71 protein-coding genes and 1 riboswitch (2 of these 72 cut by a window edge) are annotated in these 56,633 nt (G+C 35.7%); of the genes, 69 read left to right on the forward strand and 2 right to left on the reverse strand.

Annotation, left to right across the window (positions count from 1 at the left end; all coding sequences use genetic code 11):
* The 65 genes from J2Y40_RS13745 to J2Y40_RS14065 all read left to right on the forward strand — a co-directional run.
* Positions 1–433: the end of an HTH domain-containing protein gene (locus tag J2Y40_RS13745; protein ID WP_309999503.1), read on the forward strand. The gene continues 524 nt to the left of window position 1, outside the view; only the last 433 of its 957 coding nucleotides appear in the window; its start codon lies beyond the left edge, outside the window; its stop codon occupies positions 431–433.
* Positions 434–754: 321 nt separating this feature from the next.
* Positions 755–1,489, forward strand: a complete 735-nt coding sequence (locus J2Y40_RS13750; protein WP_309999504.1) for a hypothetical protein — start codon at positions 755–757, stop codon at positions 1,487–1,489.
* Between the two features lie 132 nt (positions 1,490–1,621).
* On the forward strand, positions 1,622–2,557 hold the full coding sequence (locus J2Y40_RS13755) for a hypothetical protein (protein WP_309999505.1): 936 nt from the start codon (positions 1,622–1,624) through the stop codon (positions 2,555–2,557).
* Between the two features lie 72 nt (positions 2,558–2,629).
* The gene (locus J2Y40_RS13760) at positions 2,630–3,121 is read left to right on the forward strand and encodes a hypothetical protein (RefSeq protein ID WP_309999506.1); all 492 of its coding nucleotides are present in this window, start codon (positions 2,630–2,632) and stop codon (positions 3,119–3,121) included.
* Positions 3,122–3,194: 73 nt separating this feature from the next.
* Positions 3,195–3,755, forward strand: coding sequence for a hypothetical protein (locus tag J2Y40_RS13765; protein ID WP_309999507.1), 561 nt, complete (start codon positions 3,195–3,197; stop codon positions 3,753–3,755).
* Positions 3,756–3,780: 25 nt separating this feature from the next.
* The gene (locus J2Y40_RS13770) at positions 3,781–3,912 is read left to right on the forward strand and encodes a hypothetical protein (protein WP_262885780.1); all 132 of its coding nucleotides are present in this window, start codon (positions 3,781–3,783) and stop codon (positions 3,910–3,912) included.
* Positions 3,913–4,056: 144 nt separating this feature from the next.
* A complete protein-coding gene (locus J2Y40_RS13775; RefSeq protein ID WP_153395641.1) occupies positions 4,057–5,028 on the forward strand; it encodes an ankyrin repeat domain-containing protein in 972 nt (323 codons plus the stop codon).
* Positions 5,029–5,110: 82 nt separating this feature from the next.
* Positions 5,111–5,569, forward strand: coding sequence for a hypothetical protein (locus tag J2Y40_RS13780; protein WP_309999509.1), 459 nt, complete (start codon positions 5,111–5,113; stop codon positions 5,567–5,569).
* Between the two features lie 583 nt (positions 5,570–6,152).
* Complete coding sequence (locus J2Y40_RS13785) at positions 6,153–6,914, forward strand: DUF6882 domain-containing protein (protein ID WP_231128678.1); 762 nt, start codon at positions 6,153–6,155, stop codon at positions 6,912–6,914.
* 15 nt (positions 6,915–6,929) lie between these two features.
* Complete coding sequence (locus J2Y40_RS13790) at positions 6,930–7,946, forward strand: hypothetical protein (RefSeq protein WP_153395645.1); 1,017 nt, start codon at positions 6,930–6,932, stop codon at positions 7,944–7,946.
* 61 nt (positions 7,947–8,007) lie between these two features.
* Positions 8,008–8,622, forward strand: a complete 615-nt coding sequence (locus J2Y40_RS13795) for a hypothetical protein (protein ID WP_309999514.1) — start codon at positions 8,008–8,010, stop codon at positions 8,620–8,622.
* A 15-nt stretch (positions 8,623–8,637) separates the two neighbouring features.
* Positions 8,638–9,426: a hypothetical protein gene (locus J2Y40_RS13800; protein ID WP_309999516.1), complete on the forward strand. Its 789-nt coding sequence runs from the start codon at positions 8,638–8,640 to the stop codon at positions 9,424–9,426.
* 101 nt (positions 9,427–9,527) lie between these two features.
* The gene (locus tag J2Y40_RS13805) at positions 9,528–10,157 is read left to right on the forward strand and encodes a hypothetical protein (RefSeq protein ID WP_153395650.1); all 630 of its coding nucleotides are present in this window, start codon (positions 9,528–9,530) and stop codon (positions 10,155–10,157) included.
* 71 nt (positions 10,158–10,228) lie between these two features.
* Positions 10,229–10,792, forward strand: a complete 564-nt coding sequence (locus J2Y40_RS13810; RefSeq protein ID WP_153395652.1) for a hypothetical protein — start codon at positions 10,229–10,231, stop codon at positions 10,790–10,792.
* Between the two features lie 163 nt (positions 10,793–10,955).
* Positions 10,956–11,516 carry an SHOCT domain-containing protein gene (locus J2Y40_RS13815; RefSeq protein WP_153395654.1) on the forward strand — a complete coding sequence of 187 codons (561 nt, stop codon included), beginning with the start codon at positions 10,956–10,958 and terminating at the stop codon, positions 11,514–11,516.
* A gap of 364 nt (positions 11,517–11,880) precedes the next feature.
* On the forward strand, positions 11,881–12,444 hold the full coding sequence (locus tag J2Y40_RS13820; RefSeq protein ID WP_309999519.1) for a hypothetical protein: 564 nt from the start codon (positions 11,881–11,883) through the stop codon (positions 12,442–12,444).
* 20 nt (positions 12,445–12,464) lie between these two features.
* A complete protein-coding gene (locus J2Y40_RS13825; RefSeq protein WP_153395658.1) occupies positions 12,465–13,031 on the forward strand; it encodes a hypothetical protein in 567 nt (188 codons plus the stop codon).
* A gap of 4 nt (positions 13,032–13,035) precedes the next feature.
* Positions 13,036–13,266, forward strand: coding sequence for a hypothetical protein (locus J2Y40_RS13830; RefSeq protein ID WP_153395659.1), 231 nt, complete (start codon positions 13,036–13,038; stop codon positions 13,264–13,266).
* Positions 13,267–13,311: 45 nt separating this feature from the next.
* Entirely contained in the window at positions 13,312–13,821 is a 510-nt protein-coding gene (locus J2Y40_RS13835) for a hypothetical protein (protein WP_153395661.1), read from the forward strand.
* A gap of 30 nt (positions 13,822–13,851) precedes the next feature.
* Entirely contained in the window at positions 13,852–14,622 is a 771-nt protein-coding gene (locus J2Y40_RS13840; protein ID WP_309999522.1) for a hypothetical protein, read from the forward strand.
* Between the two features lie 70 nt (positions 14,623–14,692).
* Positions 14,693–15,202, forward strand: coding sequence for a hypothetical protein (locus tag J2Y40_RS13845; RefSeq protein ID WP_153395665.1), 510 nt, complete (start codon positions 14,693–14,695; stop codon positions 15,200–15,202).
* A 74-nt stretch (positions 15,203–15,276) separates the two neighbouring features.
* On the forward strand, positions 15,277–15,861 hold the full coding sequence (locus J2Y40_RS13850; protein ID WP_309999525.1) for a hypothetical protein: 585 nt from the start codon (positions 15,277–15,279) through the stop codon (positions 15,859–15,861).
* 15 nt (positions 15,862–15,876) lie between these two features.
* A complete protein-coding gene (locus J2Y40_RS13855) occupies positions 15,877–16,389 on the forward strand; it encodes a hypothetical protein (RefSeq protein WP_309999526.1) in 513 nt (170 codons plus the stop codon).
* Positions 16,390–16,454: 65 nt separating this feature from the next.
* Complete coding sequence (locus J2Y40_RS13860; RefSeq protein WP_153395671.1) at positions 16,455–17,141, forward strand: hypothetical protein; 687 nt, start codon at positions 16,455–16,457, stop codon at positions 17,139–17,141.
* Between the two features lie 24 nt (positions 17,142–17,165).
* A complete protein-coding gene (locus tag J2Y40_RS13865; protein ID WP_153395673.1) occupies positions 17,166–17,717 on the forward strand; it encodes an HD domain-containing protein in 552 nt (183 codons plus the stop codon).
* 15 nt (positions 17,718–17,732) lie between these two features.
* Positions 17,733–18,434: a hypothetical protein gene (locus tag J2Y40_RS13870; RefSeq protein ID WP_153395675.1), complete on the forward strand. Its 702-nt coding sequence runs from the start codon at positions 17,733–17,735 to the stop codon at positions 18,432–18,434.
* Between the two features lie 55 nt (positions 18,435–18,489).
* On the forward strand, positions 18,490–19,152 hold the full coding sequence (locus J2Y40_RS13875; protein ID WP_153395677.1) for a hypothetical protein: 663 nt from the start codon (positions 18,490–18,492) through the stop codon (positions 19,150–19,152).
* Positions 19,153–19,234: 82 nt separating this feature from the next.
* Complete coding sequence (locus J2Y40_RS13880) at positions 19,235–20,272, forward strand: RNA ligase family protein (RefSeq protein WP_309999531.1); 1,038 nt, start codon at positions 19,235–19,237, stop codon at positions 20,270–20,272.
* 58 nt (positions 20,273–20,330) lie between these two features.
* Positions 20,331–20,657 (forward strand): hypothetical protein, encoded by a 327-nt coding sequence (locus J2Y40_RS13885; RefSeq protein ID WP_309999533.1) that lies wholly within the window; start codon positions 20,331–20,333, stop codon positions 20,655–20,657.
* A 138-nt stretch (positions 20,658–20,795) separates the two neighbouring features.
* A complete protein-coding gene (locus J2Y40_RS13890) occupies positions 20,796–22,139 on the forward strand; it encodes a TPR end-of-group domain-containing protein (protein ID WP_309999535.1) in 1,344 nt (447 codons plus the stop codon).
* A gap of 56 nt (positions 22,140–22,195) precedes the next feature.
* The gene (locus tag J2Y40_RS13895) at positions 22,196–22,801 is read left to right on the forward strand and encodes a DoxX family membrane protein (protein ID WP_153395681.1); all 606 of its coding nucleotides are present in this window, start codon (positions 22,196–22,198) and stop codon (positions 22,799–22,801) included.
* 52 nt (positions 22,802–22,853) lie between these two features.
* On the forward strand, positions 22,854–23,375 hold the full coding sequence (locus J2Y40_RS13900; RefSeq protein ID WP_153395683.1) for a murein L,D-transpeptidase family protein: 522 nt from the start codon (positions 22,854–22,856) through the stop codon (positions 23,373–23,375).
* A gap of 58 nt (positions 23,376–23,433) precedes the next feature.
* A complete protein-coding gene (locus tag J2Y40_RS13905) occupies positions 23,434–24,021 on the forward strand; it encodes a hypothetical protein (protein WP_153395685.1) in 588 nt (195 codons plus the stop codon).
* Positions 24,022–24,044: 23 nt separating this feature from the next.
* Positions 24,045–24,470 (forward strand): DUF1801 domain-containing protein, encoded by a 426-nt coding sequence (locus J2Y40_RS13910; RefSeq protein ID WP_153395687.1) that lies wholly within the window; start codon positions 24,045–24,047, stop codon positions 24,468–24,470.
* A 158-nt stretch (positions 24,471–24,628) separates the two neighbouring features.
* The gene (gene blaCHM / locus J2Y40_RS13915; RefSeq protein WP_309999540.1) at positions 24,629–25,387 is read left to right on the forward strand and encodes a CHM family subclass B1 metallo-beta-lactamase; all 759 of its coding nucleotides are present in this window, start codon (positions 24,629–24,631) and stop codon (positions 25,385–25,387) included.
* Between the two features lie 91 nt (positions 25,388–25,478).
* Positions 25,479–25,889: a hypothetical protein gene (locus J2Y40_RS13920; RefSeq protein WP_185151970.1), complete on the forward strand. Its 411-nt coding sequence runs from the start codon at positions 25,479–25,481 to the stop codon at positions 25,887–25,889.
* 114 nt (positions 25,890–26,003) lie between these two features.
* Positions 26,004–26,516 (forward strand): hypothetical protein, encoded by a 513-nt coding sequence (locus J2Y40_RS13925; RefSeq protein WP_153395693.1) that lies wholly within the window; start codon positions 26,004–26,006, stop codon positions 26,514–26,516.
* Between the two features lie 3 nt (positions 26,517–26,519).
* A complete protein-coding gene (locus tag J2Y40_RS13930; protein WP_153395695.1) occupies positions 26,520–27,062 on the forward strand; it encodes a hypothetical protein in 543 nt (180 codons plus the stop codon).
* An 81-nt stretch (positions 27,063–27,143) separates the two neighbouring features.
* Entirely contained in the window at positions 27,144–28,031 is an 888-nt protein-coding gene (locus tag J2Y40_RS13935) for a hypothetical protein (RefSeq protein ID WP_309999542.1), read from the forward strand.
* Entirely contained in the window at positions 28,028–28,591 is a 564-nt protein-coding gene (locus J2Y40_RS13940; protein WP_309999544.1) for a hypothetical protein, read from the forward strand. The genes J2Y40_RS13935 and J2Y40_RS13940 overlap by 4 nt, the downstream gene beginning before the upstream one ends.
* A gap of 23 nt (positions 28,592–28,614) precedes the next feature.
* Complete coding sequence (locus J2Y40_RS13945; protein WP_309999546.1) at positions 28,615–29,295, forward strand: hypothetical protein; 681 nt, start codon at positions 28,615–28,617, stop codon at positions 29,293–29,295.
* Positions 29,296–29,320: 25 nt separating this feature from the next.
* Positions 29,321–29,854, forward strand: coding sequence for an XAC2610-related protein (locus J2Y40_RS13950; protein ID WP_309999547.1), 534 nt, complete (start codon positions 29,321–29,323; stop codon positions 29,852–29,854).
* 221 nt (positions 29,855–30,075) lie between these two features.
* The gene (locus J2Y40_RS13955) at positions 30,076–30,717 is read left to right on the forward strand and encodes a DUF4272 domain-containing protein (RefSeq protein WP_309999548.1); all 642 of its coding nucleotides are present in this window, start codon (positions 30,076–30,078) and stop codon (positions 30,715–30,717) included.
* 42 nt (positions 30,718–30,759) lie between these two features.
* The gene (locus tag J2Y40_RS13960; protein WP_309999551.1) at positions 30,760–31,389 is read left to right on the forward strand and encodes a hypothetical protein; all 630 of its coding nucleotides are present in this window, start codon (positions 30,760–30,762) and stop codon (positions 31,387–31,389) included.
* A gap of 250 nt (positions 31,390–31,639) precedes the next feature.
* Positions 31,640–32,413, forward strand: coding sequence for a hypothetical protein (locus J2Y40_RS13965; protein WP_309999553.1), 774 nt, complete (start codon positions 31,640–31,642; stop codon positions 32,411–32,413).
* Positions 32,414–32,447: 34 nt separating this feature from the next.
* Positions 32,448–33,170 carry a phosphodiester glycosidase family protein gene (locus tag J2Y40_RS13970; protein ID WP_309999555.1) on the forward strand — a complete coding sequence of 241 codons (723 nt, stop codon included), beginning with the start codon at positions 32,448–32,450 and terminating at the stop codon, positions 33,168–33,170.
* Between the two features lie 115 nt (positions 33,171–33,285).
* Entirely contained in the window at positions 33,286–33,669 is a 384-nt protein-coding gene (locus J2Y40_RS13975) for a 5-carboxymethyl-2-hydroxymuconate Delta-isomerase (protein WP_309999557.1), read from the forward strand.
* A 43-nt stretch (positions 33,670–33,712) separates the two neighbouring features.
* On the forward strand, positions 33,713–34,216 hold the full coding sequence (locus J2Y40_RS13980; protein WP_309999559.1) for a DinB family protein: 504 nt from the start codon (positions 33,713–33,715) through the stop codon (positions 34,214–34,216).
* Between the two features lie 13 nt (positions 34,217–34,229).
* A complete protein-coding gene (gene arr / locus J2Y40_RS13985; protein WP_309999562.1) occupies positions 34,230–34,646 on the forward strand; it encodes an NAD(+)--rifampin ADP-ribosyltransferase in 417 nt (138 codons plus the stop codon).
* A gap of 254 nt (positions 34,647–34,900) precedes the next feature.
* The gene (locus tag J2Y40_RS13990; protein WP_309999564.1) at positions 34,901–35,905 is read left to right on the forward strand and encodes a DUF2268 domain-containing putative Zn-dependent protease; all 1,005 of its coding nucleotides are present in this window, start codon (positions 34,901–34,903) and stop codon (positions 35,903–35,905) included.
* A gap of 59 nt (positions 35,906–35,964) precedes the next feature.
* Positions 35,965–36,792, forward strand: a complete 828-nt coding sequence (locus J2Y40_RS13995) for a carboxypeptidase-like regulatory domain-containing protein (protein WP_153395721.1) — start codon at positions 35,965–35,967, stop codon at positions 36,790–36,792.
* Positions 36,793–36,804: 12 nt separating this feature from the next.
* Entirely contained in the window at positions 36,805–37,791 is a 987-nt protein-coding gene (locus tag J2Y40_RS14000; RefSeq protein WP_153395724.1) for a dienelactone hydrolase family protein, read from the forward strand.
* A 236-nt stretch (positions 37,792–38,027) separates the two neighbouring features.
* A complete protein-coding gene (locus tag J2Y40_RS14005) occupies positions 38,028–38,777 on the forward strand; it encodes a hypothetical protein (protein ID WP_309999566.1) in 750 nt (249 codons plus the stop codon).
* Positions 38,728–39,525, forward strand: a complete 798-nt coding sequence (locus J2Y40_RS14010; RefSeq protein ID WP_153395728.1) for a hypothetical protein — start codon at positions 38,728–38,730, stop codon at positions 39,523–39,525. Before J2Y40_RS14005 ends, J2Y40_RS14010 begins: the two co-directional genes overlap by 50 nt.
* A gap of 51 nt (positions 39,526–39,576) precedes the next feature.
* Entirely contained in the window at positions 39,577–40,821 is a 1,245-nt protein-coding gene (locus J2Y40_RS14015) for a hypothetical protein (protein WP_309999568.1), read from the forward strand.
* A 360-nt stretch (positions 40,822–41,181) separates the two neighbouring features.
* Positions 41,182–41,961 (forward strand): alpha/beta hydrolase, encoded by a 780-nt coding sequence (locus tag J2Y40_RS14020; protein ID WP_309999571.1) that lies wholly within the window; start codon positions 41,182–41,184, stop codon positions 41,959–41,961.
* An 11-nt stretch (positions 41,962–41,972) separates the two neighbouring features.
* On the forward strand, positions 41,973–42,326 hold the full coding sequence (locus tag J2Y40_RS14025; RefSeq protein ID WP_309999573.1) for a DUF2200 domain-containing protein: 354 nt from the start codon (positions 41,973–41,975) through the stop codon (positions 42,324–42,326).
* 18 nt (positions 42,327–42,344) lie between these two features.
* A complete protein-coding gene (locus tag J2Y40_RS14030) occupies positions 42,345–43,103 on the forward strand; it encodes an ATP-grasp domain-containing protein (protein WP_309999575.1) in 759 nt (252 codons plus the stop codon).
* A 27-nt stretch (positions 43,104–43,130) separates the two neighbouring features.
* A complete protein-coding gene (locus tag J2Y40_RS14035) occupies positions 43,131–43,862 on the forward strand; it encodes a phytanoyl-CoA dioxygenase family protein (protein WP_409017708.1) in 732 nt (243 codons plus the stop codon).
* Between the two features lie 101 nt (positions 43,863–43,963).
* Entirely contained in the window at positions 43,964–44,920 is a 957-nt protein-coding gene (locus J2Y40_RS14040; protein WP_309999581.1) for a DUF2157 domain-containing protein, read from the forward strand.
* Positions 44,910–45,980, forward strand: coding sequence for a DUF4401 domain-containing protein (locus J2Y40_RS14045; protein WP_309999583.1), 1,071 nt, complete (start codon positions 44,910–44,912; stop codon positions 45,978–45,980). Before J2Y40_RS14040 ends, J2Y40_RS14045 begins: the two co-directional genes overlap by 11 nt.
* Positions 45,967–46,452 (forward strand): GDYXXLXY domain-containing protein, encoded by a 486-nt coding sequence (locus J2Y40_RS14050; RefSeq protein ID WP_309999585.1) that lies wholly within the window; start codon positions 45,967–45,969, stop codon positions 46,450–46,452. The genes J2Y40_RS14045 and J2Y40_RS14050 overlap by 14 nt, the downstream gene beginning before the upstream one ends.
* The gene (locus J2Y40_RS14055; protein ID WP_309999587.1) at positions 46,453–46,995 is read left to right on the forward strand and encodes a hypothetical protein; all 543 of its coding nucleotides are present in this window, start codon (positions 46,453–46,455) and stop codon (positions 46,993–46,995) included.
* A gap of 106 nt (positions 46,996–47,101) precedes the next feature.
* Positions 47,102–47,227, forward strand: a riboswitch (FMN riboswitch).
* Between the two features lie 90 nt (positions 47,228–47,317).
* A complete protein-coding gene (ribB, locus tag J2Y40_RS14060; protein ID WP_153395748.1) occupies positions 47,318–47,962 on the forward strand; it encodes a 3,4-dihydroxy-2-butanone-4-phosphate synthase in 645 nt (214 codons plus the stop codon).
* Positions 47,963–48,274: 312 nt separating this feature from the next.
* Positions 48,275–49,255, forward strand: a complete 981-nt coding sequence (locus J2Y40_RS14065) for a T9SS type A sorting domain-containing protein (RefSeq protein ID WP_309999590.1) — start codon at positions 48,275–48,277, stop codon at positions 49,253–49,255.
* A gap of 203 nt (positions 49,256–49,458) precedes the next feature.
* Here J2Y40_RS14065 and J2Y40_RS14070 read toward each other — a convergent pair whose 3' ends face one another.
* Positions 49,459–51,543 carry a TonB-dependent receptor domain-containing protein gene (locus J2Y40_RS14070; protein ID WP_309999592.1) on the reverse strand — a complete coding sequence of 695 codons (2,085 nt, stop codon included), beginning with the start codon at positions 51,541–51,543 and terminating at the stop codon, positions 49,459–49,461.
* Positions 51,544–51,811: 268 nt separating this feature from the next.
* On the opposite strand from J2Y40_RS14070, the gene J2Y40_RS14075 reads away from it, so the two are divergent.
* From J2Y40_RS14075 to J2Y40_RS14085, 3 genes are all read left to right on the forward strand, one after another.
* Positions 51,812–52,564 carry a DUF3575 domain-containing protein gene (locus J2Y40_RS14075; protein WP_309999594.1) on the forward strand — a complete coding sequence of 251 codons (753 nt, stop codon included), beginning with the start codon at positions 51,812–51,814 and terminating at the stop codon, positions 52,562–52,564.
* 93 nt (positions 52,565–52,657) lie between these two features.
* On the forward strand, positions 52,658–53,554 hold the full coding sequence (locus J2Y40_RS14080) for a hypothetical protein (RefSeq protein ID WP_309999596.1): 897 nt from the start codon (positions 52,658–52,660) through the stop codon (positions 53,552–53,554).
* A 14-nt stretch (positions 53,555–53,568) separates the two neighbouring features.
* Positions 53,569–54,861 (forward strand): MFS transporter, encoded by a 1,293-nt coding sequence (locus J2Y40_RS14085; protein ID WP_153395758.1) that lies wholly within the window; start codon positions 53,569–53,571, stop codon positions 54,859–54,861.
* 317 nt (positions 54,862–55,178) lie between these two features.
* Here the strand turns inward: J2Y40_RS14085 and J2Y40_RS14090 are convergent, their stop codons facing one another.
* Positions 55,179–55,394, reverse strand: coding sequence for a hypothetical protein (locus tag J2Y40_RS14090; RefSeq protein ID WP_062697447.1), 216 nt, complete (start codon positions 55,392–55,394; stop codon positions 55,179–55,181).
* A 448-nt stretch (positions 55,395–55,842) separates the two neighbouring features.
* On the opposite strand from J2Y40_RS14090, the gene J2Y40_RS14095 reads away from it, so the two are divergent.
* A protein-coding gene (locus J2Y40_RS14095) for an alpha/beta fold hydrolase (protein WP_153395760.1) crosses the window boundary here: on the forward strand, positions 55,843–56,633 show its 5' portion. It continues 61 nt past the right edge of the window; 791 of the gene's 852 nt are visible here — the first part of the coding sequence; its start codon is at positions 55,843–55,845; the stop codon falls past the right edge of the window.

Here is a 56,633-nt window from a genome sequence, read left to right on the forward strand (position 1 = left end):
TGAAATCAAAAAAGAAATAAATACAGATTATGAATTAAAAAAGTATTTCTTTCAAGCTGTTTCAAATTCAAGCTGGGCAAATTATGGATATCTGGTTGCTTTTGAAATTAGTAAAAATTTGCTGGGAGAAATGGAAAGATTATCTCAATCTTTTGGAATTGGAATTATTGAGCTGAAGTCCAATCCCTATGAGAGTGAAATTCATTTTGTATCAAAATATCGTGATCTAGAATACAAGACAATTGACAAACTTTGCGAATTGAATCCTGATTTTGAAAAATTTATTTCGCAAACAGAAGCGTTATTAAGTGCTTCAGATAAGTTTTTAGGAGGCACATTAGAAATTTTCAATAAATATTGCGACGAATATTTTAAAACCGATTCAGAAATAGAAGAATATTGTAAAACAAACGGAATACCTTACGAAGATTAAAACATAGGTTTTGCAAAATGGAAGGTTAAGTTTAAGTTGAACTTTTGTGCTTTCAAATCCGCAATAATTCACCCCCTGCTGCGCAAAGTCTACTGACTTTATGCATACATAATAATAAATCATCCAAAGTCAGGAAGTTTCGAAAACCGGATCGTAATCTTTAGGTTGGGATTATAAAAAACTAATACAACATGAAAACAGCAATTTATACCGTAGGGGATATATACACTCCCCTATTCTGGAATACCATTCATAAAGAAAATTGTCTGTTACCATTGACGCATAATCAGATTATATAATCATCACAAAACAACACTACGAATGGGATATTGGCGCACACTGCATTTATTTGATGACAAAAAATTTTATAAAGAAATCGTTCCGGCATTAAAAGGAGAAACAGGCGACTTAACTGCCGATTGCCAGGAATTTTTAAAGTCTCATGTTACTGGAAGCACTTTACATCTGTCTAAACAGGAACTCGAAAAGCTCGTCAATCAAACTATTGAAAATATTGTTTCAATATCAAATTCATTAGATGAAACTTTCAAAATAAACAGCGAATATCAGAAAGCAGAAAATACAAACACTGAGGTGGCATTTTGTAATAATTTAGAAGGATATTATGAATTTTCCAAGTTTTTTGAATATTATACCTTTAAGACCTGCGCTGATTTTTTCCCTCATTTAGGCCTTGGAAAAGGCGGAGTGTCCCGGAATTTTGAAGTATCTGAAAAAGCGCTTGCCTATTCAATCATTGAAGACCTTGATGATTGGAACAATTTTTTGTGTTTCGACAGAATGGGAATTACCAATTGGATGTCTTATGAAGATCTTCAATACCTTTATCTTGACAAGGAGAATCTGAAACATGACGAGAATGAAATAGCAGGGGCCTTTCTTACCCTTCTTGAAATAGCATACACTAACCAACTTGGCTTTATTATGGGGGTTGATATGAGAGAAGAGATATTACAATCGCTGCCCAGCAATAAGACCGTAAAACCAGAAACCTGGACACTGCAAAATTTATCCGGGCTGATATGGGGAATGTAAACGATCGAAATACATAAAAAATAGTCCCAGAAAATAACATCAGCTTACTGAATTCCTATTGAACACGCAAAGATGTCTATTTACAGAATATTTGTGCATAAATCAAGACGTTAGCGGCTAATTAAAAACATCATGAACAGATTAATTAAAGATAAAAGATTCCTTTTACCATCAGATATTAAAAAATATTCACTCGGTTCCAAACAAAAAGTGAAAGAATATATTGAAGCTCATGGAGGCTATGTTATCCGGGATAAATATACCCCTGAAGAATACGATTATATCCTTATCGGAACTCAGGTTAACGACTTTGGATATAAAGCCTCAAGACATCTTGAATTATATCCTGAAGCTAAAATCCTGTTTGAACAGGAACTCCTCATGGAATCACAGGAAGAAAACAGATATCTCAAGTCCTTTTTCAAAGATTGTATGGATAGGTTCAGAGCTGTTTTTTCACATCCTGATATTTTGGTGGCCTACTATTCAGCGGGCCGGCCTTATGGACCTGATGATTTTCAAAAAATTGAAAAAAAATTAAATCAGAATATTCCTGCAGCGATAAAAGAGTTTTATTCAATTTTTGGACAACTGAAGCTGATCTGGACCTATTGCAGTATCAATACTCAGCGGAGTTTTTATGATGACAAAAATGTTTATAACCTTATGACAGGCAGCTGTGGAGAAATGTACGGCTCCATTCAGATCCTGGATCTAAAAATGGCCCTGTTTGAAGACTGGACCAAACACGAACATGCCGTTCATCTGACATCAGGGAAAAGCCTGAAGATTTTTGATTACTACTCTGATTATCATATGGCCGCTTTTGACCTTGAAAACGACAACCCTTTCGTGTATATCGGTGATGATCACGGGGTAACTTTTGAAGACTGTCAACCCATGCTTTTTTCCGATTATTTAAAACTGGTCATTAACTCTTATGGCTTTTCCCACAGAAGTTATTTATTTGAAGGCGCATACGGACGTAAAAAGAGTATGCCTGCGCTATCTGAAATACTAAAAAATCCTATTGAATTAATTCCGGTTAAATTAGACAATATTGAATAACAAAATACGGTTTTCACGCTTAAAATGGCTTAAAGGGCAGCCCAGAATCGATATTTAAATGCAGAAATAAACATGAACTTCATAAAAAAGCACTTATCAAAAAACAAGATCAGCGTCATTTTAACTTTACAGATTTCTGAGCCGGATTTAAACGTTTCCGAATTTGCAGGTTTTAAAATTGTAAATTGTTATGAACTGCTTGAAAAATATAATTATCGTTCATCACAAGATTCTGAATTAAATAAACTTGAATACATTTCTAAAGAGATCATTAATTCTGAAGATCCTATTTTAATCTGTAATACCGGATTAAGTACGATGGACTTTGATATCATCTCTGAGATTTTGAGGCCATACAAATTAACCATCAACAAAATCTTAGTCCCCAACCCATCCAAAAGAAACAAAAAACTTGCTGAAGGACAGGAAATGTATAGAAACCACAGCCGCTGGCTTCATTTTTATCCCGGAGAAATTGAAGATATCTATAACGATTTTGAAGAGGAAATTAAAGACTTAAAAATAAGGTATAAAAATACCGAAACGAAAATATTGGAAATATAAACCTCAACTTGCAGGATATTGGTGCAATACGTAGATTTGGGAAATTACAACATTTAATAAAAACTAATAACTAATGGCGAACAGATCTTATCTATTCAGCGCAAATACAGAATTAACCAAACTGCGTGATGTATCGGAATGGAACTATGAAATTCCTTTATTCCATAAAATAGTTTTGGGTTCCGACACTCAAATGTCCAATTCTAAAATATGGAACTTTGAACATCCCATCGCCATCAAGGGCGATTTTAAAAACGGATTAAAGAAATTTTATGATCTTTTAGATTACCTCGAAACCCAGGCAGATATCGACACACAGGTAATAACCGGGATCAGACAGGACACGAAAGATTTCTTCGAAAAATATCCTGAAAGAATACTGGATCTGTTTTTCCTGGAAGCAGGAGAAGTTTTTGACATGGTAGGAGATATTGCTCCCATTGAGCAGCAGAACGAATTGTTTTACCATGAAATTATCTCAATATCCAAAGACATTGACGATATTTTAGAGAAAAAACCGGATAATGTATTTGATTTTAAAGATTCTCTATGGCTGCAGGAATTGAAAAAAGATATCAATGCTTTATCTGTATACTGGACTTATGTAACCTATTTTTCATTCAACAAATCGTAAACAGAACCATTCTTAAATAAAAAACATGTTGGCAATACACAAATACCGGGTAACGGATTACTCGGTAAAGGAAAGAGATACAAAAGAAATCTTTAATTATTGCTTTGAGTTTTCAGACGAAGACTTTAGTTTTGAGGATTGGTCGGAAGTATTTTAAACAGGATATTAAGTCAAGAGTTACCTTAAGACGATATGCTTATAAAAAAATCTTTGATTTTTTCCTTAATTATTCTTAGCACTTAAATGGTCTTAATGTTTTAAATTTATTTAAAATATTAAGACCTTACATCAACAGAAAATTATGGCAAAAAATAAACTTGACACCTTTAAAAACCATCTTGGTTATGATGGCAAAAAATTCAATCCCGAAAAAGCTATTTCAATATTGAATGAAATCGGAGTTGATGCAACCAACGATATTGGTGAGACCCCTTTGATCATTGCGGCTTACTTAGAAAGAATAGAAATATTAAAGATAATCATTCAACAGACCCAGAACATTGACCAAAAAGTGCAGGGAAGCATAACAGAAACTGCCCTTTTAGAAGCTTGCGGACAAAGGCGTCTGGAAAGTATCAAACTATTGGTTGAAGCAGGTGCTGGCCTGGAACAGGAAGATAGATTTGGTTTGACACCGCTGTCAAGAATATTTACCAATACTTTTTCCGATCCAATTCCAAGTGCAGATTATCTGGTTTCTAAAGGTGCGAAGATTACGGACAGAGTTATTAATATGGGAATGTCCTGGAATAAAGAGAGGTTTACCGATTTTTTAAAAACCATCCACTACGACCCGGGAAATATTTCATTACCTGTAGAAGACACCGTTCAGGAGGAAGAAATAAAAATTGACACTTCAATTGACATAGAACATATACACCATGTTGTTAATAACAAAAATTATTTTGAAACCGCGAAAATAATCTGGAAAAAACTGGTTCCAAAATCCGGGCAGGCAGACACTGTACAGGGTGAATTATTGAGAGCAATTGAAAAGTTAAGAGACGAAGCCCAGAGAAATGGAAATGGAAACTTCAATAAAAACTGCCACGGTCTGCTCATTGACTTTTTAAGGAGCGAATTAACAGGTAAAAATCTTTTTGAAAAAGAAATAACAGATGAAATAAATGACGACTTAGATAGGTTATCTTTTGAAAATAAGCCTTACACAGAGGACGACATTTACGACAGAATTACAGAGAGAATTGTTGATTGGTATTTGAAAAATCCGACACAAATTTTACATCAAAAGGATGATCAGCTGTATTGCTAAACTCAACAATGCAGTTCCGTAAAATCTCCTGACGTTTTGGAATAACACGATAAGCAGCAACTAAAATAATATACCAATAGTCATGACACAACAAATTCGGGATGCATTACTTTATAAGGACAAAGAATACTATCTGAATAATGAAATTTTAGAGTATTATTTTAACGAATTCCCTGAGCGAAAACCGGAAAATACAGGAGGGTTTAGTGCTTGCTGGAGAGGATATGTGGCATTCTTTGAAATAAAAAATAATGAATTAATCATAAGAAAAATAAACTGTCTGTTTAATCAGGAACGGGAAAAATATGAAGAAGCCATTCCGTATTTTGAAAAGGTGGAATCCAATTTTAAAAAAGAAGATACTTTTAATGGATGTTATGCATTATGCCTGAAGCAGATCGCAATAAAAACTTCTGATGAAAAGCTGATGAAAAAGTCTAAAAAATATTATGAAAAGGTAAAAAACAAAGCCGGGCTTCCTGAAGTAATAAAAAATTGCGTTCAAAGAAACTTAATAAACACGGATAAAACAAAGGGCTAAATTACACCACTTATTCATCCGCTATTGTTTTTTTTAGTTAGCTGTAATTCCAAAAACTAACAGTAAGTGAAAATCATATTAAAATGTCCATTTTGTGGCAAGCAAATTCAAAAAAAAATATCTAAACACCTTAAACTTCATTCTGAAAAAATGAATGAATTAGAATTAAATGACAAGTTTGAATTTACAATTGATTCATTTATTGGCGGTTGGTTATTTTTAAAAATATCAAAGTTTTGAAAACTTGATAACTTTCAAAATGATCTGCAAAAATTAATAGAGGCGAATTTCTCAAAAAAGGAAGAATTAAGTACAGAACAAAAAAATAAAATAAAAAAACAACAAAAACTAAGTATTGAAAAAAATAATTCAGAACAAAAAAATATAAAGAAAAAATAAGAATTGAAAATGAAACTTTCAAAGAACAATTAGTTAACAACAAAATTAAAAGGATTAAATCTTCGTTAAAAAATAACGAGCGTGAATTAAATGGCAATAGCAATTCTATTAAGCCAATTTATCATAGAAAAGGATCAAAAAATTAGAACTGCAGAATAAAACCGTCAACTATAAATGTAATTTTATGACAATGCTTGATTACAACGAATTTGCTCAATCTGAATTAAACGAACTCATTCCTATTCAAGAGGAATTTATAAATAAATACAATATAAATTCTTTTACGAATTGGTTCTATGATAGTGACTCTCAAATTTTAAGATTGTATAACAATGATCATGACGAAATTTTCTTTAAATATATTCCAATAGGAACTTATTCTTTAACATCTGAAACCTGGATGTGGAGCTGGTTTAACAATTACTTAACTGAAAATAACAAATCAGAAACACTGAAAATCAAAGATTTTGGACAAGAAAATTCTTTCAAAAAGTTATATGAAGGAACGTTTTCAAGCGATAAATTTGATAGTGATGAATTTATCGCAATAAGTTTTAAAATTTTAAGAGGAATTGGTGTTTATATTGCATCAACAGAAAAACTTAATTTTTATTTGCTTTTAACAGAAATAATTGAAGCTGACAACAATCCAGAGATTAAAATGCTAAAACAGAAGAAAATGGATTGTGGAAACCATGGTTTTAAAAGACCGGCTTATGTTTGTCAACATTTGAATTTGGAAACTCCTGTTGGATTTGAAGAAGCATTTGATACTTATAAAGGGATGGAATTGGATGATGAGGAAGATTTCCAAGCCTGGTGTAACGACTGCGAAAAAATAAGAATTAAATATGATGGATGGGATGAAGAGTCAGAAAAGTTTGCAAAAATAAAATTAGTATGTGAAGATTGTTATTTTGAAATGAAAAAACTAAATAACTTATAAAAAACTGCTAATAACATGCTGAAAACAACCCGCGAACTCATTGAATATTTAAAACTTCCCTCTTCAGAAAGAGAATCCGCTATTATATGTTCATTGGTAAATTCTATTGTAAAATGTGGTGGCAAAAGTGATGTAAATGAAATTTTAAATCAGTATCTAAACCATCCTTTTGATTTTGATTACACTTATTTACTGCCTGTTTTTAAAGCATTGGGAACCCATTCTACTGCAGAACAGATTTTCAATATATCTATCCACCAAAATAAACTGGTTGAAAATGTAGACCCGGAAATTTTAGAAGTTTTGGGCCATTTAAAATATGAACAGATAAAACCTATTTTAGCTGACTATCTTTTTGGAAACAGCGAAGAAACCGATTATTATATTTCAAGATCTGCCGTTCTGGGACTATTAAATTTTGACTGTACCGAATATCAAAAAGAGATTGAAACAGAAATTGAAAAATGTTATGGAAAAAATTTATTCCCTGAATTTGTTCCGGCATTGGTGAGCAGACTGGAAGATCCTCATGTCATACTTGATAAGCTCTTTGAGTTAGGAAATCAATTCGCATCCACAGACTGTAATGCAGGGATTGTACTTGGTTTTTCGCTTTGCGGAGAACAGGGAAAACCCTATTTCAGGAAAATTCTTTTTGACAGGAACTGGGAAGTTGATTCCACAGCAACAGGAACCGTTCATTTCGCTTATCAAGGATTGAAAAACTTAGGGATCGCTTTTAAGGAACTCTACCATGAAATAAAAATGATTCCCGATGAAGAAAATCTTGAATATGCTTTAGATGTTTTTTTCGCCTTACTTGAAAGAAAACTTGATGATATTGAACCGGACCCGGAAGAATCGTTTGCAGACATTTACACCACCTTATTTCCATGGAAAAACGAAAATGAAAGCGGCAATATCATTGATCTGGCAGGATCTGTCAACAAAACAGAAAAAGCTTATCAGATAAAAAAACTCACTGAAATGAAAATGGATGAGGAAGCCCTACTAAAAAACTACATCAGCTAACTTTGATTTTACCGATTTACAGCTAAAGCCAACCCCATCTTACAAAAACAAAAGACAGTCCATGAAAATAAAAAATTTTAACACTGAAGGTGTATTAATCATCGCCAATATGACAAAATGCAAGGAATACTATTCCGATAAGGAATTTGATTATGCCTATCCGGAAGGGCTATCCGAATTAATGATGAAAGGCATTGTTCATATCATCACAACACAGGAAACTGTTAAAAACCTGAGTTTTGTTTTTAATAAAGCAGAAATAGATTCCGATCAATGGAAATACAAGGAATCCTATAATTACTTGAATGTGGATGAAGATGATAAAGTTCTTCTGGTTCCTCACGGGAGGTTTACAAGAATGTGCCGGGCCTGGGGCGAAAGCGATACATTAACTGATGAGGACGTTGATAATTTTGAATTTCTAAAGGAAATAATGACCAAACAGGGCAAAGAAATAACCTTCACTCCGGACTCAATCCTGGAAAAAAGGCTTCAGCTCCGTGATGAAGATGAAAAGAAACTCTATGAACACTCACCCCAGATCAACCTGGAAACCGGATTAAACAATATAGATATTTACACCAAAAATAAAAAAGAAATCACATTTATCATTACAAAAACAGACACCGTGGATTCAGATAGAATTACCTTAAAACCGGTTGAACTGATAGGATAACGATAACAACAGTGTATGAAAAACAGCATATTATTATTTATTTTAATCTTTTGCAGTATAAAAACATGGGCATGTTCATGTATTTTTGAAAACATTGCTCAGGAATATATGGAAGCCGATTTCGTAGGTATTGTTTCTATTAAAAAAACTTATAACAATAAAACGGTAGAGCTTGCCAAAGACTTTCAGCGAAGTACTTATAAAGCAGATTTAGCTTTTGAAAAAATTTATAAAGGAAATGAATTTGATGTTTTAAACATTTATGGAAAAGCTAATGTGACAGATGATGAACCATTACTTTTCGGAGGCTGCGATTTATATGTTGAAAAAGGAGAAAAATACCTCGTAATCCTCAAGAAAAACCAGAATAATGAGTATTGGGCGAGCATGTGCAGCCGGGTAATTTATTTATCTTCAGAACAAAATCCCTTAAGTGATGAATCAGAGATAATTAATTCATATTCAAATTTATTCTCAGGCATTGAAAAATATAAGGAACAGTTTTCCACGTTAAAGTTTGTCAATCTCTACGATAAGACCTTAAGACTGAATCATAAAACAAATAAGCTGGAATCAGATTTTACAAAACTAAAAATAGGAGATCCTTCCGACAAAATCGGGTTTTATAAAGTCATTTTAAATGATAAGATGAAAATTGACCATATTGTCCCCATAAAAAAAGTAGGAACCAGAGATGAAGAAATTGAAGAAATAATCATGAAAAATTTAAGCTTTCCTCAATATGCACATTCTAAAAATAAACCTGAGGAACTGTTGATATTGCTGTATTTCCAGGATTTTTAAATATATCCGCAGATAACATTTTAGGTTAAGAACAATCTATTTCCTTTAGCTGTCAATATTTTTATACTAATTCTATAAAAATCTGTATCAAATTGAAGTTTATGAAGAAACTACTCTACTTCTTATTACTTATAATTATTGTGGTAAGCTGTACTACAATTTCAGCAGAACATCAATATAAAAATACAGATAAAGGAGAATTATACTTTCCCTCTTTCGACAGCAAAAAGTATAAAATTGACTCCATAAATACCGGCCCAAATGATTCGTTAAGAGAATTTACAAACAAGTGGTATTCTAGGCATTTATATACTTTAAAAGAACCTGTCTTATCCCACAAAAAAGACAAAAATTTAAACATAATAAGATTTACGCATTTAGGAACCTGGTCAAATCCTTATTCTTATCGAATAGAACAAGTCGGATTAAAATTCATTTTAACTTATAATAAAACAAATGGATTAGGTGGTTACGAACCTGGAACAAGGACCAGTCATAAAACAAAAGAAATAAGTCAGAAAGAATGGAATAAAATAATAACAAAAATGGATAAAATTAATTTTTGGAATATTCCAACTCATGGTTCAAATAAAATAACAGATGGTTCAGAATGGATTTTTGAAGCATTAATTGATGGAAAATATCATTTGGTAACAAGAAACAGTCCAGACCATTATAACGGAGAAGAATATGCTGAACTTTGCAAACTTGTTGAAAAAATAGGTAAATAAAAAAATGCGAATAATATTGTATCAATTTTGCATACCAACCAATATACACAGCAACATAACAGAAGAAACCAATGACATTTTTATATACCGCAAGAGGAACATATGATCAAAATTATTCTGAAGACGGAATTTCCTGGAACAAGTATATTGAATGGTCTAAATTGACCCATCTGGCAGAACTTGTTTCACTTGATGGAATGCTCAATGAAATTTTAGTTGAGCCGGACTTCGACAATGCTGATGACTGGAATTACATCCACGTGATTGGACAATATCAAACCGGCTTTTTTACCACACTTGATTTTGTATTGAAACGATTAAACAAAAAAGAAAAATTTAATCTTCTGGTAGTTATTTTAGAACCGGACCGAGAATGCAACAAAATAAATATCGACGGATTTGAATTTATAGGATATGATCTGCTTGACCAGGATTTCAATATTAGTGCCTTAACGAATTGCGGTGGATTTTTTGACGAAACATTCCTGCCGAAAGACCTGAACGACAAAGGCCTTATTGACCAGTTTGAAAAAGCATATGATATAAAAAAACAACTTTTAGAAAACAACCCCAATGAACATCATGCAGACACCAATGTAATAGCAGTCTGGAGACACACAACCATTGGAAGATGAAACAAAAGACAGCCAATAGAATTACGCAAAAATAGTCCCCATGCTACGCAAAGTCTCCTAACTTTGCGCCAATAATTCCCGCTCACAGCTAAGGATTCCCGTAAGGCAGGCCTTTTTCTTTATTTTACTTTTGATTTTCAATTTTTAACAATCAAAATAAACAATGAAAAGACAACTATTAATTTTTACCCTTCTGATTTTTGGATTCTCCTATTCTCAAAATGCACCTCAATTTGAAAATGATACGCTCACTACCTCAACAGGCTTTAAAGTATATGAAGGTTTAGATCTAAAAATCGGGACGGGTTCCATGAATGACGGGGATTTTAAATTTATCCGGACCAATGCTTCTTCGCTATTCAACTATTCTTCAACTACAGGATATCAGGGGCTGGCCAATCAGGCGAATTCTTTCAGAAGAAGTAATTCAGGACTGATCTTTAAAGTAAAGAAAATCATGCAGAGAGGAAACAAACGGAATGGTTTTGTTTATTATGCTAAAATCGGAAGCGGCCTTATCAATTATGAAATAGATCTTGAAAATGCAATAAAATCAGGAGAATTAATCGTTCCGGAAGAATTTTTGCCCAAAGAAAAAATTCAAAATCTAAATACGGAAACAAAATACGACCGGTTAAAAAAAATCAAGGAATTAAAAGACTCAGGCGTTTTATCTGAAGATGAATTCCAAAAAGAAAAAGATAAAATAATGGCTGAAAAATAAATTTTTGAGATAACTGCCCCGGAAACGGAGCAGTTTTTTTATGTTTTACTGTACCATCCTCCGACTTAAGAATATACCTCCGAAGTCAGGAGATTTCGGAGAGCAAAAGAATATCCCCTATTTTTCATTTTTCTTTAATAGTTTTCGGTATATTTGTCTTTCGGCTTATGAATTACATAAAATGATTAAGCTTATAGAACTAATAACACGAAAACTGTAAATCATGAGCAACAACTAATTTCAGCTGCACAAAGTCTCCCGGCTTTAATCTTATACAATAAAAGTAAATCCGTTAAAATTCGTTCTGAAGTCTTAGATTTCTGAAACCGGGATTTATAAATTCTCAATATTTAAAACAAGAAAAATGTCTCATTTAAGTGAAGTCATCATCATTGTTGTTCCTCCTTCAGACATGAAAGACGTATTTGACAGTATGCACAATAGTTTTACAAAGAATCATTTTGAAATTGATGCAGGAGAATTTGATGCAATTGTTCTTTCCGACATTGATACTGATGATGGCGAGGATTATATATTTAAGTCTGAAAGAATCAATCCCGAATCAAAGGAAGAAAAGGATAATGCCATTGAGAGGCTTAGAAATCACAGAACCGGAGGGCTGATTTATTACAGTGGAATCGATGAGAAATTTGAAGGACTGGCTCCTTACAATCTTGCCGTTGAGTTTCTGTCATTAGATAATATGACCATTGAATGTATCTCCATCAGCTTAAGAAATTATGTATTCGATTCTCATGAAACTGCTTTTGAAAATCTGATTACAACCGTTTTAAATACAATGAATGTGATTGGTATTGCTAAAGGTTTAGACTACCCGTACGAATGGAGTGATCAGGAAGTTACTGAACTGATGAAGGAAGGAAAACTTGAAACCGTCCACCCCCGGTTAGTCTATAAAAAAGAATAAAAAACCTAAAAACAGGAAAAATGTCTCATTTAAGTGAAGTCATCATCATTGCCGTCCCTCCTTCAGACATGAAAGATGTATTTGACAGTATACACAATAGTTTTACAAAGAATCATTTTGAAATTGAAGAAGGAGATTTTGATGTAATTGTTCTTTGTGATATTGATACTGATGATGGTAAAGATTATATATTTGAGTCTGAAAGCATTTATCCCGCATCAAAGGAAGAAAAAGACAATGCCATTGAAAGGCTTAGAAATCACAGGACCGGAGGACTGCTTAATTACAGAGGAATTGAAGGAAAATTTGAAGGGTTGCCCCCTTATGATATTGGCGTTGAGTTTCGGTCATTAGATAATATGACCATTGAATATATTACCATCACGATAAGAGATTATATATTCGATCCTCATGAAACTGCTTTTGAAAACCTGATCACAACCGTTTTAAATACAATGAATGTGATTGGTATTGCTAAAGGTTTAGACTACCCGTACGAATGGGATGAAGAAGAAATTACTGAGCTAATCAAGGAAGGAAAACTTGAAACCGTACATCCCCGGTTAGTCTATAAGAAAAAGTATTAAAAAAATGAAGAAACCTGATAAAATCATTAATTTAAATTTCAACAATACAGAATACAACGTTGAAGTGACCGTAAATCTCGACAAAATAGAAGGATTTCTATATTACACGTTTAAATTTGGCGAAGATCATTCTATTACCATTTCACAATTTGATGGCGAAAAATGGGAAATAGCCAGTATGACGAAGAGTAATATCGCGGATAAATTAGGAAAGATCATTGAAGCAATATATTAAAACGATCTTGAAAACAATATCATCTGAACGCATTAGATAAAAGAAATGGAAAGAATTTCAAACAGCATGGAAGCCCTGATGAATGCGGCAGAAACTGAAATAGAAAGCTTCGATTTAAAACCCGGAGAAAAAATAATCGCTTATTTTTCTCGAATCCCATCCCTTGCTGGATTTCCATATAAAATAATTTTAACTGAAAATTCAGAGGGAACAATCCGTTCGGCATTCAGGCAGTGGGATACAGCGTACAACTTAACCCAATGGAATCTTGGAATTTACAACCTGGACAGACTGAGAATCATCACGGATGAAAAAATGCTTCCTGATACAGATACCGCAATACTGAAAGAAGAATTGTCGAGGTTAGAACAAATAAAGCTTCCTGAAAGCATCCGGAATGAAAAAGCCATCGTTCTGGATGGTTCTGAATGGAAATTCGGTGTCAGTTTACGTAATAAAAACATTGATTACACCTGGAGAGCCTCAACACAAGATATCGATCTCTTTGTTCCCATCATTGAACTGATGAGAAAACAGTATTCGGATCAACTTTAGCAAAAATTACAGATAACCAAGTATAAAAACATGAATAACAACGACTTATTAAGCCAGATAGAATACCTAAAAAACTGTAAAGGACTGCCAGGCAGCAGATTGGAAAATTTAGGACAACGTATTTACGACAAAATAAAAAGCATCATCCAGAACCCCAATCTATTCATCACACACTTATATATTCCACAGGGATCGGCAGAGAATGTTCAAATGTTAGAAAGTCAATTCAAACATTTGTTTAATAAAGAAATTGATGCTGAATTATTATCATTCTATCACTGTTTTGATGGGTTTGAATTTCGGTATATCAATCCTGCGAAGGTTTGGGATGAATTTGATAAATACGAAATCACTGACTGGGACGAATTTGATATAGATCCGGATACTTTGAGTTATGCCGATATGATTAAAAATGAAGCCTATGAAGAAGAGGTAAAAGATGAGTTTCATTCTTTAATTGGGTTGTACTTTGATGAACCAGCTTTCAATAACCGGCTGTCAGATCCAGATAAATTGAAAGATTTTTTATTCTATAATGAATCTATTGAGATGAACGATTTAGGAATGAAGACCCTTATTCCGCCGGCTGTGCAGTTATTTTCAGAGGGAAACAAAGTTCCACATCATCCTGATCACACTCATGTTTTTTACTTTGATTATTTTGAGTTCTGGAATCAGACTGTCTTTGGTAAAAAAGATCATAATATTGCTATTTATGCAGGAACAGATTATTCTGCTTCAATAGAAAACTGGGAATTTAATGAAGTCTTTCCGTTTATGCAGAAAAGGTTAATCAAATAAAACACGGGATTTGTATCAGACGAAAGGTATTTTTCAGAAAATGTTAACCTAATTAATTTTAAAAAAAAATATGTCAGCACTTTGGAATGTCCAGTTATTATCATTGGAAGATAAAAAATGTACGTTAAAAATCAAAAATGTGCATAGTAACGATGGGAGTATCCCCACAGAACCCGTGTTTATGATTCAGATTATCCACGATGCCTGTTTACAGGGTTCACACCAGACTTTTGAATTTCCGAAAGGAACTCTTCTGACCGAGATAAGCACCTCCCAATCCTGTGATAATGATTATCTTGAAAAAGTAGTTCACCAGTATATTGAATCTACTGAAATGATCAGTGAACAAAACGAAGAAAATATCGATTCAATAGTCTCGGAATCGTTAGAATCCAGAGGTCTGGAAATGTGTTCCGATGAATGGGAAGATGCTTACGAAATAGAAATTGAAAAATACAGCATTGAATCTGTTGTTGAAATCACCATGTCAGATCAAAAATATCTGGATCATTTACTTCCGATAGAGCATGAAGGTAAAATAATCAACAGACCCAACTGGGACAGTTTCGCCTGTTTATAATTTCAGAGAATCCGGGATCAGAGAATGAATGGGAACCCTTCACGAAATAGATTAACTAAAAACCAGAAATTAAAATGAAGTCTGTAATTTTATTGTTCACATTATTAAGCTGTTTTTCTGTCTCCGCACAAACAACAGGAAAGTCAGGAGCAGCAGACAGTGAGAAGCACCTGCAAACCTCCAGATTTAGAAAACCGATGGAGGAACGTATTTTTGTAAAAATTCCCGACATAGAAAAATGGAAAATAACCTATGAAAACTATAAAAACAATCAGTATGTCGTTTTAGTAGCGAATACATTTGACACCCTAAAAAAGCCTTCCGAATACCTCAGTTTAACTTCAATGGCAGGGATGAAAAATGTCGATTTAACCAAAGCAATGAATGATTCATACAAAAGGGCAAAAGACCAATCAAAAAATGCAGAATTGAACGTAATCGCGAAAGATTTAAAGGCCAAAGAACCGTGGATCATGTATTCGATACAAAACGCTGTGAATGAAGAATACAAATCTAAAGTATCACAAGTCTGGTACCTTATGCAGGGAGAAAACTTTTTCCACTCCTGTTTTATGTCAGTCAGAGATGACGCTTTTACAGAAGAGAAGAAAAAAGATATGATCAACGTTTTTAAAACAGCTAAAATAGTATACCGGTAAGGAAATTTACTAACAATGATGGGCAAAAAACAATTATTTCATATCATCTGGACCACGTATCAGGAATATCCTGTATGGGATAAAAATGGAAACTGGCAAAAGCTTGTGGATGCTTACACAGTGTTGCAGGATCATCATATAAACTGTAATTTATCCCATGAACTGCCAGCCGGATATATCAACAAAAGTTCCCGGGAGGAACGGCTTTTGCTCAATGAAAAATCGATGGCCCAGTTAAAACTTGATATTGAAAAGGTTTGCTGGAAAAACGGAGACCGAATTATTGACGGGCTTGAAATCAAAATGCTCAGCGTCAATGAATCAAAAGTTGAAATACTGGCATTCTCTCCAACAGAATCAATCACTCAGAAAATTTCAAGATTAAAAAGCATCACCTCATCACTCTTACGCTCAAAATACCCTGAAGAATTTTTTGGAAAGGGAACCTGGGGAAAAGGATTTTGGTATTCAAATATTTTCAACAAAGAAGATCTGGCTGTTTCAATCATTAAAAACCACTGTCAATAGAGATTTCAATTCGGTTGAGATAAAATGGAACGGCAGTTTTATAAGTAAACTTTAATAATCCAAGAATGGGAACACTACACGAAGTATATCAGCTTACCCCGAAAGTCATTAGTTGCGGCGCCGTCTTAAAGGTCCGCAAAGACAGAGAGAATATCTTTTCGGAAAAATATGCTGTTGATCCAAGCCTTTATCATAAAGAGCAGATCATTTTTTCCAACATAAAAGTGACGCATTCCAGTGATGGAAAGATCAAAAATTATGCAATGTATGCTGCGGAAAGAATAATTGATTTTGAGAATCCGGGGATATACGTATCCATAAAGGATGGCACCAAGTATGGCTTTGAAAAGGATTTTGATGAATTTCTCAGTGAAATGTCGCCCTATCTGGAAGACTCCATATTTTATGTAATCTGGGATTTTATCATCAACCGGTATGAAATTAAAAATGGAACATTAGAGCTCAGAATTACAAGAGATTTTGCCCGCTGGAAATATAATTTTGAGGAATATGTACTGGACAGTTATGCTTCTTCCCCAAAGCTCATAGCTGATTTTTATGTTGAAGAAACCCATGACATGGTAGCACGGCATAATGAAATGATTGAAAACGGAGATGATCCTAAAGAATTGTATTACGAAATAGAGGACTATGAAGATTTATTAAGTAAAATTTCTAACTATAAAAATCACATTTCAACGGAGGAATTTAAAAAATTGGAAGGCTGGCTGAAAACCCAGATTAATGAATAATATTAAATAAAAAATAAAACAAAAATGAACGATACTTTTACGATAGATGATTTACAGGATATATGGCAGAAGGTAAGCATTCTCCATAGCGGACAAACCTACGGCGGGCAGCATAAAAACGAAAAAATTGAATACATCAACCATATCGGCAGCGTTGTATTTGAAATCATGAACGCTTCTAAAAACACCCCTGATTTTAACACAGAACTTGCTGTAAAATGTGCATTTCTGCACGATACCATAGAAGATACCAGCTTCAGCACAGAAGATCTGGAAAAGGAATATGGCACACAGGTGAAAGAAGGCGTCCTTGCTTTAACGAAAAACACAGAACTTGAAAAGGAGCATCAGATGATAGACAGCTTAAACCGGATCAAAGCACAGCCCAAAGAGGTTTGGGCTGTTAAAATGGCCGACAGGATCTGTAATCTATATGCCCCACCCTACTTCTGGAAACAGGCGAAGAAAGAAAAATATCTGGAAGAAGCCAAAGTGATCTATGAGCATTTAAAAGAAGGCAATGACTATCTGGCCCAAAGATTATCAGAAAAAATAGAAGCATATAAAGATAAATAAAACAGGATAAAAGATATGGAGGCAATAGAAAACGGCATTTTTGAAAATTCGGAGGAAATTATCAACTGGACCTATCCCGGAGCTACATTATATTATAAAGATTGTGATTTAGAACCAGCTATTGCCGAAAAATTCACCAAGGGTAAACTTATCAGAAACGGATATTATCTTGATGTAAGCTGTAGAGGCGGCGGAATGAAATTGAATACAAGATTTTTAATAGCTTCTGCAAAAGCAGCAAAACTCTATCAAGTAAATCCGGATAATGAAAGGTTTGGGCATTGCTGTATCAATGTCAACAGTTATTTCAAGGTGCTTGATGTGTATCATCTTGAAGGCAAAACTCAGATTTTTTTACTGCACATCCCTGCAAGAGGCTTAAAATATTTTGAGAGCATCAACTCAAACTGGGATGAAGACTTTATAGAAAAAGCAAGAAAAAGTCTGGATGATAAAATACACCAGGAGCCAATCAGTGATTTGCTGGAACCATCCTGGCTGGAAAGGACCAACTTCCCCGTCGGAATGGATGCACACAACCAGTTTTACCCCTTAGCTCCTGTACCTCCGGTTTCAAAAGCTGAGGAGGGTTTATATAACGGTATCAGAGCCCTGACAAAAGACGAAGGTGAAATTAATATTCCCCTTCCTTTTTTCAACGAACAGAAAGCGGAATCCAAAGTAGGCCTCTTTTTGAAAAAAATATTAAAAAAATAAATAAGGACAACAGCCAATCCGCAATAAAAATAACAATAACCAATACACAATATCCATGGGGTTTTTCAGCAGAAAAAAAACATTTAAAATCAGAGATGTAGAATTTTATTCTGAGGGTAATGATCATTATTCCAAAGGATTAAAACCTTCTATTAAGAAAGAGTTAAAAATTTCAAAAAACAATCTTACATTAGAGCAGTTAAAACCCATTCTGCAATATCTTGTGGAATTTATTCAGGATGAAAAACCGGATATTAAAAACGGAGAAAAAATAACCTGCTTCTCATGGTGTATTTTATTTCATGAAGATCAGGACTTTTTCGAAATTCTTGAAGTAATCCCGGAACAGCAGGGATTTGGCGAAGGGCTTAGCCGCACGCTTCATATACTGGAGCAGCAGCTTTCCGTTTGTAATCAGCTAAAAGTAGAACCGAATTTTCCTGATTTTGACGAGATCGTTACCGTAGATCCTTTACTAAAAACAGGGCTACAGGCCAATTTATTCCGCTGGAAAGGAGATTACCCGGATTCCGGGTGGGTAGCTATGAGCGATAGCTTTAATGAAGAAACCATGTCTTTCGAAGAAATGACTGTAGGGCAGCTGATGACTTTAAGACCGGAAATCGTCCAGTTTACAGCTCTTCCAATGGGATTTAAAGTGATTTGGGAAGGCAGTAATGCAAAAATAGGGTTTGACAAGCAATTGATAGAAAGCTAAACCCCATATAACAGGTATTGATTTCCGAGAGCATTTTATGAAAACCTCCGGACCTCCATACCATTTAATTAAAAATGAAATCATGAGTGAATTTTCAGGGTATGAAAAAATGCCCAACAGCTTAAAAAAATTAGGGTTGAACGAGAATGATTTTTCCCAGATGGAAAAATTAAAGTGGGTGGTGACCGAAAAAGTTCACGGCGCTAACTTCAGTTTCATCTATGAAAACGGTCATTTAAAATTCGCCAAAAGAAAAGAATACCTTAACTGGGCCGACGATTTTTTCGGTTTTCAATTGGTTGTCAACAAACTGGAAGATAACATCCTGCGTCTTTTTGAACATATAAGCAGAGAAATAACCGCAGAGAAATATATTGTTTATGGTGAATTGTTCGGCGGTAAATATCCTCACCCGGAAGTCAGTCCTGTAAAAGATGTGCATGCCATCCAAACCGGAGTATATTATACCCCGGCCATTGAATTCTGTGCTTTTGATATTGCAATTGAAACCGATGGCTCTGGTTCCAAATATTATCTGGATTATGAAACCTCAGTCACCTATTTCAAGCAGTTCGGAATATTTCACGCACAGCCGTTATTCATTGGAAAATTCAATGAAGCGATGAATTTTAACATCAGAATGAACTCAACCGTTCCTAAAGAATTTAATCTTCCGGAGCTGCACGACAATTTAATTGAAGGCGTTGTGATAAAACCTTTTAACCAAACAGATCATAGTCTCTTTTCAAGACCGGTCGTTAAATTGAAAAATCCGGAATTTGATGAAGAGGATAAATTTCATGAGGCCGAAAAGTGGTCTTTTATTCCTAATATTTCCTCTAAAACAGAAGATTTATCTTTTATTGTAGAGGAACTGAGAAACTATGTTACTCTAAACCGATTAAAAAGTGCAATTTCCAAAATAGGTGAGCTGGATATGAACAACCAACTCCGGGTTTCTGAAATTAAAAAAGAATTTTTAGAAGATGTAATCACAGATTTTAATGAAAACAATGCCAATCTTTTAAACGATTTATCTCCCGATGACAAAGAATGGATCATCACAAGAGTGAATTCTGAGATTCATAAAATAATCACTGTGGATCCGGCAGATATTTAGCAACTGGCAGAAACCTGCGGAAATGAAACAGTCTTTTTCTGTGAAAAAAAATTAAATAATGAACTTCACAATACAATTTCTGAAAGAAAAACAGTCTCAACTGATAGAGCAGTTGCGGAACGAAAATGCAAGCATACCCGAAACATTGCAGCAAAAGAAAGACATTGACAAAGCCATTGCCTGGCTGGAAAACATTGAGAAACATCATCTGGAACATCCTACCCACTACGAATGGGTAGAGCTTCCATGGATGAAAACCGGCTACTTTACCGATTATCGCATTATGAATGATTGTGAAGCGGACGACCGACAATATTGGATTGAGTTTAAACCACCATTTACCGTTACGCCCTTGGACTTTTTGCTTATCAAAAAACCAAAATAAAAAACTTGCTGCGCAAAGTCTCTTCATATAATAAACTGCTATTTTACACAAAAGCAAAACAGCATTCCATTCTAAATATTTGCACAACACGAGCTTTACACGTAGATTTGATCCTTTAGAAAATAAAAAACTAAGACTATGGGACTATTTGATTTTTTCAAAAGTAAGAAGCAGGGAATTGAAAACACAAAATTTAATTCTGTTCAATTTCAGAACGAGATCTGTGCATTGGCATTATGGAAATTGAAAGATCATAATCTACAGCCGGACGTTGCCATTTCTGAATTGAAAAAAGTAGGTTTAAATGATGAACAGGTCAATTTTATTCTTGAGAAAGTAAAGAAATTTATTTCTCAGGAGGGAAATACAGACCAGCCCCACTCTACCCATCCGGGAATAGATGATATTAAATTCAGAAGTGAAGAGTATCAGAATGAAATAATAACCTACGCCCAAAATGTATATTTTCAGAACCATCATCAGTACGAAACAGTAAAAGATATCCTTCTGAAGGAAGGTCTGAATACCAGCCAGGCAGATGAAATCGTTAATAAACTTCAGGAAAGGAATGCACAGATGGTGAATGAATTTCAGGATAAGCTTGATTCCGGGGAAATTACTGAGATCAAAATTCAACCCAACCCTGATCACACCAAAGAAAACACAGGCCAGGATCAGGTGGACAGATATATTGCCTATGGGGCTTATCAGATGGACCGTGGAGATTTGGACAATGCTTTGGAACTTTTCGAAAAAGCTATTGAGCTGGATGAAAATGCAACCTTAGCCTATGCCAATATGGGAAAATTATATTCCTTAAAAAACGACAATCTGAAGGCTTTGGAATTTGTTAATAAGGCCCTGGAAACTGAACCTTCCCATCCGCAGATACTGGACAATAAAGTTGATGTAGTATATGAATTATTGGGAGAACATCAGATCAGTGAATCTGAATTTATAGCCAATATTAAAGATGTTTTACAGCAAGATCCGGAAAACCCCAATGCTTTAATTTATATTATCCAGTTTTATTTAAGGAATAATCAGACGGATCATGCGATAGAATCTGTAGAAAAATTATTTCCAAAGTATTATTCTGAGGATATTACCATTCAGCTAATGATTGATACATTCAACAGGTTACCCGTTGAACAGGCTTTAAAGCAATTTGATATTCTTGAAAGTAAAGTCAATGACGAAGCGAAATATCAGCTACACTACAACAAAGGCTTATACTTAAAAGGAATCGGAAGATATGATGATGCTATCCGGGTTTATGATAATTTAAATAAAATTCAGGAGTTTTCATGGAGCTTTTACCAGATGGGAATCATGAAAAACCTGCAGGGAAAAACAGATGAATCTTTGGAACTGCTGAAAACAACGTTCCGTCTGGAGCCCGAACTTAAAGGAGATGCTAAGAATTTCCCACAGCTGCAAAATCTGTGGAATCACCCTGAGTTTATTGAAATAACAAAATAAGGTGTCATTATTTCGGAAAGTATAGATATTTTCATAGATTAACTCCATTAATAACCATGACAGAAAAAAAACAAAAACTTTGGGATTATTTTATTCTCTGCGCAAGAGTTCTACTTGCCTGGATCCTATTAGGCTACGGCTGGAGTAAATTGACAGAAGGACAGTTTGGAATTTCAGCAGAAGAAATGGCCATCCCCGTAAAGGATCTGGGACTATTCAAGCTTTCCTGGTATTTATTTGCCCAGGAACCGTTCAAAACATTTGTCGGGATCTCACAAATCATTGCCGGACTTCTTTTTCTTTATAACCGTACTGCTATTTTAGGAGCCTTGATAGCCATCCCGATTCTTTTAAATATTCTGGTTATTGATATCACCTATGTTAAAATGACAGGGTTTTACTGGCGTCTTTCTTACTATTTATTACTAGACTTCTTAATTCTCTGGCATTATAAAGACAGGATGATTACAGCATTTAAAGCAATTTTTATGGGATTGACCACTCAATTCAAATATCCTTTCTGGGCCTATCTGATCTTACCCATAATGGCGGTAGGACTTGAAATTTTAGGGATTCTTCCCAGGATGATAACAGGACTGATCGTAAATCCCTCAGAAACATTAGAAAGTTTTGGTAAAATTCTGGAATTCATAAAAAAATAAGATCAGTATATAATGATCAAAATTCTATGATGAATATTAAAAAATAGATACAATGATAAAAGGAAAAACAATAGGGCTAATACTATCCCTCCTATTTTTAGGACTGGTATTCTATTATTTTTATCCTGAAAATAAACTTCCGCCTAACATACAAATTGATAAACTCGTGGTTTATAAAGCCAAAAGAAAGCTATTGGCTTACTCAAACGGGCAGCTGGTAAAGACTTATACAATTTCATTGGGAGGGCAGCCAGTAGGACATAAAGAACTCGAAGGCGATAAAAAAACACCTGAAGGGCAATACTTCATCAATGCAAAAAACGCCAACAGCGGGTATCACAAAAACCTGGGTATTTCTTATCCCAATAAAGATGATATTAAAAAGGCCAAACAGCTTGGTAAGCCGGCAGGTGGTGACGTTAAAATACATGCACTGAAAAACGGAAGAGGCTTTATCGGAAAATTTCATCGCTGGTCCGACTGGACATTAGGCTGCATCGCAGTAACTGACAAAGAAATAGATGAATTGTATCAGTCCGTAAAAATAGGAACACCAATTAATATTAAGCCGTAACAGATTCCTTTTTTTGCACTTGTTTTTCTATTTTTACCATCACAAAAAATAAACAAGCATGACCATAGAAGCCAAAATCGATGAAGCCTTCAGAAATACATTCCTGCTGCCAAGAGAAAAGACAGTCACGGATTTTTTTATAGATGTTTTACAGTCAAAATATAAATTCAGGGAAGATGACACAAAAATTGAAGTCATGGGATTGTATTACTATGCTTCAAGTCCGTTAAGCTTTTTATTTGCCATGCCTCATTATGAATATTATTCACAGGATAAAACGACTCATATCGCAGAGCTTCATCTGAGAGAACATTCGTTTGAAGATTATACATATATTGATATTGAGGAATTAGGCAGAAAAGTCCTGGATGAAAACAGGATTGATTATTCAGCGTATCTTGATGAAGATGATGAGCTGGAACTTGCCAATTACTGGGAAAACCAAACCGACCTTGAACAAAACTTCCTAATGCACTGCTGGAAAAATGCAAAGGAAAAAACAGGGGCTAAGACTTTGGGGTTCCTGGAATCTTCAGACGGCTCCGATGGAACTTATGATGCAGATAACGGCTATGAACTTCCTTTTGAAATCGGTATCGACGAATATCTGCAATCCCATGGTTTTCATTTTAAAAAAGAAATTTAAAAGTCAAAATACTGCCAGACACAATGACAATCCAGGAACACATCAAAGAATATATTGCCGGCCAGCCTGAACCCAAACGTACCGATATGCAGGAGCTGCACCATATTGTTATGGAACTCATGCCGGAATGTAAATTATGGTTTCTGAATGGCAAAAACAGTGAAAATAAAACGGTATCCAATCCCAATATCGGATATGGACTTTACACCATACCCTATGCTGATGGAAAAAGCAGAGACTTCTATCAGATTGGGATGAGTGCGAACAAAACAGGAATCTCTGTCTATATTTTAGGCATCAGCGACAAAACGTACCTGGCCAAAATGTATGGAGAAAAAATAGGTAAAGCAAACGTAACAGGATATTGCATTAAGTTTAAAGCCCTGAAAGATATCAACCTTGAAATACTTAAAGCCGCAATACAGGACGGAGCAGAACAAAGCGCTTAAAAAACAATTGTACTGTTTATCATAAACTGGATAAGGCTGCAGCTTCAATAATACTCCGCATACGATCATTCGCCAATCTGCACAGAACAATTTTAATTTCATGCTAACATTACAATATGATGTAAATTAGAAGAATTGAACTTTCAAAAGAATACCCCATGAAAATCAATAGTAAAAATATCGGCTTCCTGTTGCTTTCCTTTGTCATTCTAAGCTGCAGCCCTAAAAAAACTGACCATTTTAAAGCGAAAGAAGTATATAAATCTTCCGAACTGATCATTACCCAAATTTCAGAGAATGCATTTATTCATACGTCTTTTAAACAGACCAATGATTTTGGCAATGTTCCCTGTAACGGATTGGTGGTAAAAAATAATAATGAAGCGGTTGTTTTTGATACCCCTGTCAACGATAAAACATCAGAAGAGCTGATTAAATGGATCAACGGAGCCCTTCATTCTAAAATTAATGCCGTTGTTCCCACTCATTTTCATGATGACAGCATGGGCGGATTACAGGCATTTCATAACCATCATATTCCCTCTTACGCTTATTCCAAAACCATTGAACTGGCTAAAGAAAACAACTTTACAGTTCCTGAAAACAGTTTTAAGGGTTCAGTCGTTTTAAAAGCAGGTCATGAAAAAACCATTGCAAAATTTTTCGGGGAAGGCCATACCAAAGATAATGTAGTCGGGTATTTACCGGAAGAACATATCCTTTTCGGAGGCTGTCTGCTCAAAGAACTTGAAGCCGGTAAAGGATATCTTGGAGACGCTAACGTTTCCGCCTGGTCCAATACCGTTGAAAAAGTAAAAAAAGAATATCCCGATGTAAAGATTGTCATTCCGGGACATGGAGAATATGGAGATCAAAAACTATTGGATTATACGATTAACCTGTTCAAAACCCAATAAAAAAGGAAAGATATTGTATAACCATTTGTTTCAAATGAGTAAATGGGAACCCGGAAACTCATATCATCAAAAACACAAATCTATTTAACCAATGAGCACAGGCTGTCATACGGCTCCGGCCAATAAAAAAGAATACATAACCGATATTGGAAAAATTCTTGTTCACGAACATGGTAAAAAAAAGTATTATACACCGGAACAGATAAAAACAGCCCATGAAAAAAGCAAATGGAATGAAGGTTTTGATTTTTCCTGCTGGGCTATGAGTGTATATTCTTCCCACTCTGATTTCACAAGCTACCATCAACAAATAGGGGAAACCTGTGACTATGCTGACATGAAAACAGAAATGCTGCAGGGCTTATCTGTATCAAGTGGATCTGAAATTCCGGATCTTCCCGATGCTGATATTGATTCCTCATGGCTGGATTTTGGAGAAGTATTCGGAAATATATTTGAAGGAATCGGAGATTTTATAGGCGCAATTTTTGACGGATTTTAAGAACATGTTCAAATTTTTGAACCATTAAGATCCTTTTAAGTATTAAGATTAATTAAGGAAAAAATCAAAGATTTTTTTATAAGTATAATGTCTTAAAGCGAAGCCCGAATCACAATGAAACAATTCATCAATTTTATCCTGATCATCATCATTTCAACTCTATCCGCAGGAGTTTACGGAATAGTACACGATCAGATTACATACACCATTTCATCCGAATATTATACGCTTCTTAAATTCCAACAGTTCGGATTTGAAAACCTCAATCTGAATGTAAGGATAAAAGTAGGGATCATCGGATTTCTGGCAACCTGGTGGGTAGGATTATTTTTAGGAATAGTTTATGCTTTCATCTCGTTATTTCTTGATGCGGAAAAAGTTCTGAAAGTAACCATAAAATCAATCCTGATCAATATCTGCATCACATTTATTTCAGGGATTTTGGGCTATGGGTTTTCCGTTTTATTTTTATCACCGGAAAATACTGACTGGTATATTCCCACCGGAACTAAGAACATCCGGAGTTTTATCAATGTAGGTTCCATCCATAATTTCGGATATATAGGAGGAATTATAGGGTTAGCTGCAGGATTATTGTATCAAATAAAAAAGGCTAGAAATATTTAATTAGTGGAAACAAAAATTACCATAGAAAACCTGCAGAATAAAGAAGTTTATATTGAAGATTTTAAAACCACTTTTATCATCCTTAATGTAGAGAATACATTGCTGCGTTTTGATTTTAAAAACAAAAGGGAAGCCCTTCTAAAAAAGAAAGAATCCGGAAAACTAAAAGTGTATACAGAACATCCCCTGCTGATCAACCATAATCAAAGTAATCTGGATGTTTTTATCAATTCAAAGCCACAAAACCCTGATGTATTTATTGAAGAAATCAAAAGAACCATTGAAACAGCTACAGGTGGCTGGCGAAATTGGGAAGATTATATAGAAATCAATGCCGGGATAAACGTACATACTTTTATTCAAAATATAAAAAACGGAAGTGGAAAATTTTTGAATGCCCCCTTTTCTGTGGTTGAAAATATTGAAAAAGTCTGCGAAAAACATCAGGTAAAACTAAAATCATTTGGAGAAAAAACCGTCTTTCATCACAAAATGATAATGATTAATAATCAATTTGTTATTGCAGAAGATTTCCGGTTATACTAAGCCTGTGAAAACTTCTTTCATATTGATTTTTCAACTCATTTTTTACTTAACTTAGTTTTCTAATAACCCAATCTCAATATCATGAAAATAGTAAATCTTCTGTTCATTCTTGTTTTTTCTGTCTGTTTCTCACAGGAAAACAACATCTTTGAAAGACTTACCGCTTTAAAAAATAACGGAAAAATCTGGTACAATATTGACGGATACAGCGTAACTAGCGAAGTTTTTTCCAATACATTTGATGAAAAAGGGCTAAAAAAAGTATTCCGGAAACATCAGATCTCGGATTCTGATGCAAAAGTAAAGGACAATCAAATCAATTTCAACAACTTATTGGTGACAAAACAGCAAAAGGTTGCCGCAGATTTTTCCCAGACCAACCATTATTATTTTGTAGAAAATCCGGACAAAACCATCACTGTGGTCTGGTTTATCAAAATCGGAAAAACAGATCAGGAAACTGAAGAAAAACTTGTGAACGCCATCATGGAAAAGAAAGTTCCTGAAGAAAATTTTTCCCCGATGAGCATCAGTTCCATCAATTTCGCAGGAAGAAAAATTGAATTGGGAAACGGCTGTTACTGGACTTCCATCAATATCGTTCAGTGTCCCTATGCCGGAGAAATGAACTGGAGTGTTCACAGAACCCTGGATGACGCAAAAGAAGCTGTGGAAAATCAGTTCAACATCACAAAATCGAAAAAAATGGGCAAAGTAGTGTCCGAAGAAATGGTGGATATTGAATTTGAAGGTGTTCCTGTAAAAGCTAAAAAAATACTTTATGATTTTACAGGAGTTGCAGGAGTCTTAGCAGGAATGTCGGGAGGAAAAAATCTGACGGTTTATTATGTGGCCGCCGTAGTAAGGGATAAAAATGTAAGCTGCGTAATGAGCTACTGGAACAATGATGAAATCAATCCTGAAACCAAGCTTCCTGCACTCCTGGGGAAATTAATGTCTGTAAAATGAAAAACATCTTAAAAATATTTTTAATCTTTATTACAGCGCTGGCTTTTATCTTTACCGCATTTTTCTTTTTAAAATTTAATAAAGTTGAATACCAAAGCTCTGTGTCGAATTCAACGGCTGTAAAGAAACTCAATAAAAAAGTATTTGCTCCAGGATTTTTAAATACAGGTTCTTCAGCAATCAGTACTGACTTCAGTTTTGACCGTGAAGCAAAAAATGATACCATAGGCTTTAGTTTTCACCCTTCTCTACATGAGAATTCAGAAAACAGACTCAGCCTGAATTTCAATAGTGGAGACGGATATTCCGGGTTAAATATAGAGGTCATGAAAATAGGCAGCTGGTTTTCTTCCTCCATTGAAACTTACACCGATAATATGAAACCTTTTGATTTTCTGGACCGGGACAGATATTCCATCAAAAAACAAAAACTCATCCTAAATAAATCGGAATATAAGAAAGGCGACAGTATCTTTGGAAAAATAGAACTAGAGATACAATCGAATATTAATGATTCTGTTTATCAGGCCGGGGGATATTTCAGAGGAAAAATTGAATAATATACGGCTTACATTTAAATCTTATGGAACAACAAATCGTAGAACTCATACCCGTTGTTGAAATCTCAATATCCAATGAGGAAACAGAACTTCCTGAAACCGGGCCTTATTGGGAATACCAGAAAGAATGGGAAAATTATAACAACACCTGTAATCAGATTGCCGGATTTTCAGGAGCACTGAAGGCCTACCTCTTAGGTTCTTCACTTTATGAACCCCATTCGATCTCTCATCAGGATCTTCTTAATCTTCTTAAAGTTGAAATGGAAAAGCAGGATGATGAAGAAAAGAGCCCTGAAGAACTGACACGTTCTTTCTATGGCGGCTATATTCTGAAAATCAACGGACGGGACATTTTGTTTCCTCAGTGCTGCTCTGATTTAACCGACATTACAGAGTGGGAGGACTTAATTGATGATCAGGAGAATACGTATTTCTATTGCGGCCACCCCTCACCGAAAGTTACCCAAATAGATGATGATATTCTTTTTGATTTTGTGAATTCTGAAATTCAGGAAAGCTTTTGTCCTCCTGTACCTCTTGATGAAGTCAGAATAAGCAGAACGGCACTTAAAACCGCTGTTGAAAAAGCGAAGAATGAACTAAAAGATTTTGCCGGCCGTCTGGAAAAAGTGAATAGAGAAAATAATCTGGACATTAAAAACATTGCAGAAATACTGGTTTATGGAGAATTTCAGGATTAAAATTTCACGGAAAGCATATGTCTTTATGCTACTATTTTTCTCTGCCTTCCTTTGGGCGCAAAATAATCAGCAGATCAAAACAGACAGTATTTATCCGAAAGAAAACATCGTGGTATCCTTAATAGGTGTAAAAAGTTTTAATGATGAAGCACCGCATTATAACCTAACGATTTATAAAAACAAAAAAATAATCTTAAAAGATCAGGTTTATAGCAAAGTAGGAGAAATTCAGTTTGAAGATTTTAATGGTGACGGAATAAAAGACCTTCTTGTTCAGAATATTTCAGATGTACGAAGCAACTGGACTTATTATCTTTATGTATTCGACAACAGAAATAAAACGTTTAAGAAAATTCTGGATTTTGAATCCGTTAAAAATCCTGTATACAATCCGAAATATCAATGGGTTGAAAGTTATGTGGTTTCAGGAACAAATTATCTGAACTTATATAAAATCACCGGCGACAAGGTCAAAGATTTAAAGTACATCATTGAGGACCGTGAATCGGTGAATTTTGAACAGGAATATAAAAAGGCTGTTAAAAAACTGATAAAATAAAATAGAGTATATCTTTTTTCTGTAATTTTCTACCCCGAAAAGCACGATCATCATGCTCAAAAACAAAAGTCTTTTAAAAAAAATTGGTACGGAATTTCTTATGGGAATCATAGGAATAATTGGTACTTCATTTCAGTAATGCTTGTTCCTGAAAAAATTTAAGTATAAAAAATTGTGGCTTATCTTTATCGTTGAAAAGCTTTAATTAAAAACAATCACCAATGACCGAAGAACAAAAAATTAAAACGAGAGAACGCAATAACCAGTTAATCGAAAGCCGGCAATACAGATTCAATTCCTGGCTGCCCATTCTGGAAGATCCCAATACCAGAACCATAGAAGAAATAAAAGGCAGAATGGGTGTGATGAATGCCCTGATTAATATTTCATTTGAGGCTCCCATCACCATCATCAGAAAATGGATCGATCAGAACGGACTGACTCAGCATCTTTCCAACTGGGAACATGAAATCCTGCTAAAAGACAATGACGAATTAACAGAGTATGAAATCAATTCCCTGAGATGGTATCTTGAAGGCCTTTGGGCTTTAATGTGGACAACCGGACTGGTGGATCATCTTGATGAAACCCAATGGTGCAGCGATGAAATGGCCTCTATGCTTCCTAACCTAGAAGAAAATGACAGCAATGAAAAAATAAACCAACTATCAACCTTAAAAACCGATGATGAAATTTACGAAATGCTGGATCTATATTACCGATTGCACTGGTACTGCGTAGATGAAAGACTTAAAGGGCAGCAGGCAAAGATCAATGAAGGCCTGGTATACGAAAGAAGAAAAGCTTTGGAATGGCTGATCAATAAAGACTCCGACTGGGATGATATTGAAATGAGTACCTGAAATACCTCTCTTTATTATCCATTTTGAACATAAAAATAACCTATGAAAAACTTTTTAATCCTTCTCTTTTTCACCACTTCACTCTCCTGCTTTTCCCAGAAAAAAGATACCGCCTCCTATTATTATCGCAGATATGAGCCAACAAAAAATGAATTAATAGAATGCGGACTAAAACAGAAAAAAAATAAAGAATTATTTGACCAGCTGTCTGAAGAAGCAAAAAATACCGATTTTAAAAAATTAACGTCTGTCATTATTAATGATTTAAAAAATTCTGATTTCAAAGGAGAGGTTATATTATTCTATGTTAACTACATCAATACCATATGTGGTCATGATGATGATTATAGATTTAACTGTGTCATGGAGCATAACACCACTGATCCATTTTATAATAACAGATCCTGGACCTATAATGATTTCATTTCTTTATCGAAAATTCTCAATACAAAAATAATTGTCCCCAGTAAAAAAAATTTCGGATTTAGTAATTCCAACAGGTTATTCGGAGAAGATATGAAAGAGGCAATAAGCCGGTATAAAGAATTCAAAACCGGTCTGGTGAAGGATAAAGAAGTACATCAGGAAAACAAAAATTCTTTTATCTCTCTGAAAAAAAGAAGAATAAAAATTTGCTATTACAAACTGATCTTATCTACAATAAGGTATTAAATTATTCTTATGATACACTTTACTTCGAATTTAAGAACCTTCCGGATTATAAAGTTCAGGTAACTGTCATGATCAATTTCATACCTATTTCAAAAACCTATGAATATAATAACGGAGAATGGAGCTTAATTGATACTCAATAAAAAACCAATATTAAACATCAACTTTTATTGCCTTGAAAATTAAATACAGCTTTTATTATTTCATCCCTGATTTTCTTCCAAACCTCCTGTAAAGATCAATATAACCTATGAAAAACTTTTTAATCCTTCTCTTTTTCACCACTTCACTCTCCTGCTTTTCCCAGAAAAAAAGAGATACCCTTTCCTATTATAACAGCTATGAACCCACAAAAGCTGAGTTGAGAAAATGTGAGAAAATACAGAAAAAAAATAAAGCCTTATTTGAACAGCTATCCAAAGAAGCAAAAAACATTGATTTTAAAAAATTAACGTCTGTCATTATTAATGATTTAAGTAATTCTGATTTCAAAGGAGAGGTTATATTATTCTATGTTACCTACAGCAATACAGTATGTGGTAATATGGATGATGACAAATTCATTTGTGAAAAAGAATATAATACAACCAATCCGTTTTACAGCGGCCGGAACTGGACGTATGATGATCTTATTTCCTTGTCGAAAGTTCTCAACGAAAAAATTATTGTCCCCAGTGAAAAGAATTTCGGATTCAGTATTTCCAACAGATTATTTGGCGCAGACCAGGAGAAAGAATTTAGTCCGTATAAAGAATTCAAAATCGGTATGGTGAAGGATCAGGAAGTAAACAAAGGGAACGAAAAATTCTTTTACCTCACCGAAAAAAAACAGGATAAAGAATTGGTATTACAAACTGATTTTATCTACAATAAAGTATTAAATTATTCCTATGATACGCTTTATTTCAAATTTAGAAATCTGCCCGGCTATAAAGTACAGGTAACAATAATGATCAATTCGAATTCCATTTCAAAAACCTATGAATATGATAACGGAGAATGGCTTTTAACTGACACAGAATAAATCAACAACTTTTATTTCATCCTCCGATATTTCTATGAAACTCAATACCGTTTTTTATCTATCTCTCCTGTTCTTCATTCTGCTTTCCTGTAAAGAAAAGATTGGGAATGAAGAAAACTTTGTGATCTATCAGGTAGATCCTCAAAAACAAAACATCCGGATGTATTGGAAAGACGGTAAAAATGAAATTATCAGAAGCCTCAATAATCTGGAAAATTATACAGCTTCCCAAAATGAAAAGTTAATCTTCGCCATGAACGGAGGCATGTTTGATCCCGATTATGCTCCCAAAGGCCTTTATATTGAGAATTTTAAAACCCTCCACCCTATAGACACCTCAAAAGGAAACGGAAACTTTTATCTTCCACCCAATGGAGTATTTTATATCACCAAAAATAATAAACCGGAAATTACTGAAACTAAAAAATTCATTCCATCCCCGGAAATTAAATATGCTACCCAATCTGGCCCCATGCTTCTTATCAAAGGGAAAATAAACCCTACTTTTCAGCAGCATTCTAAAAATCTGAACATCAGAAATGGTGTAGGAATTCTCGAAAACGGGGAAATCATTTTTGCGATGTCCAAAAAAGAGGTTAATTTTTATGATTTTGCTTCACTTTTTAAAGAAATGGGCTGTCAGAATGCTTTATATCTTGACGGATTTGTTTCAAGAACTTACCTTCCTGAAAAGAAATGGATTCAAAAAGACGGGGATTTCGGAGTAATGATCGGAATAACCGAACCTGGCCATTAGAACATCCTGTAAAATATTTTTTCAATATTGTATTTTTCATACCATCTTTTTTACTAATTTCGACGAGGCTTATCAAGCATAATACTGCGAAATTCAACCCGTTAACCAGATCACCATGCCTCACTTTGTTATAGACTGTTCACAGGATATTATTCAGCTGAAAACGCCTGATGAAATGATGAATGTCGTTTACAAAACCGCAGAATCTACCGGATTATTTGCCGTAAATGACATCAAAGTAAGATTACAGCCCTATCAGTATTACCGGCTCGGAGGAGATAAAAAGAATTTTATCCACATTTTCGGATACATCATGGAAGGACGGAGTACGGAACAGAAAGCAGATCTTTCACAAAAAATTATCACCAGCCTCACGGAATTATTTCCGGATATCTCATTTTTATCCATCAGCATTAATGATTTTGAAACCGCAACCTACTGCAATAAATCATTGATAAACCCTGAAAATTATGATCACAACCGTCATTTTGAACTGTAAATAATTTCACCAAAATAAAATCCAACCACAAAATACAATACTTATGAATCTTAAAACATTAATCACTCACACTGTACAGTACAACAATTGGGTAGTCAATAAATACATCGACTGGCTGGCCACAAAATCTGATGCACTGCTCAATCAGGAAACCCCTTCAAGCTTTCCGACTATCCTTAAAACCCTGCATCATATCTGGCAAACTCAGGAATATTGGTGGAGCCATATCTCCGAAGGCAACGATTTTGATTTTGAAGCCACCTCAGCGGCAGTCACCAAAGATGAAGTTTTCAATGCTATCAAAGATAATTCCAGGAAATTAATGGAATATGTTGAAGGGCTTTCAGAAGAAGATCTTGCCCAAAACGTGAAGATAGAATCCCAATGGTTTCAGTGTGATTTTTCCAAATATGAATACATTCAGCATGCCATCATCCACGGCACTTATCACAGAGGACAGATTGTAACCATGGGAAGAAATATTGGTATTACAGATGCACCTATGACGGATTATAACTTCTGGAATATCTATAAAGATCAGAAATAAAAATAGTAATACAATGAATTCCGATACCATTCAGGATCCTGTTATTTATTATCACGGAACCAAGGCAGATCTGAAAACAGGTGATCTTATTGAACCCGGTTTCAATTCCAACTACGGAACCAACAGAAAAGCGAAATACATTTACCTTACCGCTACGCTGGAAGCAGCAACCTGGGGCGCAGAACTATCACAGGGAGAGGGAAAAGAAAGAATTTATATCGTTGAACCTACCGGTCCCATTGAAGATGATCCCAACCTTACCGATAAAAAATTTCCGGGTAATCCTACAAAATCTTACCGTTCGCTGCATCCGTTCAGAGTAATAGGAGAAGTTATGGAATGGCAGGGGCATTCCGAAGAACAGCTTCAAACAATGAAAAACCATCTTGAAGAACTGAAAAGACAGGGCATTGAAGCTATTGAAGATTGATATTACCAATAAATAACCAGCAAAAACGGGATAGCTTTTTGAACTCAAAGAAATATTGATGCGGAAATATAGCCAAACTCCCGATATTCCCCTATTTTTGCAGAGGCCGGATCATCCCCTGTGCTGTAAAGGCAGTACCGAATTTACAGGTTATCCTGAAAATGACGGAGAACACGATGAGACATAAACAGGATTAAAAGTTAAAACCAATTATCCCAACTTAAAAAAACTAAAAAGCTAACCATAAAAATTCAATGAAAAGCATTATTTCGATCTTATCCCTGTTGGCCGTTTTTTCCTGTGCAACCCGGGCAGCCTATGATCAGAATTTTAATTACAACAGGCTGGAACAGGTAAAAGACAGTGTAAAAGTAGGGAACATTGTCATCCTTAATTCATTTAAGCATCAGATGCTTGCCCATAAAAACGGTCAGTACGATTCGGCAAGAATCATCAACAATGTTTATAAACCTCATCAAAAGCTTTGGGATAGTTGCTATGCGGTGATCTTCGGGGATGAAAATGCCCAAAAGTTCAATACCACTAAGGGGATGGCTGAATGGAATAACAGCCTGTATCTGAAAAACAGGCAGATGTTTGAAGAGAAAACCAACATTCTTTTAAATATTGATCTGAAAAAAACATTTAAGAAAACGCTTGTCAGATTCAACAAGCTGGTTCCTTATCAGCCTAAGGCCAAAATAAGTTTAATTTTCACCCCTATCACGGGAATTGCTTTCGGTGGATGCAACAACGAACAGTTTGCCTTAGAACTTAATAATAAAGGAATAGAAATTCCTTCTGTTCTTAAAGTGGACCTTCCTCACGAATTAAACCATATGGCTTATGAAAAATCCAGAAATGCTGATCCGGATCATGCCTCTGCCCTGAACCAGACCATTGATGAAGGATTTGCCTGCTATTTTACCTATGTATTCTTTGAAGGAAAACTTGAAAAACATGAAACCGTACACCTGAATAAAAAAGAGTGGGACTGGTTTATTCAGCATGAAAAAGAACTTTTCACCCAATTAAAAGCATACTTTGCCGATACTTCAGGAAAAAATCCTTTATTGCAGAACGATAAAGTCAAACTGTTTCCGGATGCCCCGGGAAATATTAATTACTGGATGGGATTCAGAATTATCGAAAAATATGTGGAAAAGAACGGCAAGGATTCCTGGAAAGACATTTATCATCTAACAGCCAAAGATCTGTTGAAAAAAAGTGGCTATGAAAAATACATAGAAAGCTTATAAATTTCACAAAAAATAAATTAAGGATTAAAAAATTATCCAAAAACCATATAACAATACCCATGAAAACAATTTTAAGTAGTGCTCTGCTACTGATTTTAAGTCATACGAATGCACAGATCATCGCCGGAAAAATACTTTCTGATGAGAACAAACCTGTCCCTTATGCCCGGATAGGCGTAGACCAAGAGAAACTTGGCGCGATAGCAGATGAAGCAGGCAGCTACTCCATTGATCTTACGAATGCAGACAAAAACAAAATGATCACCGTTCAGATGGGCGGATATGTTAACTTTAATCAGAAAATAGAGGATTTCATTCAGGCCAAAAGTCATGATATTCTCCTTCGCGAAAAAATTACCGAGCTGCAGCCTGTGGCCATCAATCCTAAAAAATACACCAATAAAAACTGGGGGACTACCGCCAAAACAAAAAAAATTCTGTTCGGATACAATCCGGCAAGAACCAAAGAGGATCAGTCGAAAGAATTGGCTGTATTGTTTAATAACAGAAAAAAAATAAAGCTTCAGAAAATCAACCTTAATGTTGTTGATATCAAAACGGATCAACCTATTTTGCTTACCTTTAATGTCTATTCAAAAAACGATAAATTTCCGGGACAATCCATCATTACAGAGGATCTGAGCGTAGAACTGACCAAAGATCAGATTGTGGATAACACATTCTCTTTTGACGTAAGCGATAAAAACATCTGGGTTGATAAACAGGATTTCTTCGTATCGATGCAGGTGATGAACGGATTCGACGGCTGGATTTACTTAAGCGGAGCCTTACTTAAAAGCATGTATTACAGAAAATTTTACAGCCCCTGGATGAAAACCACTATTGCCGGACCAGCCATACATATTGATCTGAAAGTAGAGAAATAAAAAATCCATCATATGAGAAAAATAGTATCCGGACTTTCTCTGTTTGTTTTTTTCTGGGCGTTTTCACAGTCACAAGCTTCTTATGAACGGTTCAGCCATTATTCAGTATTCAAAAAGAATGATACGATTAACTATTATGTCTATTCGCCTGAGAAAATCACAGATACTACCGGAATCCTGTTGTTCATTCATGGTTCCGGTGCTTTTCCGATGTTCAGCGTAACCAAAGAAAAAGGAGTCGTTTCTGAAGTTTCCACCATGCCGTTTGATCTGGAAAAGCTGCCAAAGGATTATGCCTTTATTATGGTTTCAAAAAAATGTGTCCCTTTTGTAACGGTGAATAAAGAATACCGTGCTCCAAAATGCTTTTATGAAAACGAATCTTTAAGCTACAGGACCTGGCAGTATGATCAGGTGATTAAAGATGTGATCCGCAAAAAGATCAAACATCCTAAAAAAATAGTGACGATTGGGCATTCGGAAGGAAGTGATGTTGTAGCCAAATTAGGAACCATTAATAAAAAGATAACCCATATTGGTTTCTGGTCCGGAAGCGGAAGCACACAATATCATGATTTTGCGCTGATGATCAGAAAAGAAGCCAATGAAGGGAAAATTGACGAAAATACAGCATTGAAAAAATTAGACAGCCTATATACAAAACTGGGAGAAATAGAAGCTTCGCCGAATATCAGTACTTTCTGGCAGAACAACACCTACAAAAGATGGCATGAATTTTCAGAACCCGCCGTGGAAAACCTTTTAAAAATCAACATTCCTATTTTTGCGGCTATCGGTTCCAAAGATCAGGCGGTTCCCATTGAGTCTACCCTGCTGATCCGGTCGGAATTCATCAGAAAACATAAAAAGAATTTAACCTTTAAAATTTACCCTGAATATGATCATGGATTTGAAACGGTTCCAACAAATCCGGATGAAGAACCAGAAGATAGATGGATGAGCGTTTTTGAGGAATTTATGGAATGGGTGGGAAAATAAAATTACAGAAGGAAAAGTCGGAAGAGAAAGGATCAAAGCGGTGACCTATCAATTAAACCTTTAAAACTATTTTGGCTCGAATTTACGTTATTATACTACATGTTGTAACTTAAATCTTCAATTTTCAGACCTGTTAAAATGAAAAAGAGCCTGCTGATCCTATTTGCGTTTATTTCAACTCATTAATGATTACATTGAAAAAGAATATGTTCCTGTTAATTCAAAATAATAAAGCGATGAAAATATTTCCCTTACTATTTATATTCTTTTCATGTTTTTTTTCTGCACAGATAAAATATCCTGAGTATATTATTTCAGATAAAAATATCTCAGAACAGAAACTTGAAACAACCGAAGACATTTATTTCTTTTATCATAAAAACATTCAATATATCGGAGATCTGAAATCACCTATTGAACTGAATTACAATAATTATCCCAAAGAAAATCCTATTCTCAAAAATAATTATAAACGGCCTGATGATGAACTGCACAAGCAATTCAAAAATGAATATAAAAACGTAAAAATAGTTGTAGATATCCGACAATCTACCCCATTAACAATAACCAGAACTGATACTACTAAAATATCTCCGGAAGTTTTAGAGGCAGAAATAGACAGATTGATCGAAGGCAAAGAACCTACTATTAAAATTCCTACGATAACAACCTATTATGACGGTTATCCCGTAACCATTCACAATCTTGAATATCAGGACATTATGCTAGGATTTGGCAATCATATCCCATTAATATTTGAAGCTTTAGATAAAGAAAATAACTGGCAGGAAATTTCCGGTATAAGAAAATATAGCTGTGGAAATGGAATTCAGTATATCATGTTAAAACCTAACCAGATTGCCACTGTTTTTGAGCCTAAAATTAAAGGAAACTTTAAAACAAAATTCAGATACAGATTAAAAAATATGATTTCAAATGAATTTGAAGGAAGTATTAATGAAGATTATTTTAAAACTAACCCATAACCAATCCGCCATGCACTTCACCAAATACTTAATACCACTTTTAGGAATCCTCTTGCTTATCTCCTGCTCCGGACCTGTTCCTGCCTCAAAAATTACAGATATTTCTGATATAAAAGCAGAAATCGACCTCTATCAGAGCTTAACAGACCAGGCAGACAATATCATGTCGGTAGCTTTATACGATAAAAAGGATAAGAAAATCGGCAGTGATTCAATTACCATATGGGTCAACCGGAAAAAAGCGGAGTATATAGTCATACAGCAGCTTTACTACACCAAAAGCTATCAATACCGGCTTGAAAATATTCCTCCGGAAAATGAGCAGTATCAGGTTGAAATCCAGCTGGCCAACGGTAAAAAATTCGCTTTGGGCAATATTCCGGCCTTGAAATTAAGCGATCCTTCCCGCATCACCACCACCGAAAGCACAACCAGTCAGGATTTCTCCGTACGCTGGTCTGAACTTCATGATGTGAATAAACTCTATATCTCAAAAACTTTTGATAAAAAAGACAAAGAAAACCCTAATATAACCATTGCTACACCGGGAAAAACCGACACTTTGAATATCGGGAAAGACGGCAGTTATTCAATTCCAAAAGAAAAGCTTCTTAAATCCGGTGAAAAACTGAGCATCATAAGCCTTGAATTTACTGCCAAAAAAACAGGGAATACTAATCCCCTTCTGCTGAAAGGAAGTTATATAAAGATCAATGGCAGCCATGATAACCCGGTATATTTCAAATAAAATAATTATCTTACCCATATTATCCCTAAACAGGACAAAATACACGACTTCATGCAAAACACTACAATCCAAAAAGAATGGTTCTCAGAAGGAGAACACTATGCAACAGCAATCAATGAAATGGTAGAATTCGGCGAAAAGAACGGCTGGGAAAACTGGAAAGGTGAAGAACCACAGGATAAAAGAGACCGTTTGGGAACCGAAGTTTTTGAGTTATTGAAAACTGCCAACCTGAATAATGACACAGAACGTTTCAGAGAACAGTTTCCTCCTGCTCACACTCCCATGATTCCTTTAATGAAAGAGAAATCCCAGAGTATCGAACAGATGTGTTTTATTGAGAATGAAAAAATAGTTTTCGTAACCGGAGCCCACTATGAAAAGAGACAGGCCTACCTTCTTGATCATGATCAAATCACTCCGCTTAACGAAGACATCCATGCCATAGGAAAATCTAAACAGGGAAATATCTTCGCCATAGCCCGTGATGAGACTATTTCATTGTATAAAAACTGGGACGGCGAACTGATTCAGGAGTTCTCATTTGACCAAACGATAGATTCCGGTATTACAGAAATGATCCCGTTCAATGACGGAAGCAAAGTCCTGATCGTTTCTTCAAACGGTATTTACCTGGTTTCAAAAAACAGCGAGAAACTGATCCACCCTATCAATGAAGATGACGAAGAAGACTGGTCACCGGATATCGATATGGAAAATGCAACCCTTTCCCATGATAACACCTACATTGTTGTGGGAGATCAGAATTATGACCACAGAATACTGGATGCTGAAGGGAACAGCATAGGATCAATAGGACCTCAGTCTTCTTATCCCCATTTCTGTCTGTTTTCTAAAGACGACAGCCAGCTGATTACCAATTCCTGCCATTTCTACAACGGAATTACCATTGCCATCAATTCAGATCAGTATGAAGGCGCAGCCATTGAAGCTTACACAGAAAGTGATGATCTTATCTACATTGATGAAGGAATGAGAGTATACGCAGGAGCTTCCACAAAAGATTATTACATTCTTGGCGATGCATATGGATATATCAAAGCTTTTGATAAAAACGGAAACCAGCTGTGGAGACACTTTTTAGGATCCACCATCAGCGGAATGGTACTTTCTGATAACGAAGAAACCCTTTGGGTAGGTTCATGTTCCGGAATGCTGCACAAACTGAAACTCGGAAAAGGGCACCGAGATACCCACACCATTGGCAACGGGAAACATTATGAAGATTTCAGGCTGCTGATCTGGAATAACGAACCGCAAGTCTGGAAATGGTAATTTCCTGAAATACAACAAAAACATCTGCTGATCTGTGGGAATTTTTATATGCTCGCAGATCCGGCAGATAAAGCAGATCTCTTAATTTCACCATATTGCAGAGCTACACAAAGCCTCAAATCTATTTTCAAAATGTATAAACCAATTTGAATCTGCATAATTCTTAGCTGAAAATAGCTGAGAACCTTGGGTTTTCTTGCGCCTTAAAAACAGTATACTATATAAAGCCTTGCGCATTGCACTTACCAACATTCATTTCAATTTCCCACAGATCCCGCTGATCACATATATTTTTACAGTCCAACGGGCTATACATACTGATTTTTTGTAATTTAGTTTTTTAAAGACAAAATAATTTCCATGGAAAAATATGCAGTATCCTCAGACGGACAGAAAATTTATTATCAGGAATCAGGAAGCGGAAATCCAACTATCATCTTTATCCACGGATGGTTAGGCAACAGTGAATGGTGGAAAGATCAGCTGGAATATTTCAATGATCAGTATCATATGGTAACCGTGGATCTTGCCGGACATGGAAAATCAGATGCTTCAAGACAGGACTGGACCAGCACTCGGTACGCTGACGATATTAAAGCTGTGGCTGACAGTATCAATTCTTCAGAGATTATACTTGTAGGGCATTCTATGTCCGGGGCATATGTTCTTGAAGCTGCCTTACAACTTCCAAAAGTAAAATCACTGATCCTGATAGATACTTTGAAAAATCTGGATGAATATTTTTCAGAAGAACAGGCAGAACAGTTTTTATTTACCCATTACAGAAGCGATTTTAAAAATGCCGTAGAAAATATTCTTCCTCAATACCTGTTTGCGGAAAAAACACCTGCGGCAGTAAAAGAAAGACTCCAAAGCGAATTCTTACAGAACGAACCGGAAATGGCGATCAGCCTTCTGATGCCTTTATATAAAACAGATTTCAGAGACATTGCCAAGCAGGTTCAGATTCCGGTAAGAGCCATTAATTCTGATAATTCTCCTACCCACCTTGAAAATAACCGGAAGTATTTAAAAGATTACGATTATGTAACCATTACTGAAACCGGCCATTATCCGATGCTGGAGAAACCGGAAGAATTCAACCGCATACTGGACAAGGTTATTAAAGAATTACGCTAAACGATATAAAAATGCAGAATACGAGAGTTTATGAGATGGCTTTTTCCGGTGTATATCCTCACTACATTCAAAAAGCAGAGAAAAAAGGCCGTACAAAAGATGAAGTTCATGAAATCATATTCTGGCTGACCGGATATGATGAAAAGAGCCTGCAGGATATTCTGGATAACAAAACCAATTTTAAAACATTTTTTGAACAGGCACCGCAAATCAATCCGAATGTTTCCCTGATTAAAGGTGTTATCTGCGGATATCGTGTAGAAGACATTGAAGATGAATTGATGAGAAATATCCGGTATCTGGATAAACTTATTGACGAACTGGCCAAAGGGAAAAAGATGGAGAAAATATTAAGAACACCCTGAAAATAGTAAAGAATTAACATGATCAAAAAGGCTTATATCCATGAATACGGCAATAAAAAACTGGAACCTGAACATCAGGACGTAATCGATGTATTAGAAAAAAGAAATATCGGATACGAACTTTTCACAGATAAAAAGATTTTCAGAAATCAACTGAATATCGACCGTACCACGTTTGTTGCCGGAAATCATTTTGTTTTTTCTTCAATTTTCAAAAAATATAAAATTAATCCGCCTTCAGATTGTTATCCCCAATGTCTGCATCAGTATCTCCAGCGAAATATATGGACAACCACCATCCATGAACTTTCAAGAAATATAGACGGAGAGCTTGCCCCCGTTTTTGTTAAACCAAAATCTGATACAAAGCTTTTCACCGGATTCAGAATGGAATCGGTTTCTGATTTTTACCTCTTATCTGAATTTTCAAAAAACACGGAACTCTACTGTTCACAATTAGTAGACTGGAAAGCAGAATACAGGGTTTTTGTCAACAATTCAAAGATTGTCGGCATACAATTATACAACGGTGATGATAAATATAAACTTGATATGGAAGTCATCCGGAATGCAATAAATGATCTGGAAAATTCGAAAGAAAAAACCAGAGGATATGGTATTGACTTTGGTATTTTATCTAACGGAAGTACGGCATTAGTTGAATGGAATGACGGGTATGCCTTGGGATCTTATGGTCTCGATAAGGAAATATACACCGATTTATTACTGGAAAGATGGTTAGAAATTGCAGACGCAATATTTCCACCGGAAAGTTAAAATCCGCTATAAAAAACCATTATGAATATAGAGCAGAATTATAATCATCAGGGATACGTTTACTTAGAGCAGTTTTTCTCTGAAGAAGAACTGCAGCCTCTGGAAAAGATTCTCCATACCTTTCATCGGGCTTGGCTGAAAGATAATGACGCAGATTATAAAGCCGGAGCGATCAACAGTCACAGCATTACCTCAGCTCAACAAATTACCAGACAGGAAAGGCTGGATCTATTCAAATTTATTTCTCAGGAAAAGATTTCACAACTTATCCACACTCTTTTTCCCGGAAAAGCCATATTTCTCAATACCCAGTTATTTTTTGATCCGTTGAACGGTAAACAGAGCAATTACTGGCACCGTGACATTCAGTATACAGGAATGACCATTGAAGAACAGAAGAAAAATATGATCACCCAAAATGTCCTTCATTTCAGAATTCCCCTAAAAGCAGAATCCGGCATTGAATTGATTCCCGGGACTCACAGAGAATGGGATCAGGAAGTAGAACAGGAAACCAGACTTTCAATAAATAACAGAAAGCCAGGGGATGATCTGGAAAGAGGAAAGAAAATCTCGTTAAACAGAGGTGATCTGCTTGTTTTTTCCGCCAATATGATTCACAGAGGACTTTACGGGAACGATCGGTTTACCTTCGATATTATTTTCTGTGATGACACCCCTGAATTCAGGGATTTTATTGATTTTAAGAATCATCCTGCAAAAGAAGAATTACCTTTGTTAAATATGGATTTATTTTAACCATCATTTCTCTATTCAGAAATTTAATATTTAGATTTGAATTGTTCAATGATGCAAGTTCATTCAGATCCTAAAAAACAGATTATCCATTCAAAATTTATATGAAAAACATACAGAGAGAAGACATTCAGATTCTCAGCAGGTACAGCGATCTCACTGAAAAAGAAGTCGCTGAGATTCTGGAAAAACATATTTACACCGATAAAAGCTCCTGGCAGAAATTTCTTCAGTTATTTTTAATGACCCTTGGAATTGGTTTTACCGTATCCGGAATCATTTTTTTCTTTGCCTACAACTGGGCAGATTTACCCAAGTTTGCAAAAATCGGACTGACAGAAGGGTTGGTTATTGCTGCAACTGCACTTACCTTTCTTCCTAAAATCAATCCTAATATCCGGAAAATTATTCTTACCGGGGCAGCCGTTTTGGTTGGGGTTCTATTTGCCGTATTCGGGCAGATCTATCAGACCGGAGCCAATGCTTACGATTTCTTTTTAGCATGGACTATTTTTATCACTCTGTGGGTCATTATCTCTGATTTTGCTCCTTTATGGCTGATCTATATCATTTTAATCAATACCACTTTTGTTTTGTATACCCAGCAGGTGGGCAATGATCAGGGGCCGATTTATGTTTTTACCATTCTGTTTTTGTTGAATGGGATGATATTAGTATCGGGCATTCTGATTTCCATGTACAAAAAAGCAGTTATACCCAGCTGGTTTACAAACGTTCTTTCATTAGCTGTTGCCAGCTTTGCCACCTGTGGAATCGTAATCGGAATTTTTGATAATCAGACCTCAGCACTAGCTATTCTGGCTGTACCTGTCGTAGTAGTCTATGCCTTAGGAATCCTATATGCATTGAAAGTAAAAAACATCTTTTATCTTGCCGTCATCCCGCTCAGTATTGTCATCATCATAACCGTCCTCATCTTCCGGATTACAGGAGAAAATGTAGCTTCATTTTTATTTGTTTCCCTGTTTATATTAGGAAGCATTACACTGGTTATTAAAAATCTGCTCAACCTTCAAAAAAAGTGGAAAAATGAGAAATAAAGAAAATATAAAAGAGTTGATGGATGCTCTCCGGACCTCAACTGAAAGGGAAATCCATTTTGATGAAGAAGCTATTGTTTCAGTCTATCAGAAAAAAGAAACGGACCAGTCATTAGCCATCAAAATATTATCTATTTTCGGAGGGATACTCGCCTGTCTGGCATTTATCGGATTTCTTTTCTTAGCCCAGATATTCAGTTCAAAAGAAGGAATTATTCTATTTGGAGGAATCTGTATTGCAGGTTCTGCGGTTCTCAGCAGGTTTTCAAAGAAAGTAATAACAGACACTCTATCTGTTTCATTTTATGTTACGGGATTTTCACTTCTCGGGTTTGGTCTTTCCAGTCACGATAACACCATGCAGCTTACCTTTATAGGCATTGCATTATGTGTATTGCTTCTGGTTCACAATTATATTCTTTCCTTCATTTCTGTACTCATTCTCAATGGAAGTATACTGTCACTTATTATCACCAACGATTTATATGATCTAACCTATATATTCATTACAGTTCAGGCACTCATCGTCACCTTTATTTTTCTTAACGAAGCAAAGATCATCACAGCCAACAGAATTCTCTCCGGATTATACGATCCCGTTTGTATAGGAATGACGTTATCATTCATAGCCGGGCTGGCCTATATTGGATTTGAAGATGAATTATCCATACCAGTGCTGACACTCTACAACGGGTTATCCTCGGCAGTGATCATTCTGGCTGTTCTGTATGTAGTCTCTGTTTTATTAAAAAAATTACAGGTTACCCATTCCCGTTTCAAGATCATCATTTATGTATTGACCGCTTTAATTTTATTGCCAACAACATTATCTCCGGCAATATCCGGCGCCATTCTTGTTATTTTACTAAGCTTCCTTGTCAACAATAAAACCGGATGGGTACTGGCTTGTGTAGCTCTGATTTCTTTCATCGGAAAATTGTATTACGATCTTCAGTTTACACTGCTGACTAAATCCATCCTTTTATTTTCTTCGGGGATCATGTTCCTGGCAATTTATGCATTCATACACAAAAAACTGATTTCCCATGAAAAAATATAAATGGCTCATCATTCTTTTCAATCTCATCCTGTTATTGGGATACTTTAATTATTCGGTTATCAAAAAAGAAGATTTGCTTAAAAATGGGCAGCTGATTTTACTGGAACTTGCCCCTGTAGATCCGCGGTCACTGATGCAGGGTGATTATATGAGTTTAAGATATGCTATTGCCAACACTATCGGAACAGAAGGTATTCTGAAGCGCGGTTACTGCGTAGTAACTCTTGATAAAAACGGGGTGGCTCATAGAGTACGGTTTCAGGAAAACAAAACCCCGTTGAAAGCTGGTGAATACCTTATTAATTACACCTCTGATGACTGGAATGTCAATATCGGTGCAGAATCTTTTTTTTTCCAGGAAGGACATGCCAAAAAATATGAAACAGCAGCGTACGGCGGTATAAAAATTGATGGAAACGGAAACAGTTTACTCATAGGGCTTTATGATAAAAATCTCAAAAAGATCAACTAAATGAATCAGTGGAATTATTTTTTCGGAGCCATTATGCTGGATTCCGATTACAAGGGTTTTCTTGATTTTCTTCAAAACAGGATGAAAACTAAGGACTACTATTATTTTCATCCCGATATATTTTCTACATCTACCCTGGAAATTCCTTACTGCTATGAAAACGCTCTGATTTCTTTCGGAAGAACAGCCAAATGGTTTCTTCAGTATGAATACGACCTTCATCACTTCATCCGGGAATTTGAAGACATTTTAAATCACCTGGATTTTGAATATGCACAGGTAAGAGCAGGAACCGTTTATTCAGAATATTCATTTTTCTGGATGAATAAGAAAAAGCTGGAAAAATATAAAACAAGGATCCAGGAAACAGAAGATCATTTTAAAGAATATAACATCCGTTTTTATGAAAATGAACATTTCTTTTTCGGATTAGGTGATATTGAATTATCTACAGGCTGGTGTGAAAGAAAAAATGATGATGCGGAAGATTTTGATATTCAGTATCCGGACTTTAAATATCCTGTTGAGCAGATTAACCGTTAAAACGCTTCTCCATCTCAAAAAACTTCCCGAAATTAGCGGCCTGTACGTTAAATAGAAAATAGTGAAATAAAAAAATTAAAGTAAACATACAGCAAAACTTAGGATAAGTTTTCTTCGGGGCAGGGTGAAATTCCCTACCGGCGGTTACAGTCCGCGACTCCTTTCTTCTGAAGGGACTGATCTGGTGAAATTCCGGAACCGACAGTTAAAGTCTGGATGGGAGAAGAAAATGAAACGGTCAGTAAGATTCCTTACGGGCTTATTGTGCCGTATTTCATTTCCATGTACCGAAGACTATTTTACCTTTTAAAAGTAAAATAACATGGAAAAATTATTAGAACAATTTGGAGCAACCTCCACAGAACGTGTAGAAAACGCACTTCTTAAATTACAACAGGGAAAAGGAATTCTTTTAGTAGATGATGAAAACCGCGAAAACGAAGGCGATATCATCTTTCCCGCATCCACCATTACAGAACAGGATATGGCACTGCTGATCCGCGAATGCAGCGGTATTGTCTGCCTATGTATTTCGGAAGAAAAAAGCAGGCACCTGAACCTCCGTCCTATGGTGGAAAATAACAACTCTAAAAATCAAACCGCTTTTACCATTTCTATTGAAGCCAGAGAAGGCGTAGAATCTGGTGTTTCGGCTAAAGACCGTGTAACCACCATCAGAACTGCGGTGGCAGCAGACGCACAGGCTGCTCATATTGCAAGCCCGGGACATGTTTTCCCTCTGATTGCTAAACAAAACGGTGTTTTCGAAAGACGCGGACATACCGAAGGCAGTGTAGATCTTGTAAAGCTCGCCAATCTCGGTGATGATGCCGTACTCTGCGAACTGACCAATGAAGACGGATCAATGGCCCGACTTCCGGAAATCGTTGATTTTGCCATCAAAAGAGAAATGAGTGTTGTAACCATTGAAGATATTCATGCTTACCGCACAATGATCAGCAACTAAGACAGGAAGCCTGAAAAGAAGGCTGAATAACAAATACCTTATATTTAACGTACAGAATGGCCGTTCGGTTTACCGGATGGCTATTTTTAACCTCAGTTCGGAATTAAAGTTTCTGATTTAGATAATTTGATTTTACGGAGGCCTTCAATACTATAACTAAAGGTAACTTCCGGCCTCCTTCTTCCATCTTCCAGTCTTTAATCCTGGCTTCTTTACCCAAACTCAGCTTTTTTATTAGAAATTTCTCATTAAAAAATAGATTATGTTAAAATTAACTCTTGTTTTTATTTAACTTTAACAAAAAATTTGGCCATGAAAAAAACTCTACTTTTAGCACTCACAGCTTTCGGGCTTTGCTCTGCACAAACTACCATTACCAAAGCATTTAACGACCCTGTTGTGGGCGAAACGGTAAATAATGTGATCATCAACGGAACGGTGGATAATTCTGCTACCGGTAACAATGTAGTATTCAGCAATGCTTCTCTCACACAAGGTGCTGCATCTCCAACGGTATATTCGGCTCCTGATGCAGGGGAAATCACCACTTATCCCGGTTCTACCATAAAAATGACAGGAGGCGGTAACACTATTTTATTTAAACAAACGGCTTCTAAACTGGAAATTACCGGACTTATTACGCCTGATGCCACCTTAAATTTCGCAGCAAACAACGGAACTTATATATCTTATCCTGCAGCTTTTGGTTATACGGAAACCGATACAGCACAGGGAACTTTCTCTTCATCAGCAGCTTCCGGAAATTTCAGCGGGAATATCAATATTTCAGCAGATGCCTCCGGAACCCTGATCATTGGACCCAATACCTATACGAATGTCTTAAGAATAAAATCCGTTCAGGTTTTTAACCTTACAGTAGGTCCTTTCCCGGCAGGAACCATCACCAATACTTCTTACCTGTATTACAACGGTACCAACAAGGCTCCTTTATTATCTTATACCAGTGCCAACATCAACGTTCCTGCCCTTAACATGAACCAGACGACTACAGCGGCACAGGCGTTAAGCCTGACTTTCCTGGGTACGAAGGAAACGGTAAAAAAAGACAGCTTCAAAGTCTATCCGAATCCTGCACAGGACTTCATCGGATTTATAGGGGAAAATGCAAATTACTCTACTGCTAAAATATACAGTTTAGACGGAAAACTAATCAAAACATCGGATATCCAATCCGGAAAAGTACAGATTTCTGAGCTTCCTGCATCTTCTTATTTCATAGAAGTTTCTGGAAAAGATGCTAAGAAAGAAAGTACAAAATTCATTAAAAAATAAAACTTTTTCTCAACAAACTTGTTTAAATTTAACCACAGGGCACAAAAGCTCTTTTTCCATAGTAATGATCAACTTTAAATAAAGTATCTCAATCTTTTGTGGCTTTTGTGATTTAATAAAAAAGGTTAAACAGCTTTAACTAAAAAATCCGTTCAGAGCATTTTTCTGAACGGATTTTTTTATGAATTAATTTGTAATAAACATCAGAAAGTAGCTGCCGGAGCTGTGTCATTATTCAGCTTTCTCTGAATTTCTGTTTTCTTACCTTTTGAGAAATCAAAGCTTACTCCTAAAACAAACATGGATTTGTTATTCATAATCTTTGTATCAACATTGTAGTTCACTAAACTTTGCGGAAGACTTTTTGTTTTATAATGCGAAGGCATTCCTATCCAGTACATTCCTGTGGTAAATGTCCAGCTCTTCAGTTTATAATTGGCAAAAATGTGATTTTTGTTCTCATTGGTCATAAGGAAAGCTCCGCTTAAAGTATACACCGGAATATTGAACATATACTGTATACTGAAAGACTTATATTCTGAAGACGCTACTAAATAATTGGAAAGATAATTATTTTTGATAAGCTCTCCTGATGCTGTCCTGATCATTTCTGATACCGGAGCTATCATTCCTTTTAAAACCAAAAGGCTATTCCCGAAAGGTTTGTAAGATCCTGTAAGCTGCAGACCGTATTTTTGTCCGTTTTTAGCATTTTCATAAGTCAGTGCATAACCTCCGAAAGTATCATCCTGAACATAATACTGATTGATGATCCTATCTGTATAAACGTAAAACAGGGACGCATTGAAATCAAAATATTTATTATTCAGGGAATAAATTAAATTATTGGAAAATACCTGCTGTGACTTTAAAAAAGGATTACCTCTTCGTACAATATTCGGAGCCTGCTGTACAACGTTACTGCTGAGCGCATTGCTTCCGGGACTTACCGGAGTATAACTTCCCGTAAATCTCAGGCTCTGATTATTTTTCAGCTGATACCCTAAAATAAGTCTTGGGGTAAAAGACCATTCATTAAAAGTATTCTCAGCGCTTTTATTGTGAATATTAGTAAGCCCGGCACCAAGCCTGTAAGTGAATTCATCCTTCTTTCCTGAAAATTCAAAATAGAAATACTGTTCCATATAATTAACGTTGTACTGTGAATATCCTGCAAGATTATTCAGATCATTGGAAATAGAAGAACCCGAAATACGGTAGCCGGATGATAATTTCCCCGCTTTAAAATCATGGGTGTGAGCTAATTCACCTACAAAATTAGTTTGTTCTGTTTTCAGGATCATATCATTATCATACACAGAATTCCCTGATGAGATTACCCACTCCTTCGCAAATTCTGTAATATCCGTATTGTAATGAGAACCTACTGCATTAATACTCAGCTCATCTTTACTGCCTATCTTTTTAGAATAATACAGATCCAGCTTAGGATTGATATAATCTGAACCGTAATTCTTGAACATCTCATGCTTTTCCTCTGCATTGTCTTTTCTAAATAAACTCTCCCCTTTTGTTTTTGAAAAGCTGCTTACGAGATCCATATTCAGTTTAGCCTGAAAGGTGTAGTTATCAGGAACCATGCGGGTGTAACGCAATGCAATATTCTGTGTGGTATATCCGAAATGGTCTGTCCTTTTTTCTTCCGAACGGTAATGCTGTCCGCTCAGATCATAATCATAAATACTTTCTACCTTCCTGTTGTCATAATCTCTCAGACTAAGGGAGTATTCGAGACCAAAATCATTTTTCCCTTTTGTGTAGTTAGCATAGGCTGAAGCGTTCACAAATCCGGTATTCAGTGCAGAAGTAACATCGGCGCCTAAAAGATAGCCAGTTTCTGTAGATCTCGTCAGAATATTCACCACAGTATCAGCTCTCGTTGCCCAGCGTGAAGGCGGAATGTCATAATATTCCACTTTTACCACCTCATTGGGGGCTATACTTCGGATCTGAAGGTCTGTAGCTTCAACCCCATTAATAAGAAACAGCGTTGTTCCTCCTTTTGTGCTCGTGATAGTATTGGAAATTGGGTCCAGCTGCAGTTCCGGAAGAGTGCGGAGAAGATCTTTGGCATAACGGGCTTTTTCCAGCGCTTCTTTATCAAAAGTATAGACCGCTTTATCCGCAAATTGCTTTTTTCGCTGGGATTTCAGAATGACCTCTTGGATCTCTTTTGTTTTTGAAGTATCTACTGTATCCTTTTTTGCTTCCTGCGAGAACATGAAAATACTGCTAAGAAAACAAAGGGTATAGATTGTTTTTTTCATATCAGAAATTAGTTTTATACTATTAGGACAACTGAACTCCTATATTTGCTACATTCGGTTTTTACAATAAATAGCCAGGTAGGAAGATTAAAAAAAATAAGACCTTCATTTTTAATTCCTTATTTATCTCTTTACCTAAACCCGCCAACAACCCTCAATTCAACATTCATATTATTATTTGAAAGTTAAAAATGAAATCATATTAAAATACTTTTAGTTTTCTGCCCGTTTTTTGCTGGTATTTTTTTACACCACAAAATATACCGTCATGAAAAAATTTCTTATTCTGATTCCGTGTTTTCTGTTTTTGAAAACCAGTGCGCAGGAATCCGAAACCATTCCTGCAGACAAAATGAATATCATTAAGACCAACGTGACTGCTTATGCGTTCAGAAATATCAACCTTTCCTATGAAAGAGCCATCAACCAATGGTTTTCGCTCAATATAGGATTCGGAACCATGCTGCAGGGAAAAGTTCCTTTTATCAATGCTTTTTTAAAGGATGAAGATGAAAAACGATTTCAGAATTTACGGGTAAAAGCGACCAATTTCACTATAGAGCCAAGGTTTTATATAGGAAAAGGTTATGGCAGGGGTTTTTATTTTGCCCCTTATTACCGGTTTTCTGATGTTTCCTCCAACACTTTTGATTTTTATTACGATTATAATGCTCCAGGTGGCACTACCTACCAGATTCCGCTCAAAGGTCAGGGAAGTACCAGTGGCAACAGCGGCGGACTGATGGTAGGCGCGCAGTTTTTCCTCACCAAAAGCCAGAATCTTGTTCTTGATTTCTGGATTGCAGGAGCTCATTACGGCAGCGGAACGGGTGATTTCACCATGACTTCAGATTATATTCTTACTCCCGATATGCAGGCACAGCTAAAAAAAGAAATTGAAAACCTGGATCTCCCGTTTGTAGATTACACCGTAGAAACGAATACTAACGGTGCAAAAGTAAAAGTAGACGGGCCATGGGCAGGTTTCAGAAGCGGAATTTCCCTGGGATACAGATTTTAAAGTAATTGGTGTGAATACAATCAAGACTATTCTTTTTGGATACACTCTATTTCTGGATGAAATTTGTATATTGGCGCTCAATATACCAGGAAAATGATAGAACTGATACAACAAAATAAACTTGAAGAGTTTAAAGAAGCTTTGAAAAATTCAGAAGAGCTTCAGATCCACAGATATGTTTATGAAATATTAAATAACAACTCTGTTGAGGTCAATGAGGATAGTTTTCCCTGTGACAGATACCAGATTGAATTTTTAGAAGGACTTCAGCTTTACAAAGCCCTTGAAAAATCTGAGATCAATGAAGATCATTTGAAACAATATGCTATTCTTTTGGTTCATCTGGCATTCATCACGAGTACCCATATTCAGTATCTTGCCACTGAAGCCATGAATCAGAGTTTTTATCTTTCAGATCTCGAGCATATTGACAATTTCAGGGTTTTACCTGAAATCAGAGAAAGTATTCAGGAATTGATCCATCTTCTGAAAAACAACCCAGGGGAAGAAAAATCCATCGCCAATCTTGCCGTCGCAAAGGCGAAAATAAGCAACTCCATTGGTAATACTCTTGAAAAGTATGAGATAGGAGAAGATATGCTTCAATTCGCTGAGAGTTTTGAAAAAGTGGGCGAAACCGAGACAGCCATAAGAATTCACCAGGGAATTATGAACGATTTTGAATGTGAATCTGTAAAATTAAGCTCCGGTATCATTCCTGAAATAAATCATGTGGATGACCGCCCTGAGGTAGAAATGGAGATTTTTAACAAGGCTAAAATTAATTTTGAAAGATTAACAGGTCAGAAAATACAGGAACCCAACAGAGTTCATGTTACAGAAAGAAAAGAGGCAGAGAATTTAGCTGCATCAACCGCTGAAGCTGCTCCGCCACATGATCAGACAGAATCACCTGAGCCGGATTATTCACCCTCTCCTTCCCAGCCCGGATTACTGGGCAAAATAAAAAGATTTTTTGGCAAAAACTAATCCTCATCCGATATATGAACACATCATCTATAACCAGCGGGCAGAGGATCAAAGCCATTATTGGCGGCTCCATCGGAAATCTTGTGGAATGGTATGACTGGTATGCATATGCAGCCTTTGCTATCTATTTTTCCCATTCATTTTTTCCTGATTCCGATCTGAATGCACAGTTGATGAATACAGCGGGAATATTTGCCGTAGGTTTTCTGATGCGTCCTATCGGAGGCTGGATATTCGGAAGTATTGCGGATAAAATCGGAAGAAAAAAAGCGATGACGCTTTCTGTACTGCTGATGTCTTTTGGGTCATTACTTATTGCCCTTACCCCTACGTACCATTCAATAGGAATTCTTGCACCAATGCTGTTGCTCCTCGCCAGACTGCTTCAGGGGCTGAGTGTTGGCGGAGAATACGGGGTTTCTGCTACTTACCTCAGCGAAATGGCATCTGAGAACAGACGGGGATTTTATTCAAGCTTCCAGTATGTAACCCTGATTGGCGGCCAGCTTATTGCTCTCGGCGTTCAGCTGGTCCTTCAGAAATTAATTCTTACAGAAGCTCAGCTGGAAGAATGGGGTTGGAGAATTCCTTTTGTGATTGGAGCTGTACTTTCGGTTGTTGCTTTATACCTCAGATCAAATTTACATGAAACGGAAGCTTTTGAGAATAAAAAAGAAACCAGCGAAAAAAAGAAAGGGACCGTAAAGGAATTATTAAAGCATCCTAAAGCACTTCTCACCGTTATTGGTTTAACATTAGGCGGAACACTGGCTTTTTATACATATACCACCTATATGCAGAAGTTTCTGGTGAATACGGTTCACCTTACTAAAGAGCAGTCAACGCTGATCTCTTTTGTCTCCTTATTTATATTTGCCTGCCTTCAGCCTGTGTTCGGAGGATTATCAGACAGGATCGGAAGAAGACCACTGTTATTGGCCTTCGGTATTTTAGGAACCTTGTTTACAGTTCCTCTTTTAACAGCATTAAGCAATACGACTTCTATGCTCACTGCATTTTTCCTGATCATGGCTGCTCTTATTATTGTAAGCGGATACACTTCGATTAATGCAGTGGTAAAAGCAGAGCTGTTCCCTTCTGAGATCAGGGCACTTGGCGTAGGTCTCCCTTATGCTGTTACAGTAGCTGTTTTCGGAGGAACCGCGGAATATATTGCCCTTTGGTTTAAGAAGATAGGATCAGAGCATTATTTTTACTGGTATATCACGGGATGTATTTTATTTTCGCTGATTGTGTATGCTACCATGAAAGATACCAAGGAAAACTCAGCATTGGATAAAGATTGAGTTTAAAGAAAGGAAAATGGGAGTTACAAATATGGTTTTTATAGCTGTCACTAGCGCAAAACTTGGCACTAAGCCGTTTCAAAGTTTAATACCGTAAGCTTACTTAAGGAGTTAAAAAAATCTAGTATTTTTTATTAAAGTTGAAAATAAATCTGCGTTATCTGCTGCATATTAGTTGACGAGAATAATCTTTTTACTTAAGCGTCAATCGTTATAGGTTTCAGAAACCTTCATTTATTTATGACGCAAACCTCTACTGATCTACAAGAGAATAAAAACCGTTCGCCGCAGAAAATCTGCAGCGAACGGTATATTTTTTAATGATAAGCTTGTTTAAATTTTTCAATCATGCTGTCCAGAGTATGTCGCTGGACATACACGCTCTTTACCTCTTCATACCTTGGCGATTTGTAGAAAACTTCATGAAAATCCATACTTCCGTTTCCTACTTTTACTACTTTTTGTACTTCGATATTCAATTTTCTCAATTCATCTTTAAAGACTTTAAATTCGTCTTGGATACTGGTGCTCATTTATATTGTTGGATTTAAGTTAAAAAATACTATTTATGTTCATACCCCTTTCCAAGCTAGGGTTATTTATCAAATTTTAATTAAAGTTAATAAATTTATCAATACAACATAGTACTTTCACAATATTTTATTGTTTTTTTTACCAATAAAAGATGTTTTTATTTTTTTTGATACACATTCCGTATTTTTGACAGTATTAAAAACAACAACAAAACTAACGGAAACCATGATTATCAAAGCATTTTTATTTTATTTTTTTAGTTCAGTCTGACTAATTCATTACGACAGCTCCCTATGAATACTATATTATAAAAATCCTATGACATTGCTTTATAACGGGAGTTTAAAGGCGGAAAAAATATTTTTTCAAAAAAAATTGAAAAAGTTTTGTAACATTTTAAAAAGGTTCGTCTCTAAAAGACAAATAAACCTTAAAACTTTAGAAATCATGAAAAAATTCACATTCCTTCTTATCCTTCTGTTATTTTTTGCTGCAGCATGCAATGTATTTGGTCAGGAAAAAACCTATCCGTTTGAGATAAAGAAAACCGGAACCGGAAAGCAGGCGCTTATTTTGATTCCCGGCTTTGCTTCTTCCGGAGAGGTATGGAAAGACACCACTTCGAAATTTGAAAAAAATTTCACTTGCTATACGCTAACAATGTCTGGATTTGCAGGAACAAAACCACAGCCAGATGCCAGTTTTAAAGATTGGGAAAATGGAATTGCCGCCTACATCAAAAATAATAAGATAGAAAAACCGATGATCATTGGACACAGTATGGGAGGCGGTCTCGCTTTGGCCATTGCCGCTGATTATCCGGAACTGCCGGGCAAAATTGTCGTTGTAGATGCTCTTCCCTGTCTGGCCGCCCTATCCAATCCCAATTTTATATCCAAAGAAAACAACGACTGCTCAGCAATGATCAATACCCTAACCGCTATGTCCGATGAACAATTCCGTGCAATGCAGGCTCAGGCTATCCCAAGCCTTCTGGCAGATACTTCCATGCAGGAAACCGTTATCGGATGGAGTATAAAATCAGACCGGAAAACTTTTGCCGGAATGTATTGTGATTTTTCCAATACGGATTTAAGGGAGAAAATCAAATCCATACAATGCCCTTCCCTTATTTTACTGGAATCTTACTTTATCAATTTCAAACCGGCTATTGAGGGACAGTATAAAAATTTAAAAAATGCTGACTTTCAATATGCATCCAAAGGATTACATTTTAT

The organism is Chryseobacterium sp. 2987 (genome assembly GCF_031456375.1).
GTDB classification, from domain to species: Bacteria; Bacteroidota; Bacteroidia; order Flavobacteriales; family Weeksellaceae; genus Chryseobacterium; species Chryseobacterium vaccae.

Bases quoted from the DNA above. Each gene is read 5' to 3' on its own strand.
- J2Y40_RS13750 (WP_309999504.1), top strand. From the start codon at position 755: ATGGGATATTGGCGCACACTGCATTTATTTGATGACAAAAAATTTTAT.
- J2Y40_RS13755 (WP_309999505.1), top strand. From the start codon at position 1,622: ATGAACAGATTAATTAAAGATAAAAGATTCCTTTTACCATCAGATATT.
- J2Y40_RS13760 (WP_309999506.1), top strand. From the start codon at position 2,630: ATGAACTTCATAAAAAAGCACTTATCAAAAAACAAGATCAGCGTCATT.
- J2Y40_RS13765 (WP_309999507.1), top strand. From the start codon at position 3,195: ATGGCGAACAGATCTTATCTATTCAGCGCAAATACAGAATTAACCAAA.
- J2Y40_RS13770 (WP_262885780.1), top strand. From the start codon at position 3,781: ATGTTGGCAATACACAAATACCGGGTAACGGATTACTCGGTAAAGGAA.
- J2Y40_RS13775 (WP_153395641.1), top strand. From the start codon at position 4,057: ATGGCAAAAAATAAACTTGACACCTTTAAAAACCATCTTGGTTATGAT.
- J2Y40_RS13780 (WP_309999509.1), top strand. From the start codon at position 5,111: ATGACACAACAAATTCGGGATGCATTACTTTATAAGGACAAAGAATAC.
- J2Y40_RS13785 (WP_231128678.1), top strand. From the start codon at position 6,153: ATGACAATGCTTGATTACAACGAATTTGCTCAATCTGAATTAAACGAA.
- J2Y40_RS13790 (WP_153395645.1), top strand. From the start codon at position 6,930: ATGCTGAAAACAACCCGCGAACTCATTGAATATTTAAAACTTCCCTCT.
- J2Y40_RS13795 (WP_309999514.1), top strand. From the start codon at position 8,008: ATGAAAATAAAAAATTTTAACACTGAAGGTGTATTAATCATCGCCAAT.
- J2Y40_RS13800 (WP_309999516.1), top strand. From the start codon at position 8,638: ATGAAAAACAGCATATTATTATTTATTTTAATCTTTTGCAGTATAAAA.
- J2Y40_RS13805 (WP_153395650.1), top strand. From the start codon at position 9,528: ATGAAGAAACTACTCTACTTCTTATTACTTATAATTATTGTGGTAAGC.
- J2Y40_RS13810 (WP_153395652.1), top strand. From the start codon at position 10,229: ATGACATTTTTATATACCGCAAGAGGAACATATGATCAAAATTATTCT.
- J2Y40_RS13815 (WP_153395654.1), top strand. From the start codon at position 10,956: ATGAAAAGACAACTATTAATTTTTACCCTTCTGATTTTTGGATTCTCC.
- J2Y40_RS13820 (WP_309999519.1), top strand. From the start codon at position 11,881: ATGTCTCATTTAAGTGAAGTCATCATCATTGTTGTTCCTCCTTCAGAC.
- J2Y40_RS13825 (WP_153395658.1), top strand. From the start codon at position 12,465: ATGTCTCATTTAAGTGAAGTCATCATCATTGCCGTCCCTCCTTCAGAC.
- J2Y40_RS13830 (WP_153395659.1), top strand. From the start codon at position 13,036: ATGAAGAAACCTGATAAAATCATTAATTTAAATTTCAACAATACAGAA.
- J2Y40_RS13835 (WP_153395661.1), top strand. From the start codon at position 13,312: ATGGAAAGAATTTCAAACAGCATGGAAGCCCTGATGAATGCGGCAGAA.
- J2Y40_RS13840 (WP_309999522.1), top strand. From the start codon at position 13,852: ATGAATAACAACGACTTATTAAGCCAGATAGAATACCTAAAAAACTGT.
- J2Y40_RS13845 (WP_153395665.1), top strand. From the start codon at position 14,693: ATGTCAGCACTTTGGAATGTCCAGTTATTATCATTGGAAGATAAAAAA.
- J2Y40_RS13850 (WP_309999525.1), top strand. From the start codon at position 15,277: ATGAAGTCTGTAATTTTATTGTTCACATTATTAAGCTGTTTTTCTGTC.
- J2Y40_RS13855 (WP_309999526.1), top strand. From the start codon at position 15,877: ATGATGGGCAAAAAACAATTATTTCATATCATCTGGACCACGTATCAG.
- J2Y40_RS13860 (WP_153395671.1), top strand. From the start codon at position 16,455: ATGGGAACACTACACGAAGTATATCAGCTTACCCCGAAAGTCATTAGT.
- J2Y40_RS13865 (WP_153395673.1), top strand. From the start codon at position 17,166: ATGAACGATACTTTTACGATAGATGATTTACAGGATATATGGCAGAAG.
- J2Y40_RS13870 (WP_153395675.1), top strand. From the start codon at position 17,733: ATGGAGGCAATAGAAAACGGCATTTTTGAAAATTCGGAGGAAATTATC.
- J2Y40_RS13875 (WP_153395677.1), top strand. From the start codon at position 18,490: ATGGGGTTTTTCAGCAGAAAAAAAACATTTAAAATCAGAGATGTAGAA.
- J2Y40_RS13880 (WP_309999531.1), top strand. From the start codon at position 19,235: ATGAGTGAATTTTCAGGGTATGAAAAAATGCCCAACAGCTTAAAAAAA.
- J2Y40_RS13885 (WP_309999533.1), top strand. From the start codon at position 20,331: ATGAACTTCACAATACAATTTCTGAAAGAAAAACAGTCTCAACTGATA.
- J2Y40_RS13890 (WP_309999535.1), top strand. From the start codon at position 20,796: ATGGGACTATTTGATTTTTTCAAAAGTAAGAAGCAGGGAATTGAAAAC.
- J2Y40_RS13895 (WP_153395681.1), top strand. From the start codon at position 22,196: ATGACAGAAAAAAAACAAAAACTTTGGGATTATTTTATTCTCTGCGCA.
- J2Y40_RS13900 (WP_153395683.1), top strand. From the start codon at position 22,854: ATGATAAAAGGAAAAACAATAGGGCTAATACTATCCCTCCTATTTTTA.
- J2Y40_RS13905 (WP_153395685.1), top strand. From the start codon at position 23,434: ATGACCATAGAAGCCAAAATCGATGAAGCCTTCAGAAATACATTCCTG.
- J2Y40_RS13910 (WP_153395687.1), top strand. From the start codon at position 24,045: ATGACAATCCAGGAACACATCAAAGAATATATTGCCGGCCAGCCTGAA.
- blaCHM (WP_309999540.1), top strand. From the start codon at position 24,629: ATGAAAATCAATAGTAAAAATATCGGCTTCCTGTTGCTTTCCTTTGTC.
- J2Y40_RS13920 (WP_185151970.1), top strand. From the start codon at position 25,479: ATGAGCACAGGCTGTCATACGGCTCCGGCCAATAAAAAAGAATACATA.
- J2Y40_RS13925 (WP_153395693.1), top strand. From the start codon at position 26,004: ATGAAACAATTCATCAATTTTATCCTGATCATCATCATTTCAACTCTA.
- J2Y40_RS13935 (WP_309999542.1), top strand. From the start codon at position 27,144: ATGAAAATAGTAAATCTTCTGTTCATTCTTGTTTTTTCTGTCTGTTTC.
- J2Y40_RS13940 (WP_309999544.1), top strand. From the start codon at position 28,028: ATGAAAAACATCTTAAAAATATTTTTAATCTTTATTACAGCGCTGGCT.
- J2Y40_RS13945 (WP_309999546.1), top strand. From the start codon at position 28,615: ATGGAACAACAAATCGTAGAACTCATACCCGTTGTTGAAATCTCAATA.
- J2Y40_RS13950 (WP_309999547.1), top strand. From the start codon at position 29,321: ATGCTACTATTTTTCTCTGCCTTCCTTTGGGCGCAAAATAATCAGCAG.
- J2Y40_RS13955 (WP_309999548.1), top strand. From the start codon at position 30,076: ATGACCGAAGAACAAAAAATTAAAACGAGAGAACGCAATAACCAGTTA.
- J2Y40_RS13960 (WP_309999551.1), top strand. From the start codon at position 30,760: ATGAAAAACTTTTTAATCCTTCTCTTTTTCACCACTTCACTCTCCTGC.
- J2Y40_RS13965 (WP_309999553.1), top strand. From the start codon at position 31,640: ATGAAAAACTTTTTAATCCTTCTCTTTTTCACCACTTCACTCTCCTGC.
- J2Y40_RS13970 (WP_309999555.1), top strand. From the start codon at position 32,448: ATGAAACTCAATACCGTTTTTTATCTATCTCTCCTGTTCTTCATTCTG.
- J2Y40_RS13975 (WP_309999557.1), top strand. From the start codon at position 33,286: ATGCCTCACTTTGTTATAGACTGTTCACAGGATATTATTCAGCTGAAA.
- J2Y40_RS13980 (WP_309999559.1), top strand. From the start codon at position 33,713: ATGAATCTTAAAACATTAATCACTCACACTGTACAGTACAACAATTGG.
- arr (WP_309999562.1), top strand. From the start codon at position 34,230: ATGAATTCCGATACCATTCAGGATCCTGTTATTTATTATCACGGAACC.
- J2Y40_RS13990 (WP_309999564.1), top strand. From the start codon at position 34,901: ATGAAAAGCATTATTTCGATCTTATCCCTGTTGGCCGTTTTTTCCTGT.
- J2Y40_RS13995 (WP_153395721.1), top strand. From the start codon at position 35,965: ATGAAAACAATTTTAAGTAGTGCTCTGCTACTGATTTTAAGTCATACG.
- J2Y40_RS14000 (WP_153395724.1), top strand. From the start codon at position 36,805: ATGAGAAAAATAGTATCCGGACTTTCTCTGTTTGTTTTTTTCTGGGCG.
- J2Y40_RS14005 (WP_309999566.1), top strand. From the start codon at position 38,028: ATGAAAATATTTCCCTTACTATTTATATTCTTTTCATGTTTTTTTTCT.
- J2Y40_RS14010 (WP_153395728.1), top strand. From the start codon at position 38,728: ATGAATTTGAAGGAAGTATTAATGAAGATTATTTTAAAACTAACCCAT.
- J2Y40_RS14015 (WP_309999568.1), top strand. From the start codon at position 39,577: ATGCAAAACACTACAATCCAAAAAGAATGGTTCTCAGAAGGAGAACAC.
- J2Y40_RS14020 (WP_309999571.1), top strand. From the start codon at position 41,182: ATGGAAAAATATGCAGTATCCTCAGACGGACAGAAAATTTATTATCAG.
- J2Y40_RS14025 (WP_309999573.1), top strand. From the start codon at position 41,973: ATGCAGAATACGAGAGTTTATGAGATGGCTTTTTCCGGTGTATATCCT.
- J2Y40_RS14030 (WP_309999575.1), top strand. From the start codon at position 42,345: ATGATCAAAAAGGCTTATATCCATGAATACGGCAATAAAAAACTGGAA.
- J2Y40_RS14040 (WP_309999581.1), top strand. From the start codon at position 43,964: ATGAAAAACATACAGAGAGAAGACATTCAGATTCTCAGCAGGTACAGC.
- J2Y40_RS14045 (WP_309999583.1), top strand. From the start codon at position 44,910: ATGAGAAATAAAGAAAATATAAAAGAGTTGATGGATGCTCTCCGGACC.
- J2Y40_RS14050 (WP_309999585.1), top strand. From the start codon at position 45,967: ATGAAAAAATATAAATGGCTCATCATTCTTTTCAATCTCATCCTGTTA.
- J2Y40_RS14055 (WP_309999587.1), top strand. From the start codon at position 46,453: ATGAATCAGTGGAATTATTTTTTCGGAGCCATTATGCTGGATTCCGAT.
- ribB (WP_153395748.1), top strand. From the start codon at position 47,318: ATGGAAAAATTATTAGAACAATTTGGAGCAACCTCCACAGAACGTGTA.
- J2Y40_RS14065 (WP_309999590.1), top strand. From the start codon at position 48,275: ATGAAAAAAACTCTACTTTTAGCACTCACAGCTTTCGGGCTTTGCTCT.
- J2Y40_RS14070 (WP_309999592.1), bottom strand. From the start codon at position 51,543: ATGAAAAAAACAATCTATACCCTTTGTTTTCTTAGCAGTATTTTCATG.
- J2Y40_RS14075 (WP_309999594.1), top strand. From the start codon at position 51,812: ATGAAAAAATTTCTTATTCTGATTCCGTGTTTTCTGTTTTTGAAAACC.
- J2Y40_RS14080 (WP_309999596.1), top strand. From the start codon at position 52,658: ATGATAGAACTGATACAACAAAATAAACTTGAAGAGTTTAAAGAAGCT.
- J2Y40_RS14085 (WP_153395758.1), top strand. From the start codon at position 53,569: ATGAACACATCATCTATAACCAGCGGGCAGAGGATCAAAGCCATTATT.
- J2Y40_RS14090 (WP_062697447.1), bottom strand. From the start codon at position 55,394: ATGAGCACCAGTATCCAAGACGAATTTAAAGTCTTTAAAGATGAATTG.